The following is a 56,591-nucleotide window of genomic DNA, read 5'->3' on the forward strand; positions in this document are numbered from 1 at the left end:
GTTCGGCGCATCGGTTTTATGCGGCCTCGGCTCAGGCGGTAACCGAGGCCCAGGTGGGGCAGGGGCTGGATGTCGCGGTGCTGCGTACGGAGCTGGAGAGGCTCAAGCACGAGTCGGAGGTTTCAGTCACGGTATCGGTGGCGTTCGACGGGGCGAGTAACGAGGCCTCGGCAAAGGCGTTCCCGGTTGCGGCTTACACGCTCGAGAAGCTGGTAGCGGTGACACCGACCATTGATTCGGTGACGGACTATAAAGGCAAAGCTGTGCCGCGAGGCGGCTCGACTGTATCGACGACGCTGACCTTGAGCGGGCAGGCGTCAGCGGGGCAGAGGGTGGAGATTCTTGATGGCGCTACAGTATTGAAAACTGAAATTGTAGGGCCCACTGGGGCATGGACGAGTACGTTCACTGGGCTGGCTGCGAAGGCTTACAGCCTCAAGGCCAGAGGGCTGTATGGCGCTAATCCGGAATCTGAGGTTTGGGGGCTGACGGTACAGACCGGCGTTTGTGACGATTTCTCTGAGGCACAACCGGGGCAGTACCCTTCTACTACGCAGCACCGCTTGACTCCAATGTTGGACATTTACCCTCGAGGACTTTATCCCCAGGCTCAAGTTCTCCAGTTGGGTAATAATCGTGAACTTCAGTGGACTGATTCCTTTTTAAGTAATGGCCATAAAAACCAATTATTCTTAGGTCTCAGTAGCTTCAAAACTCCACTTGTAAATCCACTGACAGTTACGCTTGAGTTTTATCTCGTTCAGTCGAATGCTACCCGTGTATATTTGAGTGCTCGCTATGACTTAGGTGGGCCTCAGTATCCGCGGGTCGAGGCATCACCGGACGCCGGAACAATTACAATCACTGTTCCTGCGGGCGCAGTGCCTGTTGGTTTCACCGAACTACGTAATTGCTTAGGTTTTTACCTAAGCGTGGGTGATAGCGCGGATACCACTGCGGTCATTCGCCTCAAGTCAGTGTGTTTTTCGCAATAGCTTTTGAATCGCTGGCTGTAAGCATTTGAGGCTTTGATTTTTCGAGTTTACAGAACGCTCTGTGGGGCACCCGACTATTCACCTGTACGGTTGGGTCCGCTCCCACAGAGCATTGTTCCGCGTTTTTATCAGCGGTCAACGCGGGCTGGTCCAGCGCTTATCTTCCAGGTATCAGCGCCCGCCCTTGCTCCCGACACTCGATACCCACTCTTCACTGCGGCTATGCCCACTGGTGCGCAGCAGCCCCAGGTCCAGCGCATTTTCGCCGTCCGCCGCGCCTTTGCTCTTGGACAGTTCGGCAATGGCCGTCCCTATGTCGACCGGTGAGTTGGAGAAGTCCACGGAGACGTTGCGCTGGTAGTCACGACCCGTGAGCGTTTCGCGGCTGACCGACTGGGCTTGCAGATCGACATCTCCAGCGCCGGACTGTATCCGTGCCCCGACCAGGCGTGCCTGGCCGCCGACGTTCAACTCGACGCCTTCATTGCCCTTGATCCTGGCCTGGTGGGCGACGGTGTCGCGCTGGGTGTGGGACACCTCGACCTTTACCGTCGGCGAGAGTTTCGGGTCCACCTTGGACAGCGTCGGGCCGACTTTCTCGGTGACCTTGCCCGCCGCAGGGCCGGAGAGGGCGCCGGCAGCATCGAGATAACCCTGGGGGTTCTTCTCGTGGCTCAGGCGGCCATCGACCTTGACGGTGAGGGTGTCGACGCTGTCCTTGCGGCTGGCCAGCAACAGATCGCCACCGATGTCGCCGCGAACCTTTTGTGCATCCAGGCTTGCACCCTCGATCCGGGTGTCGCCTTGGCTCGCCAGCTCGATGCGCTCGGCGCGCAGGGTGCTGGCATTCCAGGTCTGGTTGTCGCGCTTGTCGAGGTTGATCTGCACCCGGCCGTGCAGGCCACGGATATCCTTGTCTGGCGTCTCGCCGCTGTTGAGCCTGAAGCCGGCACCGGCGGTGATGTCGAGATTGTCGCGTTTTTCAGTGTTGCCCGAAGCTTCGACCAGCATGCCGCCGTTGCCGGCGTGCAGCTTGATCTCGCTGGCCGAGGCGTGCAGCCCCTGCAAATGCAGGGCGATATCTTCACGGGCGCGGCTGCTGATCAGCAGTTTGCCTTGAGTGTTGAAGTGGGCATCGACGGCCTGGCTGGCCTGCTCGTCGAGCTTGCCGTTGGCGAAGTGGCCGCCGAGGGCGCCGCCCTTGCCGGTGCCGAGCTTGGCAGCGACTTCCAGACCGCCACCCAGGTTGCGCCCCGTGGCCTGTTGGCTGTCATGGGCCGCCTTGACCTGCAGCAGGCCGGCGCTGTCCAGTTCGATACCGGCTACAGGCGCTTCACGGCTGCCGATGCGGGTGCCTTCGAGGATGAGGTCGCCGCCGCTGGCGAGCACGACCTTGCCCTTGGCGTCGATCTGCGCCACTTGAGCCTTGCTTTGCTGTTTCTGGCGCTCGGCTTGGTCGAGATAGCCGCGGGTTTCGATGCCAGTGCTGCCGGGGCGGTTGCCGACCTTGGCCCAGGCGTTGCCGTCGGTCTGGCGTGTGTGCTCGTTGTGTTGGTCGTTGGCCTGAGTCAGCAGCAGCTTGCCGTTGCTGGTGATGCTGAGGTCGCCGTTGCCGGCGTTGAAGTGGCTGCCTTCGTACAGGCCGTCGGCGCCCAACTGGACCTGGATGCCCGTTTGCCCATAAAGGCTGCCGACGCGCGCAGTGCGTACGTCTTGCACGCTGCTCGACGAGCCGCCCTTGCCGCTGGCCCGTACATTGAGGTCCTGGCCGGTACTGGTGTCGACCCTGGCATCGCCACCAACGGCCAGTTGCTCGACGCCATGGGATTGCTCGTCGACTGCCGCGCGCTGGTGATGCTGATTGGCGCTGATCGCCAGCAGCCCTTGATTGGCACGCCAGGCGGTGCCCTGGTCGTCGATACGCTCGGCCTGGACCTTGACGCTGGCACCCGACAACTCGCTGACCTGGGCGATCCCGCGGCGCTGGTTCTCCAGGCGTTTGAGATGCTCCACGGTCATGTCACCGCCGACGCTGGGCGCGACCATCGCGTCCTCGGGCGATGCCTGCTGGAAGCGCGCAGCTTCCTCGCCAAGTACCAGGCGCTCGATCGGTCGGGTCAGGTCGCGGTACTCGAGGCTGGCACCGAGGGTGCCGCGCCAGTTGTCGTTGCGCTGAGTGCGTTCGTGCACATCCTGTACGGCACGATTTTCGATCTCGTTGGCCTCGACCACCAGGGCCTTGCCGGCTTCGACGCGGGCGGCCTCGGTAACCAGCTTTGCTGTGCCGATCTTCACATCGCCTCCTGCCTGCAATTCGCTGCGTTGTACCTTGCTGTCGCGCTCACGCACGTTCTCCTTCCGATGATGCCCTTCGAAGTGGCTGCCGATCCGGTCGATGCCGCCGGTCACGGCCAGGCTGCCGCCGCTGTGGGTGGTCTGGGTGTCTGTCTGCTGGTCGTTGCGGGTGGCGCCAAGCGTTATCTGTTGCCCTTGCAGGTTGAGGTCGCCGGTATCGGCCTTGACCTTCGAGCCGTTGACCTGCAAGTGCGCGTCACTGTGCAGCTCGACCGTCGCGCCCTTGAGTTCGCTGGCGACCTGCTCGGTGGCGCGTTGCTCGCTGTGCCGGTTGACCACTGCGTAGCCGACCCCGGCTTCATACTGGCGTGAACCGGGCTTGTCGCCGTTGGCCTCGGTGGTCTGGCGGGCGTGGGCGGTGAGGATGCGCTGCTGTTCGTCGGTCTTGCTGTCGCTGCGCGCTTGAGCGCTTTCGACGATCAGATCGCCCTTGGCCTCGATCTTGAGCTGCTTGCCAGCCTCGACTTTGGCACCTTCAATGCGCAGTTCCTCGGCACTGGCCAGGCGCAGGTCGCTTTTCGAGCTGACGTCGCTTGCCAGCACTTTTTCCTGCTGGCTGCTGTGGCTGCGGTCGTGGCCGATCAGGCCGAACAGCTTGCTGTCGCTCTGTTTTTCGGTGGTGCTGGAGCGGTTGTGGTCGGCTTCGATCGCCAGGTTGCCGTTGTTGCTGTAGAGCACCGATTCACCTTCGCTGGCGATGGTGCTGCCCTTGACCCTGACCTGCCCGGCGGTGACGTTCAGGTTGGCGCCCGAGGTGATGGTGCTCCCGGCGACCTGCCGCGCGGTGTCGTCCTTGCCCTCGCGGTCGCCGAAGAAGCTGCCGGACACCAGGTCGCCGCGGTAGTCGCGTTGCGTGCCGCGCTTGTCCAGGGCCGTGGTGGTGATCTCGACCTGCTGGCCGGCCAGGGTCATATCGCCCTCGCTGTGCAGGTGGCTGCCTTGCACCTTGAGCGTGCCACCGGCCTTGGCGGTCAGCTCGGCGCCTCGCAGATCGCTGGCTTTGGCGGTTTCCTGATAGTGGTCACTGTCGCTGTCACCCCGCCACAGATGCTTGCGATGGCGAACCTGCTCCTCGACACGCCCGCTCTCCTTGCCTGCTTCGATGTTCAGGTTGGCCGCGCTGTCGAGGGCGAGTGCGCCACCGGCTTGCAGGCTGGCCGCTTGCAGTTGCATGTCGCCGCCGGACTTGAGCGCCAGGCGGTCATCGGCTTTCAGTTGCGTGCCCTGCAGTGCGTGCTGGGTTGTGGTGGTGTTGCTTTCATAGGTTTCGGTGGTGACGAACAACCATTTTTTGTCCCAGGCCTTGCGCTCACGCTCGATGTTCTCCTGGGCTGCGGTGTCCAGCGTGAGTTTCTGCCCTGTATTGACGTCGATCGATTTGCCCTGGCCCGTGACGGCCTGCAGCCTCAGGTCGCCGCTGGCATTGAGGTTGAGGTCACCTTGACTGCTGCGCAGTACGGCGCTATGCGGGCCGTTGTCACCGATATGCAGGCTGCCGGCGGACTGGATGTCGATGCCGTCGCGACCGTGCATGGCAATCGCCCCGACCCGCACGCCAGCGCCCTCGGCAGTGCTGACCACGCGGATGCGGCCGGCGTGCATGGCGCCGAACAGGCTGGCGTCGATGCTTGCCGGGGTGCCTGGCAGGTGCTCGACGACCTGGCCATTGGTGGCGTCGATGCGGTTGCGCCCGGCAGTCAATTGCAGGTCGTCGCGGGCGTTGAGCGTACCTTTGCTGTCGATGCGCGGGGCAATCAGTTCGAGTGCGCCGCCGTCGTTGCTCTGGCCCCCGCCGAGCACGTTCAGCGCGCCGCTGGCGCTCATCGAGTCAAGCAGGCGCACGCGACCGTCCTCGAGCTGGACATCACCGACCAGAAAACCTGCGCGGGTGGTGTTGATGAAGCTGCCGCCATTGAGGGTGATGCCGTTGCTGTTGGCGAGGATGTAGTCGGCGGGGCGGCCGAAGATTTCCTGGGGGCCTTCGATCAGCGAGGCGTTGCGGCTGACCACTTCGTTGAGGATGGTCGAGGCGGCCTGGCCCTGGAACTGGGGGTTGGCGGCCAGGGCGCCAGCCAGTTGCGACTGGCCCGATTGCAGGGCGTTGTTGAGCACCGCACCCGCCTGGCCGACGTTGTAGTCGAGGAACTGGTTGTGCGACAGGCCGCTGGCGTTGGGGGCGACGATGTCGATTACCGGTACGCCATGGGCGTTGTTGATCAGTGGTGTTCCCGCCGGGCCGGGAGTCGGTTGCAGCCCGCCTTGGGCGAGCAGGGTCGGGGAGGTGGCCATCAGCGTCAGGAAGATGCTCCAGCGCAAGGCATTGGGCGACGTCGGGACATGCAGTTTTTTGGTGTCGTTCACGGGCTTGTCTCTCTTGTTGTGGGTGAATCAGATACTCAGGTTCCATTCGAGCACCCAGACACCGGGCTCCAGGCTGCCGCGCGGCAGGTCGCTGGAGCTCAGCGCGCGCTGGTAGTCCAGGCGCAGACGCTGGCTCGGGGTGCTCAGCATCACGCCCAGGGTGGCGCCGACCATCCGCTGTGGGCTGCTGCCGTGGTCGAAACGGGTCCAGCCCAGGTCCAGGCCGAGGTGCGGGCGGATTTCCAGGGGCAGGGCGACGGACAGGGGGCGGCTCAGCGTGTTGCGCCACACGGCGCCGCTCGCGCCGGAGACGCTGTGCTGGCGAAAGCCGCGCACGGCCAGGTCGTCGGAGAGGGCAAGCTGTTCGATGGCGGGCAGGCGGTCGGGGCTGTACTGCAAGTTCAGCTCGCTCTGCCAGCGCCACTTGCCCTGGTTCAGGTACAGAAGCGTGGCGCGGTACTTGCGAAACCCGGGCTCGGCGCTCTTGCGTCCAAGCGGCTCGCGGTCGGCACCCAGCCAGTCGACGCCCTGGGCGATGCCGAGGTACGCGTTCCACAGGCCGGCTTCGAGCCAGAACAGGTTGATGCCGGCTTCCAGGGTGGTCAGCACCGGGCTTTGCTGGGCGACCTTGAGCGGGCCGAACCAGGTGGCCACGCGCTTGTGATCCAGACGCAGGCTGGCGTTGAGCATGCCTTGTTGATTGCGCCAGAGCATGCGCTCGACGCTCAGGCCTTGCAGGCTGCTGTTGCCGTGGCTGCCGATCTGGCTGCCGGGCAGCGGCGCGCGGTATTGCAGTTGGCTGGCGTTGAGGGCGAAGGTCCAGGGACCATAGGGGAGGCTGTAGTAGAGGCTGGCGCCCTGGCTGCGACCTGGCGCGTCGAATACCGTCGACAGCAGCGAAATGCGCAGGTCGTCGTTCAGGCTCAAGGGGCTGTCCAGGCCCAGCGTGAGGCTCAGCCGGTGGCGGCCGGTGAGTGCACTGCCGCGATTGTCCAGACGGCTGTCCAGGTGCCAGCGCGAGCTGATGTGGCGTGGTTCGATCTGGATGTGGGTGCCGCCAGGCAGGTCGCCGGGTCGCACGTTGGCGCCAAGATCATAGGCTCTGAGGCGATTCAACTGGTCCAGCCCTTGTTCCAGGTCAGGCAGGTGCAAGGGCTGGCCGAGCATGCCGGGGAAGGCGCTGGCCAGTGACAGCGGCAGCGCGTTGTCGAGTACGATGCTTTCGACGAATCCTTCGATAATCACGATATCGAGGGGCATGCCAGCACCTGGTTGGCGCGCCAGGTAAGGGCGGCTTGCGGGATATCCGGCTTGGACGTAGCGTTCAGTGATGGCCAGCAGCAGGCGGTTGATGTCCGCCGGCCCCATGCAACCGTGCAGCAGGGGCCGCAGGCTCTGTTCGAGGGCGGTGTTGGTGACGCGCCTGTTACCGCTCAGGTGCAGGCCGCTGACCGGCCAACATTGCTCTGCAGGCGCTGCCGATGGCGCCTGGCGCTCCAGTGTTTGCGGGGCAGAGCGGCGCTGCCATTGCTCCAGTCGCTGCTGTTGCTGCAGGTGCTGAAGCTCGCGTTGCTGGTCGCGCAGTTGCTCGCTGGCGGGATCGGCTGCAAGGGCAACCGAGCTGGTCAGCAGCGCGAGCAATGCATGGGTGATAGAGCGACAAATAGCCGGAAACGGGGTGTTCGCCATGGAAGAATTCCGCAGAGGTCGTACGGTTCGCGTACTCGTTTGCGTGGATTCTAAAAATTCGAACAGTCGTTTGGATGCGGTACGTTGCCTGCTTGGGTATCAGGCAAATAACGTTTTTGAGTCGGGATATTCTGAGGATTTGCTGTAGATGTAGGACGCCGCCCCGTCAGGCTACGCCGCCTTCCTCAGGTGGGCGCCCTGCAGCGCAGCAGTGGAAGGTGCAGGGAGCCCGCAGGCTCAGGGGCGAATCTCGATCATGGTGCCGTCCTTGACCATGCTCCACACTTCACGCATGTCGTCGTTGCGCATGGCGATGCAGCCTTCGGTCCAGTCGAGGGTGTGGAAATACCACTCCGGGTATTCTTCGTTGATCGGTGTGCCGTGGATCATGATCATGCTGCCGGCATTGACCCCTTCGCGGCGCGCCTTGGCGGCGTCGCTGATGTTCGGGTAGGAGATGTGCATGGCCAGGTTGTAGCGGTCGCTGACCTTGCGCCAGTCGAGCCAGTAGAAGCCTTCAGGGGTGCGCTTGTCGCCTTCGCGCTCCTTGGCGCCCTTGGGTTGCTTGCCCAGGGAGATGCGGTAGGTCTTGAATGGCTCGCCGCGGCTGATCAGTTGCAGGCGCCGCTCTGACTTGAGCACCAGCACCTTGTCGATCTGCGGCTGGCTGCTGCTTTGCGCAGGCCTGGCCTGGGGCTGCGTGCCCTGCGACGTGGTCGCGGGCAGGGGCTTGCGAATGATGGTCTCGGTGAACGCCGCCTGGGACACCGATGCAACGCACAAGCAGAAGAGGGCAAGCAACCAGCGCATGAAACGTATCCTGAAGTAGCTAGGTGGACGACGAAACGTTCATCGGCGGCAGGTATTCATGGCCTATGGGGTACTGCTGCCCGATGCGGTCGCGATAATAGCATTCTAGTGTCCGCGTGACGGTGCGGAAAGCCAGTTCGTTCCAGGGTATTTCATGCTCCTCGAACAAGCGCACCTCCAGGCTCTCCACACCCACGTCGAAGTCCAGGTCGGCCAGTTCTGCGCGGAAGAACACATGCACCTGGTTGATGTGCGGCAGGTCGAACAACTGATAGAGGGTGGTCGGGCCGACGCGTGCGCAGGCTTCCTCGACGGTCTCGCGGCGCGCGGCCTGGTCGAGGGTTTCGCCGTTCTCCATGAAACCAGCCGGCAGCGTCCAGAAGCCGCGGCGCGGCTCGATGGCGCGGCGGCACAGCAACACCTGGCTGCCCCAGACGGGCAAGACGCCTGCGACGATGTTGGGGTTCTGGTAGTGGATGGTCTGGCAGGAGGGGCAGACGTACCGCAGGCGGCTGTCGCCCTCGGGAATCTGCTGAATGACCGGTTGGCCGCACGCGCTGCAGAATTTCATGCTTTTATTCCTGTGTGAGCCGCTATCTTGGCGCGGCCGGCGGGGTTGCCGCAAGCCGTCGGGGCTTGGGTGCCTCGCGGCTTTGGTGCATCATGCAAGGCAGGCCTTGGAATCGAGAGTGCGTAATGCTGGACGAGCTTCTTCGCCGAATGAGCAACCATACCCCCGCGTCACTGGAGGCGGATCGCCGTTTTCCCGAGGCGGCGGTGCTGCTGCCCATTACCCGTAGCGATGAGCCCGAGCTGGTGCTCACCTTGCGTGCCAAGGGGCTTTCCACCCATGGTGGCGAGGTGGCCTTTCCGGGAGGGCGCCGCGATCCGGAAGACCCGGACCTGGTGTTCACCGCCCTGCGCGAAGCCGAGGAGGAAATCGGCCTGCCGCCGGGGTTGGTCGAGGTGATCGGCCCGCTGAGCCCGCTGATTTCGTTGCACGGACTGAAGGTTACGCCGTTCGTCGGGTTGATTCCGGATTACGTCGAGTACCAGCCCAACGATGCCGAAATCGCAGCGGTGTTCAACGTCCCGCTGTCGTTCTTTCGCCAGGACCCACGCGACCACACCCATCGCATCGACTACCAGGGGCGCAGCTGGTACGTGCCCAGCTACCGTTATGGCGACTACAAGATCTGGGGGCTGTCGGCGATCATGATCGTCGAGTTGGTCAACGTGCTGTTCGATGCCGGTATCAGCCTGCACCAGCCGCCAGAGCGCTTTATCCAGAACTGAGCGGGGCTCACCCGCCGACCGCGTCCAACCGTGAGGAACATGACATGAAATACCGCCTGGGCGACCTGCGGGTCGAAGCCCATCCCAGCAGTTGGGCCGCGCCCACTGCCACCTTGATCGGCAAGGTGCGCCTGCAGGCCCGGGCCAGTGTGTGGTTCGGCGCCGTGCTGCGCGGCGACAACGAGCTGATCGACATCGGCGAGGACAGCAATGTCCAGGACGGTACGGTGATGCACACCGACATGGGTTCGCCGCTGACCTTGGGCAAGGGCGTGACCATCGGTCACAATGCCATGCTGCATGGCTGCAGCGTCGGCGACTACAGCCTGGTCGGCATCAATGCGGTCATCCTCAACGGTGCGCGGATCGGCAAGCACTGCATCATCGGCGCCAATGCGCTGATCCCCGAGGGCAAGGAGATTCCCGACGGTTCGCTGGTGATGGGCTCGCCAGGCAAGGTGGTGCGCGAGCTGACCGAGCAGCAGATGCGCATGCTCGAAGCCAGCGCCGCGCACTATGTGCACAACGCCGAGCGCTATGCGCGGGAGCTGGTGGTCGATGAAGACTGACGAGCGGCCGGTCGCTTCGCCGTGCGTTAACGTCTGTGCGCTGGATGAGCAGGACATCTGCATCGGTTGCCAGCGTACGGTGCAGGAGATCACCCGATGGGCGCGGATGGACAATGACGAGCGCCGGGCGGTGATCAAGCTTTGCCACGAAAGGGCACTAGAGGCTGGCCTCATCCTCTAGTCTGATGCAGAACCCTGTGGTAGCGGGCATGCCCGCGAACACCGGCACAGCCGGTGCCATCCACCGCGTTGGATTCTTCGCGGGTGAACCCGCTCCCACAGGGATCACGCCGCCCTTGAAGCTGATGTTGTACCTGTGGGAGCGGGTTTACCCGCGAACTGCCCAAAGGTAATCTGTGCGGCTTGCCCACAGACTACCCGCCATGTTCTATCTCATTGCCTACATAAGCAGCGTAGTGCTGATCAACTACGCCTTCTCCAGTGCCCCGCACCTGGACGTGATCTGGTCCGCCTGGGGCGGTCTGGTGTTCATCCTGCGCGACATGGTGCAGACCCGTTACGGGCATGGCGCGCTGATTGCGATGCTGGCGGCGCTGGTGCTGTCCTACGCGACTTCGGAGCCGGCCATCGCCCTGGCCAGTGCTACGGCCTTCTTCGTGTCCGAACTGATCGACTGGCTGGTGTTCAGCGTCACCCGCAGGCCCCTGCGTGACCGTTTGTGGCTGAGCTCGGCGCTGAGTATTCCGGTGGACACCTTCATCTTCTTCGGCATGATCGGTGCGCTGACGCCTGCCGTGATCGGCACGGCGATGGCCTCGAAGTTCGCCGGTGTAACGGCGGTCTGGCTGATCATGGCATGGCGGGCGCGACGCGCGCTGGCGGTGGGTTGATCCGCGCCCGATTGATGTAGAATACCGGTCCTTTTTCAGCGGGCAGCACCAGCCGGCGCGCCCCGGACGCCTTCGAGGACCTGAAATGACCCGTATCGGAACCCCATTGTCGCCGACTGCGACCCGCGTACTGCTGTGTGGCTGCGGCGAACTGGGCAAGGAAGTGGTGATCGAGCTGCAGCGCCTGGGTGTCGAGGTGATCGCTGTTGACCGTTACGCCAACGCGCCTGCCATGCAGGTCGCGCACCGTAGCCATGTGATCAACATGCTCGACGGCGTCGCCCTGCGTGCGGTGATCGAAGCTGAAAAACCGCACTACATCGTGCCGGAAATCGAGGCCATCGCCACCGCTACGCTGGTCGAGCTGGAAAACGAAGGTTTCAACGTGGTGCCGACCGCCCGCGCCACCCAGCTGACCATGAACCGTGAAGGCATCCGTCGCCTGGCGGCTGAAGAGCTGCAGCTGCCGACCTCGCCCTATCACTTCGCCGACACCTATGAAGACTTTGCCAAGGGCGTGGCCGATGTTGGCTACCCGTGCGTGGTCAAGCCGGTAATGAGCTCGTCGGGCAAGGGCCAGAGCCTGCTGCGCAGCGATGCCGACCTGCAGAAAGCCTGGGACTACGCCCAGGAAGGCGGGCGTGCCGGCAAGGGCCGGGTGATCGTCGAAGGTTTCATCGATTTCGAGTACGAAATCACCTTGCTGACCGTGCGTCACGTGGGCGGCACCACCTTCCTCGCGCCGGTCGGTCACCGCCAGGAGAAGGGCGACTATCAGGAGTCCTGGCAGCCTCAGGCGATGAGTCCGAAGGCGCTGGCCGAGTCGCAGCGTGTGGCCCAGGCCGTCACCGATGCGCTGGGCGGCCGTGGCCTGTTCGGCGTCGAGCTGTTCGTCAAGGGCGACCAGGTGTGGTTCAGCGAAGTGTCGCCACGTCCGCATGACACTGGTCTGGTCACCTTGATTTCCCAGGACCTGTCGCAGTTCGCCCTGCATGCCCGTGCGATTCTCGGCCTGCCGATCCCGGTGGTGCGTCAGTTCGGACCGTCGGCCTCGGCAGTGATCCTGCCCGAGGGCCAGTCACAGCAGACCAGCTTCGCCAACCTGGGCGCAGCGCTGAGCGAGCCAGACACCGCCATTCGCCTGTTCGGCAAGCCGGAAATCAATGGCACCCGCCGCATGGGCGTGTGCCTGGCCCGCGACGAGTCGGTCGAAGCGGCACGGGCCAAGGCGACCCGTGCTTCGCAGGCGGTCAAGGTCGAGTTCTGATCTGAGATCGCACGGGGCTGCCGAGCAGCCCATTCGCGGGCAAGCCCGCTCCTGCAGACTCCTGCAGGAGCGGGCTTGCTTCAACTGCTCAAAGCTCGGTATGGCGGGTTTCCTTCAGGCACAGCACGGCAATCAGGCTGATCACCGCCGCCACCGACACATATCCCCCCACCCAGCTCAAACCGCCCATGCTCACCAGTTGCTGGGCGAAGAACGGTGCCGCCGAGGCGCCGACGATGCCGCCCAGGTTGTAGGCCGCCGAGGCCCCGGTGTAACGCACGTGGGTCGGAAACAGCTCAGGCAGCAGCGCGCCCATCGGTGCGAAGGTCACGCCCATCAGGAACAGTTCGATCGCCAGGAACAGCGCCACGCCGGCAGTGGAGCCCGAGGTCAGCAGGGGTTCCATGGTGAAGCCTGAGGCAATGGCCAGCAGGCCGCCGACGATCAGCACCGGCTTGCGCCCATAGCGGTCGCTCAGCCAGGCCGACAGCGGCGTAGCCAGGGCCATGAACACCACGGCGAAGCACAGCAGGCCGAGGAAGGTTTCGCGGCTGTAGCCCAGCGTCGACACGCCGTAGCTCAGCGAGAATACCGTGGAGATGTAGAACAGTGCGTAGCACACCACCATCGCCGCAGCGCCCAGCAAGGTGGGCATCCAGTATTTGGCGAACAGGTCGACAACCGGCATTTTCACCCGCTCTTGACGGGCTACGGCCTTGGCGAACACCGGGCTTTCCTCGAGCTTCAGGCGTACGTACAGCCCCACCAGCACCAGGGCAGCGCTGAGCAGGAACGGAATGCGCCAGCCCCACTCACGGAACTGCTCGTCGCTGAGCACCAGTGCCAGGGTCAGGAACAGACCGTTGGCGGCGAGGAAACCAATCGACGGGCCCAACTGCGGGAACATGCCGAACCAGGCGCGCTTGCCGGGTGGTGCGTTCTCGGTGGCGAGCAGGGCCGCGCCACCCCATTCGCCGCCCAACCCCAGCCCCTGGCCGAAGCGCAGCACGCAAAGGATGATCGGTGCCCACACGCCGATGCTGTCATAGCCTGGCAGTACACCGATCAGCGTGGTGGATACGCCCATCAGCAGCAATGACGCGACCAGGGTCGACTTGCGCCCGATGCGATCACCGAAGTGGCCGAACAAGGCCGAGCCCAGCGGTCGGGCAAGGAAGGCGATACCGAAGGTGAGAAAGGCTGCCAGCATCTGCGCGGTGCCTGAGCCGGACGGGAAGAATACCGGCCCGATCACCAGCGCAGCGGCCGTGGCGTACACGTAGAAATCGTAGAACTCGATGGCGGTGCCGATGAAGCTGGCGGTGGCGACCCGGGCGGGCGAATTGACCGGGGTCGCCGAGTCAGGCTCGGCGTAGGTGCTGCTGGTTGTCATGCGTAGGTCCCTGAACAGTCGTTCGCGCGGCCGAGCAGGCGGGCCGCAGCGTATTGTTGTGGTTCGCCAGGCTGACGAGGGCCCAAGGGGTGGCAGGGAGCGGGCGCTGCTCGGGGTAGGACGCAGGGCTGCTGGCACGTCAGTGAGGCGGACTGGCCGTGGGGCGCCGGGTGCGGGTAGCAGGCGGGACGGCAGGGCTGGGTAAGCGTGGCCCGAGTATAGCTATCGGGTTACGGTCCAGACCAGTACCTTACTGGCGCAATTGTCCTCGGTTTCGAGGATTTCCAGGCGGTAGCGTCCGACTTTCAGGCATACCGCGCTTGCCGGGATGCTTTCCAGTGCTTCGGTGACCAGGCCATTGAGGGTTTTCGGGCCGCCGTCGCAGGGCAGGTGCCATCCCAGGCTGCGGTTGAGCTCGCGCAGCGAGGCGGTGCCTTCGATGATGAAGCGGCCATCGGGCTGGGGATGGATATGGGGGTTGTCCAGGCTCTGTTCGTCCTCGAACTCGCCGACGATCTCTTCAAGGATGTCTTCGAGCGTTACGATCCCCAGCACTTCGCCGTACTCGTCCACGACCACGCCCATTCGCCGCTGCTGCTTGTGGAAGTTCAGCAGTTGCATTTGCAGCGGGGTGCTTTCCGGGACGAAGTAGGGCTCGTAGCAGGCGGCCTGCAGCTTCTCCAGGGTCAGTTCGGCGCGTGGCAGCAGGTGGCTGATGAGCTTGGTGTTGAGGATCGCTTCGACCTGGTTGATGTCGTTGTGATAGACGGGCAGGCGGGTGTGGCGGCTGAGGATCAACTGTTCGATGACCTGTTCGATCGGGTCGTCGAGGTTGATGCCGTCGACTTCGTTGCGCGGGACCAGAATGTCGTTGACGGTAATCTTGTCCAGCGCTTGCAGGCCCTCGAGCAGGCCCTGGCGTGGTGGTTCGTGGGGCTCGTCGTCATCCTGGGCGTCTTCATCCTGTGGGTGCAGGGCGACGGCGTTGGGCTGTACGCGCAATGGGCGCAGGATCAGCTTGGCCGTGCCGTCGAGCAGGCAGGCCACAGGCTGCAGTGCCGCCAGTGGCAGCTTGAGCAGGCTGGCGCCAAGGCTGACATAGGCCTGTGGGTTGCGCCGGGCCAGGCGCCTTGGCAGGTATTCGGTCAGCACCAGCAGTGCCAGCGTGGCGCACAGCCCGGCCAGCCAGAAACCATGCTCGCCGCTGTAGCGCTGGCCGATCAGGCATGCCAGGCCCAGCACCAGCAATCTGCCCAGGCTGGCACAGAGCACCAAGGCCTGGGCGGGCAGGGTGGGCTGTTCGGCTTCACCGGCGCGGGCGTGGCCGTTGAGCTGCTGGCGGGCGGCCTCGACCGCGCTGAACAGCGCCGACCACAGCAGCGCCAGTATCAGGGTGCCGAGCAGCGGGGCGTACGGCAAAGTGTCCATGATTGCCCGTCAGATGTGCAGGATGAATTCGCGAACCAGCTTGCTGCCAAAATAGGCCAGCATCAGCAGGCAGAAGCCCGCCAGGGTCCAGCGGATCGCCTTGTGCCCGCGCCATCCCAGGCGATTGCGCCCCCACAGCAGGACGCTGAACACGATCCAGGCCAGGCACGACAGCGAGGTCTTGTGTACCAAGTGCTGGGCGAACAGGTTCTCGAAGAACAGCCAACCGGAGATCAGCGAAAGCGACAGGAAGATCCAGCCCGCCCAGAGAAAGCCGAACAGCAGGCTTTCCATTGTTTGCAGTGGAGGGAAGTTGCGGATCAGCCCCGAGGGGTGCTTGTGCTTGAGCTGGTGGTCCTGGAGCAACAGCAGCAACGCCTGGACCACGGCGATGGTGAACAGGCCATAGGCGAGGATCGACAGCAGGATGTGCGCCAGGATGCCGGGTTCTTCATTGACCAGCGGCACGGTGCCCGCCGGTGCGAACTGTGCCAGCAGCGCCGTCACTGCCCCCAGCGGGAACAGCAGCACCAGCAGGTTCTCCACCGGAATGCTCAGGCAGGCGAGCAACGTCAGGGCGATCACTGCGGTGGCGATCAGGCTGGCGGCGCTGAAGAAGTCGAGGCTCAGGCCCAGCGGGGTGAGCAACTGGAAGAACAGGGCGCAGGTCTGTGCGACAACGGCAATCACGCCCAGCAGGCCGAGCAGGCGTTTGTCGACCTTGGCACCCTGTGCCAGGCGCGAACCTTGATAGGCCGTCGCGGCAATATAAAGGATGGCTGCGATCAGGTTGGGGATGAGGCTGGGTGAGGAGAGCATAGGTCCTGGTAGGCGAGCCCTTAAAGGAGGGAAGTTTGGCATAGAACGCGGTTGCCTAGGAAGACTGCAGACCGCCTCGGCCTTTTCGCGGCCAAGCCTGTTCCTGCAGCCCCTGAGTTTCTTGGGCGCGGGCTGCCCGCGAACGGCCCCCCGATCACCGCTCGGCACCAAGGTGTGCGCCACCGCCGCTCTCCGTTATAATGCGCGGCTTGCTGTGCCCTTCGCGTGTGGATATCCGCCAGGGCACCTGAACAACCTCGGCTTTATTGGGCCTGAAAGGATCACCATGTTCGAAAACCTGACCGACCGCCTGTCACAGACGCTGCGCCATGTCACCGGCAAGGCCAAGCTGACCGAAGAGAACATCAAGGACACGTTGCGTGAAGTGCGCATGGCCCTGCTCGAGGCCGACGTCGCCCTGCCGGTGGTCAAGGACTTCGTCAACAGCATCAAGGAGCGTGCGGTCGGCACCGAGGTGTCGCGCAGCCTGACGCCGGGCCAGGCGTTCGTGAAGATCGTCCAGGCCGAGCTGGAAAGCCTGATGGGCGCGGCCAACGAAGACCTCGCACTCAATGCCGCTCCGCCAGCCGTGGTACTGATGGCAGGCCTGCAGGGCGCGGGCAAGACCACCACTGCCGGCAAGCTGGCGCGCTTCCTGAAAGACCGCAAGAAAAAGACCGTCATGGTGGTGTCCGCCGACGTCTACCGCCCGGCGGCGATCAAGCAGCTCGAAACCCTGGCCAACGACATCGGCGTGACCTTCTTCCCGTCCGACATCAGCCAGAAGCCGGTCGATATCGCCGAGGCGGCGATTCGCGAAGCCAAGATCAAGTTCATCGACGTGGTCATCCTCGATACCGCCGGCCGTCTGCACATCGACGCCGACATGATGGACGAGATCAAGGCCCTGCACGCAGCGGTCAAGCCGGTCGAGACGCTGTTCGTGGTCGATGCCATGACCGGCCAGGACGCCGCCAACACCGCCAAGGCCTTCGGTGAGGCGCTGCCGCTGACCGGCGTGGTGCTGACCAAGGTCGATGGTGATGCCCGTGGCGGTGCCGCGCTGTCGGTGCGCGCCATTACCGGCAAGCCGATCAAGTTCATCGGTATGGGCGAGAAGACCGAAGCCCTCGAGCCTTTCCACCCCGACCGCATCGCCTCGCGCATCCTCGGCATGGGCGACGTGCTCAGCCTGATCGAGCAGGCCGAGCAGAACATCGACAAGGCCAAGGCCGACAAGCTGGCCAAGAAGCTGAAGAAGGGCAAGGGCTTCGACCTCGAAGACTTCCGCGACCAACTGCAGCAGATGAAGAACATGGGCGGCCTGGGTGGCCTGATGGACAAGCTGCCCAGCATCGGTGGCGTCAACCTGTCGCAGATGGGCAACGCGCAGGGTGCGGCCGAGAAGCAATTCAAGCAGATGGAAGCGATCATCAACTCCATGACCCCTGCCGAGCGCCGTGACCCCGACCTGATCAGCGGTTCGCGCAAGCGCCGTATCGCCCTGGGTTCCGGCACGCAGGTGCAGGATATCGGCCGGCTGATCAAGCAGCACAAGCAGATGCAGAAGATGATGAAGAAATTCTCCGCCAAGGGCGGCATGGCCAAGATGATGCGTGGCCTGGGCGGGATGCTGCCGGGCGGCGGCATGCCGAAGCTGTAACCGAATCCGCTTGGTCGCCTTGATAGGCGGCCAGGCAGACCCCGCCTTGGCGGGAAAGCGCCGCAAAACAGCGGCTTAAGCGGCAGGTCTGGATTGCTTTGCATGGCTCTTGCGAAAAAGCCATTTGCAAATGTCCGTGTATTCCCTGAGAATATGCGGCCTTTTGGGCACCCGTGTGCCTATTTGGCATTCAGATTTGCAGCACTGACTGCAGTACCGACTATAGGAACGATGTTCACATGGTAACCATTCGTCTGGCCCGTGGCGGCTCGAAAAAGCGCCCTTTCTACCACCTGACCGTGACCAACTCGCGTAACGCCCGTGACGGCCGTTTCGTTGAGCGCGTTGGCTTCTTCAACCCGATCGCCTCGGGCGCCGAAGTCAAGCTGTCGGTCAACCAGGAACGCGTCACCTACTGGCTGAGCCAGGGCGCGCAGCCGTCTGAGCGTGTTGCTCAGCTGCTGAAGGACGCTGCCAAGGCTGCTGCCTGAGCAGTATGAACGCGACGCCAGAAAAGGCTGACGACCTCATCGTCGTTGGCAAGATTTTTTCGGTTCACGGCGTTCGCGGCGAGGTGAAGGTGTATTCCTTTACCGATCCGATTGAAAACCTGTTGGATTATCCGCGCTGGACGCTTCGGCACGAAGGCAAGGTAAAGCAGGTCGAGCTGGTCAGCGGTCGTGGCTCCCAGAAGGGCCTGGTCGTGAAACTGAAAGGCCTCGACGATCGCGATGAAGCCCGTCTTCTGAGCGGTTACGAAATCTGCATTGCGCGGAGCCTTTTGCCCAACCTGGCCGCCGACGAGTACTACTGGTACCAGTTGCAGGGCCTGAAGGTCATCAACCAGGACGAACAACTGTTCGGCAAGGTCGATCACCTGTTGGAGACCGGTGCGAACGATGTAATGGTGGTCAAGCCTTGCGCAGGCAGCCTGGATGATCGCGAGCGTCTGTTGCCCTATACGGAGCAATGTGTGCTGGCAATCGACCTGGAAGCAGGTGTGATGCGAGTCGAATGGGACGCGGATTTCTAGACGATGGGTAACCTTCGAGTAGAAGTCGTCACGTTGTTCCCCGAGATGTTCTCGGCCATCACGGAGTACGGCATTACCAGTCGTGCGGTGAAACAGGGGTTGCTGCAAGTGACCTGCTGGAACCCACGGGACTACACCACTGATCGCCACCACACGGTGGATGATCGGCCGTTTGGCGGTGGTCCGGGCATGGTGATGAAGATCAAGCCTCTGGAAGACGCCCTGGCCAGTGCCAGGCAGGCAACCGGAGCATCGGCGAAGGTGATCTACCTCTCGCCACAAGGCTGCAAGCTGACTCAGCAGGCGGTCAAAGGCCTGGCCGAACAGGAATCGTTGATCCTGATCGCCGGTCGTTATGAAGGCATCGACGAGCGTTTTATCGAAGCTCATGTCGATGAGGAGTGGTCGATTGGTGACTATGTACTTTCCGGTGGCGAGCTGCCGGCCATGGTACTGATCGATGCGGTTACGCGGCTGCTGCCCGGAGCTTTAGGGCATGTGGACTCGGCGGAGGAAGACTCCTTCACCGATGGTCTGCTGGATTGCCCGCACTACACCCGACCTGAGGTGTATGCGGATCAGCGTGTACCCGACGTGTTGCTAAGTGGCAACCATGCACACATCCGGCGTTGGAGAATGAAGCAGTCCCTTGGTAGGACCTTCGAACGACGCGCCGATCTTCTGGAAAGTCGCTCGCTTTCTGGAGAAGAGAAGAAGCTGCTCGAGGAATACCTCCGCGAGCGGGACGATAGTTAACGTATCGATGGTGGATCGAGTTATCCATCTTAGGAGCACAGCATGACCAACAAGATCATCCAGCAGCTCGAAGCCGAGCAGATGAGCAAGGAAATCCCGACCTTCGCACCAGGCGACACCATTGTCGTTCAGGTTAAAGTGAAGGAAGGCGATCGCTCGCGTCTGCAGGCGTTCGAAGGCGTTGTTATCGCCAAGCGTAACCGCGGTCTGAACAGCGCTTTCACCGTGCGCAAGATCTCCAGCGGCGTTGGCGTAGAGCGTACCTTCCAGACCTACAGCCCACAGATCGACAGCCTGGCCGTGAAACGTCGTGGTGACGTGCGTAAAGCCAAGCTGTACTACCTGCGCGACCTGTCCGGCAAAGCCGCTCGCATCAAGGAAAAACTGTCCTGAGTGCAGTTTGACCGGTGGCTTCGGCCACCTTGCGAGAGAAAAAGCAGCCTTCGGGCTGCTTTTTTGCATTCTGTGGTATTGGTGTTGCCTGCTTCGCGGGTCGCTCCGCTGCCATTCCCTTGCAATGTGAGTACCCCATGACCACCACCCCAAGAGATCAGGAAATCCAGCGGCGTACCGAGCTGTCGATCACTCGCGTGACCAAGGCCGTTTTCCCCAACACCACCAACCACCACAACACCTTGTTCGGCGGCACCGCGCTGGCCTGGATGGACGAGGTGTCGTTCATCGCCGCTACGCGTTTCTGCCGCCTGCCGCTGGTGACCGTGTCCACTGACCGCATCGACTTCAAGCACCCGATCCCGGCGGGCTCGATCGTCGAGCTGGTTGGCAGCGTGATCAAGGTGGGCAATACCAGCTTGCAGGTACAGGTCGATGTGTTCGTCGAGAACATGTACCTCGACGGCCGCGAGCGTGCGATTCATGGGGTTTTCAGCTTCGTCGCCATCGACGAGGACAAGCGGCCGGTGCCAGTACTGGCCCAGGCCTGAGTTCTCCAGTGCGCGCCCTTTCGCGGGGAAACCCACAGGTGCTACGCGATCCCTGTAGGAGCGGGTTTACCCGCGAAGAGGCCGATACAGACAACAATTATGCGTCTGTGAAACACTAGCCCACTTTCAACACCCAGCAGCCCTCCGAATGCCCGCCCTGGACCACCCCCTGATCGATCAGTTTCTCGATGCCCTCTGGCTGGAAAAAGGCCTGTCCGACAACACCCGCGTTTCCTACCGCAGCGACCTGGCCCTGTTCAATGGCTGGTTGCAGGAGCGTGGCGTGACGTTGCCCGATGCAGGTCGCGATTCGATCCTCGACCACCTTGCCTGGCGCTTCGATCAGGGTTACAAGCCGCGTTCCACTGCACGTTTTCTCTCTGGAGTGCGTGGTTTTTATCGTTATCTGCTGCGGGAAAAGCTCATAGGTGTCGACCCGACCTTGCAGGTCGATATGCCGCAACTGGGTAGGCCTTTGCCCAAGTCCCTGTCTGAAGCGGATGTCGAAGCGTTGCTCAAGGCGCCGGACCTGGCCGAAGCCATCGGCCAGCGCGACCGCGCCATGCTCGAGGTGCTCTACGCCTGCGGCCTGCGGGTCACCGAGCTGGTGAGCCTGACCCTCGATCAGGTCAACCTGCGCCAGGGCGTGCTGCGGGTGATGGGCAAAGGCAGCAAGGAGCGCCTGGTGCCGATGGGCGAGGAGGCGGTGCTGTGGATCGAGCGCTACCTGCGTGACGGCCGGGCCGAGCTGCTCAACGGGCGCCCCAGCGATGTGCTGTTCCCCAGCCTGCGGGGCGAGGAAATGACCCGCCAGACCTTCTGGCACCGCATCAAGCATCACGCCCGCGTGGCGGGGATCGACAAGCCGCTGTCACCGCACACCCTGCGCCATGCATTCGCTACGCATCTGCTCAATCACGGGGCCGACCTGAGGGTGGTGCAGATGCTGTTGGGGCACAGCGACCTTTCCACCACGCAGATCTACACCCACGTCGCCAAGGCACGTTTGCAGCAGTTGCACGCCCAGCACCATCCGCGTGGATGAATGATTTTCATGTTCCGCCCGGCGGCCATCAGACAGTGATTTCGCTGCGGCCTGATGTGGTAGGCTTGAGCGGTTTGCACCAGGGACCGCCCGGTCGCCGCGATTTTTCCGCAGGCGACGTCCTCCGGTCCCCGTCCGCCTTCAGGAGTACCCCATGCGCGTGACCCAGATTTTTGCCGCCGCCGCCCTGGCGCTGGCCAGTACCTTTGCCGTTGCTGCGGCCACCGACGTCACTGCCGGTGCCGAGCAGGCCATTCGCAACACACTCAAGACCCTGGAATTGGAAGTACCGATCGAAAGCGTCGCCAGCAGCCCGGTCGGCGGCTTGTACGAAGTCAAGCTGCAGGGCGGTCGCGTGCTCTATGCCAGCGCAGACGGCCAGTTCGTCATGCAGGGCTACCTGTACCAGATCCAGGATGGCAAGCCGGTCAACCTGACCGAGAAAACCGAACGCCAGGGTATCGCCAAGCTGATCAACGGCATTCCTGCGGCTGAGATGGTGGTTTACCCGGCCAAGGGCGAAACCAAATCGCACATCACCGTGTTCACCGACACGACCTGCCCGTACTGCCACAAGCTGCACGCCGAAGTGCCAGAGCTGAACAAGCGCGGTATCGAAGTGCGCTATGTCGCCTTCCCGCGCCAGGGCCTGGGCTCGCCGGGTGACGAGCAACTGCAGGCCGTCTGGTGCTCCAGCGATCGCCGTGCGGCGATGGACAAGATGGTCGACGGCAAGGAAATCAAGGCGGCCAAGTGCGCCAACCCGGTCAGCAAGCAGTTCCAGCTCGGCCAGTCGATCGGTGTCAACGGCACGCCAGCGATCGTGCTTGAAAGCGGCCAGGTGATCCCGGGCTACCAGCCGGCACCGCAGGTGGCCAAGCTGGCCCTGGCCGGCCAGGCGCACGCCGCCAAGTAATTCATTCAATACGCCGTCGTCATGGGGTGACGGCATGTTTCACGGTCGGCGCAGGTGCCGGCCGTTCAATGGGGAGTTCACAGTGAAACCGGTCAAAGTAGGCATCTGTGGGTTGGGGACCGTCGGTGGCGGTACCTTCAATGTACTTCAGCGCAACGCCGAGGAGATTGCCCGCCGTGCCGGGCGCGGTATTGAAGTGGCTCAGATTGCCATGCGCTCGCAGAACCCGAACTGCCAGATTACCGGTACCCCCATTACCGCTGATGTGTTCGAAGTCGCGACCAACCCCGAAATCGACATCGTCATCGAGCTGATCGGTGGCTACACCATTGCCCGCGATCTGGTGCTCAAGGCCATCGAGAACGGCAAGCACGTGGTCACCGCCAACAAGGCGCTGATTGCCGTGCACGGCAACGAAATTTTTGCCAAGGCCCGTGAAAAGGGCGTGATCGTGGCCTTCGAGGCGGCAGTTGCCGGCGGTATCCCGGTGATCAAGGCGATCCGCGAAGGCCTCTCGGCCAACCGCATCAACTGGTTGGCCGGGATCATCAACGGCACCGGCAACTTCATCCTCACCGAAATGCGTGAAAAGGGCCGTGCCTTCCCTGACGTGCTGGCCGAAGCCCAGGCGCTGGGTTACGCCGAAGCCGATCCGACCTTCGACGTCGAGGGCATCGATGCTGCGCACAAGCTGACCATCCTGGCCTCCATCGCCTTTGGTATTCCGCTGCAGTTCGACAAGGCCTACACCGAGGGCATCACCCGCCTGACCACTGCCGATGTCAACTACGCCGAAGCCCTGGGCTATCGCATCAAGCACCTGGGCGTGGCCCGCCGTACCGCCGACGGCATCGAGCTGCGCGTGCACCCGACGCTGATCCCGAGCGACCGCCTGATCGCCAACGTCAACGGCGTGATGAACGCGGTGATGGTCAACGGTGATGCTGCAGGGTCTACGCTTTATTACGGTGCCGGTGCCGGCATGGAGCCGACCGCTTCGTCGGTGGTCGCCGACCTGGTCGACGTGGTGCGTGCCATGACCTCCGACCCGGAAAACCGCGTTCCGCACCTGGCCTTCCAGCCGGATTCGCTGTCGGCGCACCCGATCCTGCCGATCGAGGCTTGCGAAAGTGCCTACTACCTGCGTATCCAGGCCAAGGATCACCCAGGCGTGCTGGCCCAGGTCGCCAGCATCCTGTCCGAGCGTGGCATCAACATAGAGTCGATCATGCAGAAGGAAGCCGAGGAGCAGGACGGCCTGGTGCCGATGATCCTGCTGACGCACGGCGTGGTCGAGCAGCGTATCAACGATGCTATCGTCGCCCTTGAAGCCCTGCAGGATGTGGTCGGCAACGTCGTGCGCATCCGCGTCGAACAGCTCAATTAATTCAGCGGCGGGCCGCGACGGCGGCCCGCGCCCAGAACCGAAGGTTTGCACAATGCGCTATATCAGTACTCGCGGCCAGGCGCCGGCCCTGAATTTCGAAGACGTCCTGCTGGCTGGCCTTGCCAGTGATGGCGGCCTGTACGTGCCGGAGAACCTGCCGCGCTTCACCCAGGAAGAGATCGCGTCCTGGGCCGGCCTGCCGTACCACGAACTGGCCTTCCGGGTGATGCGCCCGTTCGTCACCGGCAGCATCGCCGACGCCGACTTCAAGAAGATCCTGGAGGAAACCTACGGTGCCTTCGCCCATGCCGCGGTGGCGCCGCTGCGCCAGTTGAATGGCAACGAGTGGGTGATGGAACTGTTCCACGGCCCAACGCTGGCGTTCAAGGACTTCGCCCTGCAACTGCTCGGCCGTCTGCTCGACCACGTGCTGGTCAAGCGTGGCGAGCGCGTGGTGATTGTCGGCGCCACCAGCGGCGATACCGGTTCTGCCGCCATCGAAGGCTGCCGCCGTTGCGACAACGTCGACATCTTCATCCTGCACCCGCACCAGCGTGTGTCGGAAGTTCAGCGCCGGCAGATGACCACCATCCTCGGTGACAACATCCACAACATCGCCATCGAAGGCAACTTCGACGACTGCCAGGAAATGGTCAAGGCCAGCTTCGCCGATCAGTCCTTCCTCAAGGGCACTCGCCTGGTGGCGGTCAACTCGATCAACTGGGCGCGGATCATGGCCCAGATCGTCTACTACTTCCATGCAGCACTGCAGTTGGGCGGCCCGGCGCGCTCGATCGCGTTCTCGGTCCCGACCGGCAACTTTGGCGACATCTTTGCCGGTTACCTGGCACGCAACATGGGCCTGCCGATCAGCCAACTGGTGGTGGCCACCAACCGCAACGACATCCTGCACCGCTTCATGAGCGGCAACCAGTACGTCAAGGATGCCCTGCACCCAACGTTGTCGCCGTCGATGGACATCATGGTCTCGTCCAACTTCGAGCGCCTGCTGTTCGACCTGCACGGTCGCAACGGCGCAGCGATCGCCGAGTTGATGGCCAACTTCAAGCAAGGTGGCGGTTTCAGCGTGGAGCAGGATCGCTGGACCGAGGCGCGCAAGCTGTTCGACTCCCTGGCGGTGAGCGACGAGCAGACCTGCGAGACCATCGCCGAGGTGTTCAAGGCCACCGGCGAAGTGCTTGATCCGCACACCGCAATCGGCGTCAAGGCCGCTCGCGAGTGCCGTCGCAGCCTGGACACGCCGATGGTGGTGCTGGGCACCGCGCATCCGGTCAAATTCCCCGAAGCGGTGGAGAAGGCCGGTGTCGGCAAGGCCCTCGAGTTGCCGGCGCACTTGAGCGACCTGTTCAGCCGCGAGGAGCGTTGCACGGTCCTGGCCAATGACCTGAAGGTGGTCCAGGCCTTCGTCAGCCAGCACGGCAACCGAGGCAAGCCGCTGTAATACGCGGCACTCGAGAGCATTGGGCGGGGCAAGTCGGAACATCGGCTTGCCCCGTTTGCGTTTGAGCGGTTCTTTTAATTACAGAATCATCCTTCGTCTTTTCAGGCTTTTCCTATTTGAGTCCCTATGCTGCTTTTCTAGAGTGGGCGCCCTGTCCATCAGGGTTCGCAGCCCTCAGGAGCGGCTCATGCACCGGCTCAACATTCTTATCGTCCAGTCTCGTCCCGCCCAGCAGATCGCCCTGCACCAGGCCTGCAATGCCCTGGGGGTTTTCAACGTGCGCATCGCCTGCGATCTGGCCAGCGCCAAGGCAAGCATGGCGCAGATGCAAGCCTTGGACATGCTCATCATCGACCATGGCATGCCGGCGCTGAGCGCCCAGGCACTGTTGAAACACGTGACCCGGCAAGGCCAGGCGCGTGCGCTGCTGTTCGTCGGACATCCCCCTGTGCGCGGCCCTGATCTCGCGGTCGAGGCCCAGCGTCAGGGGCAGTGGGTGGTTGCCCAATTGCCCTGGCCGTTGTCGGTGAGGGGGTTGCAGGCGGCATTGCAGCGGCTGCGTCGGCCGCCGCGCAGGAACTCCGGGCGGGATATCGAAACGGTCATGTTGCCCACGCATGCTCGCTGATACAGGCGCGTGCGGGCGAACTTTCCGAAGTGCCTGGCGGTCAGTTCCGATAGGTCCCCGACAAAGCGAGTACGCCGGATGGAAAGAATCTGCTCCCTGCTCAACGATGCCCTGTCCCCTTATCACACCCGCCTCGACGAAGTAGATGCGCGCGGCAATCGCCAACTCACCTTGCTCGATGCGCAGGGCAACGAGGTGTTGCGCCGCGCCGTGAGTGTGCGCCAGCTACAGGAGCAACGCTTGCTGGTCGATCTGGTCGACGGTCTGCACCGCGACCTGCAGATCGTCGAGGGGCGTCTGCAGCCTTGTGTGATCGCGGCCTTGCAACACCGACATCAACCTCAGGGAACCTTTGCCTGAGTGTCTCGTCAGACTTTATAGGGTGTTCGAACGCTGCTTTGCTCCGGTAGCGTTGGATCGCCGTACAGAGTCCGCTAAAGGGCTTTGAGTTGACCCCGGATGTCTTCCCCAGCATCCGGGGTTTCTTTTGTCTGCGTCATGGCTGGACGTTGGCTGCAGAGGGAAGCTCCTCGACCAGGTGCCGTGTCTGCTCCAGGTACTCTGTGCGCAGTTCGGGGTCGAGCCAGCTGGCGTAGAACTCGGGGAGTACTTCCTGGCGCAGGTGCGGCAACAGCTTGTCGATATGGGCGATGGCTTCGCGTCCCAGTGGCGTGTCGGAGCAGCCCACATGCAGAAACTGGTAGCGATTCGCCCCCTTGATCGGGTGGAACTGGTAGCTGTCCAGCGAGCCGCCCTGCTGCTGGATCAGGTAGCGCACCTCCGGCCAGTAGCCCAGGACCAGTTGCAGGCGCCCCAGTTGCTGCATCTGCAGGAGGTTGGCGGTGGCATCGTTGCCGTAGTGGCGGCTCAGGGTGGTTTCTGGCAACTGGCTCAGGATCTCGTCGACCACGACCCCGTAGCTGCGCTGGGCCACTATTCCCAGCTTCAGGCCTGGTCGTACCAGCATCTGCTTCAGGTCCACAGGCGTGCCTTCCTCGGACTCTTCCAGTAGTCCCAGGTCTGCCTTGCGGATGATCAGCCCGCCACTGAGGATGGGCAGGGAGGGTTGGGAGAAATGCACGAAATGGGCGCGTTCCGGTGTCCATAGCAGGGTCGGGTCGCAGGTGAAGTTGCGTTCCTGGAGCATCTGGATGCCGCGCGCGCGATTTACCCGAAGGATTGTGTGATCGTACTCGGGCATCTGCTCGATGAGCAGAGGCAGCATGCGATCGACCACGCCCTGGCCCTTTTCCTGGCCTTCGAAAATGGTGAACGGTGGCAGGTCGCGTACCAGCCAGGTCAGGCGCTCGCGGGCCTGGCCCTGCTGCCAGGGCAGCAGCAGGACGCAGAGCAGCACAAACATGCGCATCATGCTTGCTCGACGCCCGATCAGACCGCCCCCTGCTCGCGCAGGCGTGCCACCTCGGCAGTGCTATAGCCCAGCCCGGCGAGCAGTGTCGCCGTGTGCTCTCCCAGCGCAGGCCCGACCCACTCCGTGGAGCCGGGTGTCTGCGACAGCTTGGGCACGATACCCGGCATCTTGAAGGGCTTGCCGTCTGGGAGCTTCGCCTGAAGGAACATTTCCCGGGCGAGGAATTGCGGGTCGCTGAACATGTCCTCGGCCGAATAGATGCGGCTGGCAGGCACGCCTGCGTCGTTCAGCGCCTGCATCACCTGTTCCAGCGGCAGGCTGTTGACCCAGCGGTCGATCACCCCGTACAGCTCGTCGCGACGCAGGTCACGGCCATCGTTGCTGGCCAGGGTTGCATCCTCGGCGAGGTCGTCGCGGCCGATGGCCTGCATGAAGCGTTTGAAGATCGCATCGCCGTTGGCGCCGATCTGCACGTGCCGGCCGTCGGCGCTGGTGTGGATGGAGGAGGGGGTGATGCCCGGCATGATGTTGCCGGTGCGCTCGCGAATGAAACCGAACACATCGAACTCCGGCACCATGCTTTCCATCATCGCGAAGATTGCCTCGTACAGCGCCACATCCACCACCTGTCCTTCACCGCCATTGACTTCGCGGTGGCGCAGGGCCATCAGCGCACCAATCACGCCCCAGAGGGCGGCGATCGAGTCGCCGATGGAAATGCCCGTGCGCACGGGCGGACGATCCTCGAAACCGGTGATGTAACGCAGGCCCCCCATGGACTCGCCGACGGCACCGAAGCCTGGCTGGTCCTTCATCGGCCCGGTCTGGCCGAAGCCTGACAGGCGTACCATTACCAGGCGTGGGTTGAGGGCATGCAGTACCTCCCAGCCAAGGCCGAGTTTCTCCAGCACGCCAGGGCGGAAGTTCTCGATCAGGATGTCAGCATCGGCCAGCAATTGCTTGAGGATCTCGCGTCCTTCGGGGTGCTTGAGGTTGAGCGTGAGCGATTGCTTGTTGCGTGCCTGGACGAACCACCACAGCGAAGTCCCTTCATACAGTTTGCGCCACTTGCGCAGCGGATCGCCGCCATCAGGTGATTCGACCTTGATCACCTCGGCGCCGAATTCGGCGCAGATACGCGAAGCGAAGGGGCCGGCGATCAAGGTGCCGAGCTCGATGACCTTCAGACCGGCGAGGGGTTTGGCGGGGGTGGGCATGGTGCGTCCGTGGCGACAGAAAAGAGGCTTGGTTTTATCACAGCTGGTCAATGGCAGATACTGTTGCAAGGCAGAGTCCAGTGCACGCAGATGCGCGACCACCCACCCCAACAAACTCGGATCGGTTAAACTCTGCGACTTTCTCCAAAGAAGCCCCTTTCCCATGGCCCAGCCTTCCACCACCTACAAGTTCGAACTGAATCTGACCGACCTCGACCGCGGCGTGTACGAAAACGTGCGTCAGACGATCGCTCGTCACCCGTCGGAGACCGAGGAACGCATGGCCGTCCGTCTGCTGGCCTACGCCCTTTGGTACAACGAGAACCTGTCGTTCGGCCGCGGTCTGTCGGATGTCGATGAGGCCGCCCTGTGGGAAAAAAGCCTGGATGATCGCATCCTGCACTGGATCGAAGTCGGCCAGCCCGACGCCGACCGTCTCACCTGGTGCTCGCGCCGTACCGAGCGCACCAGCCTGCTGGCCTATGGCAGCTTGCGGGTGTGGGAGAACAAGGTGGTCGGCGCGGTCAAGGGCCTGAAAAACCTGAGCATCGCTGCTGTCCCGCAGGAAGTCCTGGAGGTTCTGGCCACCGACATGCCGCGTACCATCAAATGGGATGTGATGATCAGTGAAGGCACGGTATTCGTCACCGACGACCGTGGCCAGCACGAAGTCCAATTGCAGTGGCTGCTCGGTGAGCGCGGCTGACCTGATCCGATCTGACAGCCGAAGACCCCATGCGTATCGAACCCCGCCCCCTGCCATCGGCACTGCCCTTCCTTGGCAACCTGCCGCCCCTGTTGACCCGGCTGTATGCCGCCCGCGGCGTGCAGAGCGAGTCCGAACTGGACAAGAGCCTGGCGCGCCTGTTGCCGTACCAGCAACTTAAAGGAATCGAGGCGGCCGTCGACCTGTTGGTCGAGGCCCTGGACCTGCGTCAGCGCATCCTGATCGTTGGCGACTTCGACGCCGATGGCGCCACCGCCAGCACCGTAGGTGTGCTGGGGCTGCGACTGCTGGGTGCGGCCCATGTGGATTACCTGGTGCCCAATCGCTTCGAGTACGGCTATGGCCTGACCCCGGAGATCGTGCAGGTGGCGTTGCAGCGTCAGCCGCAACTGCTGATCACTGTCGATAACGGTATCTCCAGTGTCGATGGCGTGGCGGCGGCCAAGGCTGCCGGGCTCAAGGTCCTGGTCACCGACCACCACCTGCCTGGCGAGCAGTTGCCCGACGCCGATGCGATCGTCAACCCGAACCAGCCAGGCTGCACCTTCCCCAGCAAGTCGCTGGCCGGGGTAGGGGTGATCTTCTACGTGCTGATGGCCCTGCGTGCCCGTCTGCGCAGCCTTGGACGCTATGAGACGCAGGCCCAACCGAACATTGGCGAACTGCTCGACCTGGTGGCGTTGGGCAGTGTCGCCGACGTGGTGCCGCTGGACGCCAACAACCGTATCCTCGTGCACCAGGGGCTCGAGCGCATCCGTGCCGGGCGTGCTCGTCCTGGGTTGAAGGCAATTCTCGAAGTGGCGCGGCGCGATCATCGGCGCATCACCTCGACCGACCTGGGTTTCATCCTCGGGCCACGGCTCAACGCCGCCGGTCGGCTGGACGACATGAGCCTGGGCATCGAATGCCTGCTGTGCGAAGACGCCGCCGTTGCGCTGGACATGGCCGGGCAACTGGACGGGCTCAACCAGGATCGCAAGTCCATCGAGCAGGGCATGCAGCGCGAAGCCCTGGCCCAGCTCAAGGACCTGCCGATCGAGTCCATGCCCTATGGCCTGTGCCTGTTCGACCCCGACTGGCACCAAGGTGTGATCGGCATCCTCGCCTCGCGCCTGAAGGAGCGCTACCACCGACCGACCATCGCCTTTGCCGATGCGGGCGAGGGCATGCTCAAGGGCTCTGCCCGTTCGGTGCCGGGCTTCCATATCCGCGATGCGCTGGATGCCGTGGCCGCACGCCAGCCGCACCTGATCAGCAAGTTCGGCGGCCACGCCATGGCCGCAGGCTTGTCGCTGCCTGAGGCTAACTTCCAGGCCTTTGCCGATGCGTTCGACGAAGAGGTGCGGCGCCAGTTGTGCGAGGACGACCTGACCGGGCGCCTGCTGTCCGACGGCACCCTGGCGGTCGAGGAGTTTCATCTGGACCTGGCCCGCGCCCTGCGCAATGCCGGCCCTTGGGGGCAGCATTTTCCCGAGCCGCTGTTCCATGGCGTGTTCCAGATGGTCGAACAGCGCGTGGTGGGGGAGCGGCATCTGAAAGTGGTGCTCAAGAGCGAGTGCGGCTCGGTGAAACTCGATGGGATCGCCTTCGGTATCGACCGCGACGTGTGGCCCAACCCGACGGTGCGTTGGGTGGAGGTGGCCTACAAGCTCGATGTGAACGAGTTTCGCGGCAATGAAAGCGTGCAACTGATGATTGCGCACATGGAGCCGCGCTGACAGAGGGCAGCCCTCAGCGCGGGGCGTCCATCCGGCGGAACCTCCCCCCAGGGTAATCTGGTCTAGTCTCAGAGAAGACCGGTACCGGGCCACGGCCGCACACGAGTGTCCGGGCCGGATCACCATTGGAGTCCTTGGGAGGTCCCCTCATGAGCCTGCTGCTTGAGCCGTATACCCTGCGTCAGCTGACCCTGCCCAATCGCATTGCGGTTTCGCCAATGTGCCAGTACTCGAGCGTCGATGGCCTGGCCAACGACTGGCACCTTGTCCACCTGGGCAGTCGCGCCGTCGGTGGCGCCGGGCTGGTGATCACCGAGGCGGTGGCTGTCACTGCCGACGGAAGAATCACCGCCGAAGACCTCGGGTTGTGGAACGACGACCAGATCGTCCCACTGCAACGTATCACCCGCTTCATCACTTCCCAGGGCGCCATTCCGGGCATTCAGCTGGCGCATGCCGGGCGCAAGGCGAGCACCCATCGTCCCTGGCTCGGCAAGCACGGCAGCGTCAAGGTCGAGGACGGCGGCTGGCAGCCGGTCGGGCCTTCGAAGATCGCCTTCGATCCGGAGCATACGCCGCCGCGCGAGCTGAGCCACGATGAGATCCAGGGTGTTGTCCAGGCCTTCGTCCAGGCCGCCGAGCGTGCCAAGGCAGCCGGGTTCAAGGTCGTCGAAATCCATGCGGCGCACGGCTACCTGCTGCATCAGTTTCTTTCGCCCCTGAGCAACCAGCGGCGTGACGAGTACGGCAGCTGCTTCGAGAACCGTATTCGTCTGACGCTTCAGGTGACCGAGGCCGTGCGTGAGGTATGGCCGCAGGAGCTGCCGCTGTTCGTGCGGGTATCGGCCACCGATTGGGTCGAGGATGGCTGGAACCCAGACGAGACGGTCGAGCTGGCGCGTCGTCTGAGGGCGCTGGGGGTCGACCTGATCGACGTGTCCTCGGGCGGCACCTCGGTCAATGCCGAGATCCCCACCGGCCCGGGTTACCAGACCCGCTTCGCCGAGCGGGTGCGCAAGGAGTCGGAAGTCGCCACCGGCACCGTGGGCATGATCACCGAACCCGCCCAGGCCGAACACATCCTGCGTACCGGTCAGGCCGACCTGATCTTCCTCGCCCGCGAACTGCTGCGCGATCCTTACTGGCCGCTGCATGCCGACGATGACCTGGGTGGCAACAAGGCAACCTGGCCTGCGCAGTACCAACGTGCGACCAGCCGGGCCAATCCGATTCATGAGTCGGATCTGCGGGAGTGATGGATCCGCGTCCCGTTCGACTGGCCGGATGCAACATCCCGAAGCAAATGCGTTAAGGGAGAATTCAGGCTGCGGGCCTACTCTGGAGCTTTCCTATCCGTCCAGGAGTCATCCAGATGAACACCCGTGGTCTGCTCGATCAACTGCTCAAGTCCGGCCAGTCACTGCTGCAGAACCAGCAGGGCAAGGGCGGGGCGGGCAAGGTGCCCGGTCTTGGTGATCTGCTCGGGGGTGGCCAAGGCAAGGGCTCTGGCCTTGGCGGCCTGCTTTCCGGTGCCGGAGGCGGGGCGCTGGCGGCCGGGGCCATGGGCCTGCTGCTGGGCAGCAAGAAGGCGCGCAAGTACGGTGGCAAGGCACTCACCTACGGTGGCCTCGCCGCCCTTGGCGTGCTGGCCTACAAAGCCTATGGCAACTGGCAGGCGCGCCAGGGCCAGGCCCCTGCGCAGGAGCCACAGACCCTCGATCGCCTGCCGCCGGCCCAAGCCGAGCAACACAGCCAGGCGGTGCTCAAGGCGCTGGTGGCGGCGGCCAAGTCCGACGGTCATATCGATGAGCGCGAGCGTGAACTGATCGAGGGCGAGTTCGTGCGCCTGGACAGCGATCGCGAGCTGCAGGCCTGGCTGCATGCCGAGCTGAACAAGCCGCTCGATCCTGCCGAAGTGGCCCGTGCCGCACAGACCCCTGAAATGGCCGCAGAGATGTACCTGGCCAGTGTGATGATGGTCGATCAGGAACACTTCATGGAGCGCGCCTACCTTGACGAACTGGCCCGCCAATTGCGCCTGGACCCGAACTTGCGTGAGGAACTGGAACGCCAGGTACGGGACGCTGCAGCGCAGTGATGTGGCGATTGGCTATTTAATCGGCAGGGATGCCGGAATACTCCGCAATTCAACCGATAACGCGCCTGGCGCCTAGGCTATACTTCGACGATTTTCCCGCTCGTGAAGAATTCCTGAGGGCTGATTGTGAAGAACTGGACCTTGCGCCAACGGATCCTGGCAAGTTTCGCCGTGATCATCGCCATCATGCTGTTGATGATCGTAGCGGCGTATTCACGCCTGGTGACCATCGAAGCCAGCGAGCAGGCAGTGGGCACGGACAGCATTCCGGGGATCTACTACAGCTCGATGATCCGCAGCGCCTGGGTCGACAGTTACGTCGCCAGCCAGCAGTTGGTCGGCTTGTCCAACCATCGCGAGCTGACCTCGGCCGACCTCGAGCTGTTCAAGGGGTTCCACGACCGCCTCAGGGCGCAGATGGCCAACTACCAGGGCACGATCCAGGATGCGGAGGACCAGGCATCCTTCGACACCTTCGTGCGTCTCGAGGAGGCCTACGTCAAGGTGGTCGACCAGGTCCTGGCAGCCTACCGCGAGAAGAACTACCCCGAAGCCGAGCGCCTGATCGCCGAAGTACTGACACCGGCCTGGACCGACGGGCGCAAGCACCTGAACTCGGTGATCGACCGCAATACCGAATCCGCCAATGCCGCCACCCGCGAGATCGTCAGCGCCGTGGCCACCGCCAAGGGCAGCATGATCGTTTCGCTGATTCTGGCGATTGTCGCTGCTGGTATCTGCGGCCTGCTGCTGATGCGCGCCATCAGTGCTCCCATGCAGCGCATCGTGCATGCCCTCGACAAGCTGCGCTCGGGTGACCTCAGCGCGCGCCTGAACCTGGACCGCAAGGATGAGTTCGGCGCCATCGAGAATGGTTTCAATGAAATGGGCGAGGCGCTTGCCAACCTGGTGGCCCAGGCCCAGCGTTCATCGGTGCAGGTGACCACCTCCGTCACCGAGATCGCCGCCACCTCCAAGCAGCAGCAGGCCACGGCCACCGAAACCGCTGCAACCACCACGGAAATTGGCGCCACCTCGCGCGAGATCGCCGCGACCTCGCGTGACCTGGTGCGTACCATGACCGAGGTGACCAGTGCCGCCGACCAGGCTTCGAGCCTTGCCGGGTCCGGCCAGCAAGGCCTGGCGCGCATGGAGGAAACCATGCATCAGGTGATGGGCGCCGCCGACCTGGTCAACGCCAAGCTGGGCATCCTCAACGAGAAGGCCAGCAACATCAACCAGGTGGTGGTGACCATCGTCAAGGTCGCCGACCAGACCAACCTGCTGTCGCTCAACGCGGCCATCGAGGCGGAAAAAGCCGGTGAGTACGGCCGCGGTTTTGCCGTGGTGGCCACCGAAGTGCGCCGCCTGGCCGACCAGACCGCAGTGGCCACCTACGACATCGAGCAGATGGTGCGCGAGATCCAGTCCGCGGTGTCGGCTGGGGTCATGGGCATGGACAAGTTCTCCGAGGAAGTGCGCCGCGGCATGTTCGAGGTGCAGCAGGTAGGCGAGCAGCTCAGTCAGATCATTCATCAGGTGCAGGCGCTGGCGCCACGGGTCCTGATGGTCAACGAGGGCATGCAGGCCCAGGCCACCGGCGCCGAGCAGATCAACCAGGCGCTGGCCCAGCTCAGTGATGCCAGCACGCAGACGGTCGAGTCGTTGCGCCAGGCCAGTTTCGCCATCGACGAACTGAGCCAGGTGGCTGCCGGGCTGCGTGGCGGTGTCTCGCGCTTCAAAGTCTGACGGCGATGAACGATCTGCAACCGCATGATCAGCGGCCGGCCGAAGCCAAGGGCGTGTTGTACCTGCTGTTCCATATTGGCGAACAGCGCTTTGCCCTGGATGTGCGCGAAGTGATAGAGGTGCTGCCGCTGCGCCCGCTCAAACCCATCGCCCAGGCGCCCGTCTGGGTCGCCGGGATCCTCGGGCATCGCGGCGCGCTGGTACCGGTCATCGACCTGTCGTCCCTTACCTTCGGCGCGCCTGCACCGCAGCGCACCAGCACGCGCCTGGTACTGGTGCGTTATGGCAATGGCCTGCAACTGGGGCTGGTGCTCGAACAGGCGACCAACACCGTGCGTTGCCAACCCGACGAGTTCCAGCCCTATGGGCTGGACAACAGCGAGGCGCGTTACCTGGGCCCTGTGCGACAGGATGCACAGGGGCTGTTGCAGCGCATCCAGGTTGACGACCTGTTGAGCGATGCCGTACGCCTGCTGTTGTTCCCGGATCAATCCGCGCAGGTGGCAGGATGATCGAACAACGCTTCTTCCGCTTCCTGCAGGAGCGCATCGGCCTGGATGTGGACTCGGTGGGCGCGCCGATGGTCGAGCGGGCCCTGCGCCAGCGGTGCGTGGTACTTGCCGCGCGTGACCTCGACGACTACTGGCTGCGCCTGCAGCAATCGCCCGGCGAGCAGCAGGCGTTGATCGAGGCAGTGATCGTCCCCGAGACCTGGTTCTTCCGTTATCCCGAATCGTTCACGGCATTGGCCGGGCTGGCGCAAAAACGCCTGGTCGAGCTGGCCGGATCACGACCGCTGCGTATCCTCAGCCTGCCGTGCTCGACCGGCGAGGAGCCCTATTCGATTTCCATGGCGCTGCTCGATGCCGGTCTGTCTCCATCGGCCGTGCGCATCGATGCCATGGACATCAGCCCCAGCTCCCTCGCCCGTGCCGAGCAGGCCGTGTATGGCCGCAACTCGTTCCGGGGCAGTGAACTGGCATTCCGTGAGCGGCACTTCGACTGCACCGATGACAGTTACCGGTTGCATGAGCGCGTGCGCCAGCAGGTCAGCCTGGAGCCTGGCAATGTGCTCGATCCCGCCTTGCGCAGCCGCAAGGGAGTCTATGACTTTGTCTTTTGCCGCAACCTGCTGATCTATTTCGACGTACCTACCCAGCAGCGGGTTTTCGAGGTGCTGAAACAGCTGCTCCACGACGATGGCGTGCTGTTCATCGGCCCGGCCGAGGGCAGTTTGCTGGCGCGCCTGGGCATGCGGCCGATCGGCATCGCGCAGTCGTTCGCCTACGTGCGTCAGGATCAGCTTGGCGTACAGCCGCCGGTCAACCCGGTGCCGTCGGCACGGCCCGCCATCGCGCCGGTGGCTTCGCCGCGTCCAGTCGCCATGCCCGTGGCGGCACCACCCTTTGCCCGTGCTCCCCGCCCGCCCGCCAGGCCGGTTGCGTTGGCGACCATGAACGAGAACGAAAGCGAGTTGCTGGCAGCCATCGCCCGCCAGGCCAATGCCGGTGCCAGCGAGCAGGCCCGCGCCAGTTGCGAGCGCTACTTGCGTCTGTTCGAACCCGCGGCGCAGGTCTACTACTGGCTGGGGCTGCTCAGCGATACCCAGGGCGATGCCGGCGAAGCACTCAAGCATTACCGCAAGGCCCTGTACCTTGAGCCCCAGCACACCGAGGCGCTGCTGCACCTGGCCACGCTGTTGGCATCCCAGGGGGATGTCACAGGGGCTCGGCGCCTGCAGGAGCGGGCGGCGCGGGCGGGCAGGGAGTCTGAACGATGAGCGGTGCCTACTCGATGGACCTGATCGCCCGGGACCATGAAGACATCGACGACTGCTGGAATCGCATCGGTGTCCATGGCGACAAGCAATGTCCCCTGCTGGACCGGCACATCCACTGCCGCAATTGCGAAGTGTATGCCGCGGCGGCTACCCGCCTGCTCGACCGCTACACCTTGTTGCAGGACGAGCATATCGAGACCGTGCAGGTGGAACAGGGCACTGTCGGCCGTTCCATGCTGCTGTTCAGGCTGGGGGAGGAATGGCTGGCGCTGGCCACGGCCTGCCTGGCGGAGATCGCGCCGCTGCAGGCCGTTCACTCGCTGCCGCACCAGCGTTCGCGGATGTTGCAGGGGGTCGCCAACGTGCGAGGTGCGCTGGTGCCGTGCCTGTCCTTCGCCGACCTGTTGGGCATGGAGCTGGCGCCGACACAGGAGCGTAGCGGCCGGGTGATGCCACGGATGTTGATCCTGGCTGCCGAAGGTGGCCCGGTGGTATTGCCGGTCGACGAGATCGACGGCATCCATCGGCTGGACACTTCGCGCCTGCACGAGGAGCACGACGCGGCCCACTTCACGCTGGCGGTATTGCAATGGCGTGGCCGCAGTGTGCGCGTACTCGATGACCAACACCTCCTGTCTGCCGTGAAGCGGAGCCTGTCATGACCCCGGAGCAAATGCGCGACGCATCGTTGCTCGAACTGTTCAGCCTTGAGGCCGAGGCCCAGACCCAAGTGCTCAGTGCCGGGCTGTTGGCCCTCGAGCGCAATCCGGCCCAGGTCGACCAGCTGGAAGCCTGCATGCGCGCAGCGCACTCCCTCAAGGGCGCCGCGCGTATCGTCGGCATCGATGCCGGCGTCAGCGTCGCTCATGTCATGGAGGATTGCCTGGTCGCGGCCCAGGAGCGCCGCCTGTTGCTGCGCCCTGATCACATCGATGCCTTGTTGCAGGGCACTGACCTGCTGATGCGCATTGCAACACCCGGGGATACCCAGGCCGAAACGGCGGTGCCGGCGTTCCTGGTGCAGATGGCCATGTTGCTCGACCCTTCTTCGGCACCCGCGCCGGATGCTGCCGGCGGTGCGGCCACGCCTTCGCCGCTGGCGATGCCGCCCGAGGTGCCGACGACGCCTGTCGAGCCCGAGGCGGAAGTGGAGCCTGCGCCCGCAGCCAGGGGCGGCAAGCGCGCAGGCGAGGGCGCGGAGCGCGTGCTGCGGGTCACCGCCGACCGCCTGAACAGCCTGCTCGACCTGTCGAGCAAGTCGCTGGTGGAAACCCAGCGGCTCAAGCCCTATCTCGCCAGCCTGCAGCGCCTCAAGCGCATGCATGGCCAAGGCATGCGCGCCCTCGACGGGCTCAAGAGCCAGCTCGAGGGCAGCGGGCAGAGCGCCGAGGTGCTCGACGCCCTGGCCCAGACCCAGCGCTTGCTCGCCGAAACCCAACAGATCCTCCAGCAGCAGGCTGCCGACCTCGACGAGTTCGGCTGGCAGGCGAGCCAGCGCGCGCAGTTGCTGTACGACACTGCGCTGGCCTGCCGGATGCGTCCCTTCGCCGATGTGCTGACCGGGCAGAGCCGCATGGTGCGCGACCTTGGGCGCTCCCTGGGCAAGCAGGTGCGGCTGCTGATCGAGGGCGAGAAGACCCAGGTCGACCGTGATGTGCTGGAAAAACTCGAGGCGCCGCTCACGCACTTGCTGCGCAATGCTGTCGACCATGGCATCGAGCAGCCCGAGCGACGCCTGTTGGCGGGCAAGCCCAGTGACGGCACGCTGCGCCTGCGCGCATCGCACCAGGCCGGGTTGCTGATTCTCGAACTGAGCGACGACGGTGCGGGCATCGACCTTGAGCGCCTGCGCCGCAGCATCGTCGATCGGGCACTGTCGCCCGCCGAGACCGTGGCGCAGATGAGCGAGGCCGAGCTGCTGACCTTCCTGTTCCTGCCCGGTTTCAGCCTGCGTGACCAGGTCACCGAGGTGTCTGGACGAGGCGTCGGCCTGGACGCGGTGCAGCACATGGTGCGCGAACTGCGCGGGTCCATCGAGCTCACTCAGGTGGCGGGGCAGGGCTGCTGCTTCCACCTGGAGGTACCGCTGACCCTGTCGGTGGTGCGCAGCCTGGTGGTCGAGGTCGGTGGCGAAGCCTACGCCTTCCCGTTGGCGCACATCGAACGCACTCTCGATGTACCGGCCGAGGCCATCGTCCAGATCGAAGGTCGCCAGCACTTCTGGCACGAAGACCGCCATATCGGCCTGGTCGCCGCAAGCCAGTTGCTCAACCGTCCGGCGGCGCAGGAGGAGGCGGACAATCTGCGCGTGGTGGTCATCCGTGAGCGCGAGCAACTGTACGGTGTGGCCGTGGAGCGCCTGATCGGCGAGCGAGTGCTGGTGGTGATGCCGCTCGACCCGCGTCTGGGCAAGGTCCAGGACATTTCCTCCGGCGCCTTGCTCGACGATGGCTCGGTGGTGCTGATCATCGATGTCGAAGACCTCTTGCGCTCGGTGGACAAGCTGCTGAGCACCGGGCGCCTGGAGCGTATCGATCGCGGGGTACGGGCGGGCCGGGGAGTGGCGCGCAAGCGCATCCTTGTGGTCGACGACTCGCTGACGGTACGCGAGCTCCAGCGCAAGCTGCTGGGTACGCGGGGCTACGACGTAGCGGTGGCGGTCGATGGCATGGATGGCTGGAACGCCCTGCGCAGCGAAGACTTCGACCTGCTGATCACCGACATCGACATGCCGCGCATGGACGGTATCGAGCTGGTCACCCTGGTGCGTCGCGACAATCGCCTGCAGTCGTTGCCGGTGATGGTGGTGTCGTACAAGGACCGGGAAGAGGACCGCCGACGTGGACTGGATGCAGGCGCCGACTATTATTTGGCCAAGGCCAGCTTCCATGACGATGCGTTGCTGGATGCGGTGGAGGAGTTGATTGGAGGAGCCCAGGGATGAGGATCGCCATCGTCAATGATATGCCCATGGCTGTCGAAGCCTTGCGCCGTGCGCTGGCCTTCGAGCCTGCGCACGAAGTGATCTGGGTGGCCGGCAATGGTGCCGAGGCCGTGCACAAGTGTGCCGAGCAGACGCCGGACCTGATCCTCATGGACCTGATCATGCCGGTGATGGATGGCGTGGAGGCGACTCGCCGGATCATGGCCGAAACCCCTTGCGCCATCGTCATCGTCACCGTGGATCGCAAGCAGAATGTGCACCGGGTGTTCGAGGCCATGGGCCACGGCGCCCTCGATGTGGTCGACACGCCGGCACTGGGCGCGGGCGATGCCCGGGAGGCGGCGGCACCGTTGCTGCGCAAGATTCTCAACATCAGCTGGCTGATCGGCCAGCAGCGCTCCAGCGCGGCGCGCACCGAGGCGGTGCCGGTGCGCAACCCAGTGCTTCGCTGCGGCCTGGTGGCCATTGGTTCGTCGGCGGGCGGCCCGGCTGCGCTGGAAGTGTTGCTCAAGGGACTGCCACGGGATTTTCCGGCGGCCATCGTGCTGGTTCAGCATGTCGATCAGGTGTTCGCCGCCGGTATGGCCGAATGGCTGAGCGGTGTGTCCGGGCTACCGGTACGCCTGGCCCGCGAGGGTGAACCACCGCAGCCGGGGCAGGTGTTGCTGGCAGGTACCAACCACCACATCCGGCTGTTGCAGAATGGCCAGCTGGCGTATACCGCCGAGCCGGTCAACGAAATCTACCGCCCCTCGATCGACGTGTTCTTCGAGAGCGTGGCGCGCTTCTGGCGCAGCGATGCGGTGGGCGTGCTGCTCACCGGCATGGGCCGCGATGGCGCGCAGGGCCTGAAGTGGATGCGCGAGCAGGGCTTCCTGACCATCGCCCAGGACCAGCAAAGCAGTGCGGTGTATGGCATGCCCAAGGCCGCCGCAGCGATCCAGGCGGCGGTCGAGATACGGCCGCTGGAGCGAATTGCCGGGCGACTTGTGGAAATCTTTCCGAAATGACGATATGTATTGAGTCACGCCGCCTGGCCGGTAGTGACCTGGTGAATAGGGATGAATGACCTACCGATCGATGGTTTCACGACGATCAACGAAAGCGCCGCGATGGTCCTGCTGGTCGACGACCAGGCGATGATCGGCGAGGCGGTGCGTCGTGGGCTGTCCCACGAGGAAAACATCGACTTCCACTTCTGTGCCGATCCACACCAGGCGGTAGCCCAGGCCATGCGCATCAAGCCGACGGTGATCCTCCAGGATCTGATCATGCCGGGCCTGGATGGTCTGACGCTGGTGCGCGAGTACCGCAACAACCCGGCGACCCAGGATATCCCGATCATCGTCCTGTCGACCAAGGAGGACCCGCTGGTCAAGAGTGCGGCCTTCGCCGCCGGGGCCAACGACTATCTGGTCAAGCTGCCGGACACCATCGAGCTGGTGGCGCGTATCCGCTATCACTCGCGCTCCTACCTCACCCTGCTGCAGCGTGACGAGGCTTATCGCGCCTTGCGTGTCAGCCAGCAGCAGCTGCTCGACACCAACCTGATGCTGCAGCGGTTGATGAACTCTGATGGCCTGACCGGGCTGTCCAACCGCCGCCACTTCGACGAGTACCTGGAACTGGAGTGGCGCCGCGCCATGCGCGAGCAGCAGCAACTGTCGCTGTTGATGATCGATGTCGACTACTTCAAGGCCTACAACGACAGCTTCGGCCATCTGGCCGGTGACGAAGCGTTGCGCCAGGTGGCCGAAGCGATCCGCGGCTCCTGCTCGCGCCCAAGCGACCTGCCGGCGCGCTATGGCGGCGAGGAGTTCGCCCTGGTGCTGCCCAACACCTCGCCAGGTGGTGCACGGCTGATTGCGGAAAAGCTGCGCCAGACCGTGCTGGGTCTGAATATTCCGCACAGTGCCCCGCAACCGGAATCGCGCCTGACCGTGAGCATTGGCCTGGCGACGCAGACGCCGAGTGTCGGCAGTCATTGCCGGCAGTTGATTTCGGCGGCGGACAAGGGGCTGTACCTGGCCAAGAACAGCGGGCGTAACCAGGTCGGGGTTGCCTGAAACCAGCGCGCATTGCGCGAAACCCTGGGAGCTGTGCAGCCGGGTCGCCCCTGCAATGGGCAAGTGCAGTGGCTGCCCGGCGGGGCTGCCGCCCTGGCATGAATGGCGTTATACTCGCAGGCTTTTCACCGAATTCGTGCGAGTAGCCAGAGCCATGGAAATCCAACCGATCCTGAACACCATCAAGGACCTCACCGAACGCTCCCAGTCCATTCGGGGGTATCTTTGACTACGATCACAAAGCTGATCGTCTGATCGAAGTCAACCGCGAGCTGGAAGACCCCAACGTCTGGAACAAGCCCGAGTACGCTCAGGCCCTGGGCCGCGAACGTGCCATGCTGGCGCAGGTGGTCGAGACCCTCGACAAGCTGTCCAACGGCCTGGCTGACTGCCAGGACCTGCTCGACATGGCGGTCGAGGAGGGTGACGAGGGTGCCGTCGGCGACGTCGTGACCGAACTGGAAGGCCTGGAAGAAAACCTTGCCCAGCTCGAGTTCCGTCGCATGTTCAGCGGCGAGATGGACATGAACAACGCCTACCTGGACATCCAGGCCGGCTCCGGTGGCACTGAAGCGCAGGACTGGGCCAACATCCTGCTGCGCATGTACCTGCGCTGGGCCGACAAGCGCGGCTTCGACGCCACCATCATCGAGCTGTCCGAAGGTGAAGTCGCCGGTATCAAGGGCGCCACCGTGCACATCAAGGGCGAGTACGCCTTCGGCTGGCTGCGTACCGAAATCGGCGTGCACCGCCTGGTGCGCAAGAGCCCGTTCGACTCCGGTGCCCGTCGCCATACCTCGTTCTCGGCGGTGTTCGTCTCGCCCGAGATCGACGACAAGGTCGAGATCGAGATCAACCCGTCCGACCTGCGCATCGACACCTACCGCTCCTCCGGCGCCGGCGGCCAGCACGTCAACACCACCGACTCGGCGGTGCGTATCACCCACGTGCCGACCAACACCGTGGTGGCGTGCCAGAACGAACGCTCCCAGCACGCCAACAAGGATACCGCCATGAAAATGCTGCGGGCCAAGTTGTACGAGCTGGAAATGCAGAAGCGCAACGCCGCCTCGCAGGCGCTGGAAGACAGCAAGTCCGACATCGGCTGGGGGCACCAGATCCGCTCCTACGTGCTCGATGACTCGCGCATCAAGGACCTGCGTACCGGTGTCGAGCGCAGCGACTGCCAGAAGGTCCTCGACGGCGACCTCGACCAGTACCTGGAAGCCAGCCTCAAGCAGGGGCTGTAAACCGCACACCACTGCCGCGATACGAGGCCATGGGCCCGTATCGCGTGCCCTGCCCGACAGGGGCACCGAATACCTGATGGAAACAATGACGACATGAGCGACCTCAAGACCGAATCGCAAGACCTGCAACAGGAAGAAAACACCCTGATCGCCCTGCGCAAGGAAAAACTTGCTGCCGAGCGTGCCAAGGGCAACGCCTTCCCCAACGACTTCCGTCGCGACAGCTACTGCAACGACCTGCAGAAGCAATACGCGGACAAGACCAAGGAAGAGCTGGAAGCAGCCGCGATCCCGGTCAAGGTTGCGGGTCGCATCATGCTCAACCGTGGCTCGTTCATGGTGATCCAGGACATGACCGGGCGCATCCAGGTCTACGTCAACCGCAAGACCCTGCCCGAAGAAACCCTCGCCGCGGTCAAGACCTGGGACCTGGGCGACATCATCAGCGCCGAAGGTACTCTGGCTCGCTCGGGCAAGGGCGACCTGTACGTCGAGATGACCGACGTGCGCCTGCTGACCAAGTCGCTGCGTCCGCTGCCGGACAAGCACCATGGCCTGACCGACACCGAGCAGCGCTACCGCCAGCGCTACGTCGACCTGATGGTCAACGAGGAAACCCGCCACACCTTCCGTGTGCGTTCGCAGGTGATCTCGCATATCCGCAAATTCCTGATCGAGCGCGACTTCCTCGAAGTCGAGACGCCGATGCTGCAGACCATCCCTGGCGGCGCTGCGGCCAAGCCGTTCGAAACCCACCACAACGCTCTGGACATGGCCATGTTCCTGCGTATCGCGCCGGAGCTGTACCTCAAGCGCCTGGTGGTCGGCGGGTTCGAGAAAGTGTTCGAGATCAACCGCAACTTCCGTAACGAAGGCGTTTCGACCCGGCACAACCCCGAGTTCACCATGCTCGAGTTCTACCAGGCCTACGCCGACTACCGTGACAACATGGACCTCACCGAAGAGCTGTTCCGCGAGCTGGCACAGCTGGTCCTGGGTACTACCGACGTGCCGTACGGCGACAAGGTATTCCACTTCGGCGAGCCGTTCGCGCGCCTGTCGGTGTTCGATTCGATCCTCAAGTACAACCCGGAGCTGACCGCCGCCGACCTGCAGGACGTCGACAAGGCCCGCGCCATCGCCAAGAAGGCTGGCGCCAAGGTGCTGGGCCACGAAGGTCTGGGCAAGCTGCAGGTGATGATTTTCGAAGAGCTGGTCGAGCACAAGCTGGAGCAGCCGCACTTCATTACCGAGTATCCGTTCGAAGTGTCGCCGCTGGCCCGTCGCAACGATGACAATCCGGCCGTGACCGACCGCTTCGAGCTGTTCATCGGTGGCCGCGAAATCGCCAACGCTTACTCCGAGCTCAACGATGCCGAAGACCAGGCCGAGCGCTTCCTGGCACAGGTCGCCGAGAAGGACGCCGGTGACGACGAAGCCATGCACTACGATGCCGACTTCGTGCGTGCCCTGGAGTACGGCATGCCGCCTACGGCAGGTGAAGGTATCGGTATCGACCGTCTGGTGATGCTGTTGACCAACTCGCCGTCGATTCGCGACGTGATCCTGTTCCCGCACATGCGTCCGCAGGCTTGAGTGATTTGAAAAAGCCGCCTCTCGGGGCGGCTTTTTCTTGCCTGGCTGTGTAGTCTCTGTACCGGCCCTATCGCGGGGCAAGTCGGATCGCCGCACCGCCGCTCCTGCAGGTGCGGCGCTGTACCTGTAGGAGCGGCGGTGCGGCGATCCGACTTGCCCCGCGATTGGGCCGGTACAGACAATGAACATCCCCCAGACAGACACCGAGGTCCCTACCGTGCCCCCCGCAAACGCCCAGCAAGGCGCCGCCGGCGTAGCCAACGCCGTCGCCGAGAGCGTGCAGTACCAGGGTCGCAAGACCAGCCGCCAGGGCAGCGAGCAACGCCGCCAGCAGATCCTCGACGCGGCCATGCGCATCGTCGTGCGCGACGGTGTGCGCGGTGTGCGCCACCGCGCAGTGGCGGCCGAGGCCGAGGTGCCGCTGTCGGCCACCACCTATTACTTCAAGGATATCGAAGACCTGCTCACCGATACCTTCGCCCAGTACGTCGAACGCAGCGCCGCCTACATGGCCAAGCTGTGGGCCAACACCGAAGTGGTGCTGCGCCAGTTGCTGGCCCAGGGCGACTGCAGCCCGCAGTCCCGTGCACGCCTTGCCGACGAAGTGGCGCGCATGACCGCCGACTATGTGACCCGCCAGCTGTACAACCGCCGCGACTTCCTGATGGCCGAGCAGGCCTTCCGCCAGGAGGCGCTGCTGTGCCCCCGTCTGGCCGAACTGGTGCGGGCCCACGAGCAGATCCTGCTGCATGGCGCGCGGCAGATGCTTCAGGTGGTGGGCTCGCGCCAGCCCGAGCAGGACGCCCTGGTGTTGACGGCCATCATCGAGCAGATGGAATATCAAGGGCTGCTCAAAGAAGCGAACGCCCAGGCCGATGGGCAGATGCTCGCTATCCTTACCCGTTACCTGCACTTGGTGCTGGCCGCGGTTTGAGGCGCAGCCGATCTTTTCAAGGAGAACCTGATGAAAGCCTGGCGTGTGCTGTTGTTGACCTTGTCGTTCCTGCTGCTGGGCGGGTGTCTGGTGACCTTCGACGAACCGCTGGCCAGTAATGAGCCGGCCCCCAAGGCCTTGCTGGGCCAATGGAGCAGCAAGGATGCCTGGGGCCAGCCACTGAAGCTGACCATCAGCCGCGTTGGCGGTAACACCTACAAGGCAGTGGCCCGTACGCAGGGCAAGGCCGCCGAGGAATACACTTTCAGTGTGTCGCGCCATGGCAACCGCTGGTACCTGTCGGCCGGCGTGCCCAAGCGTCTGGGGGGCAAGTTCCTGATTGGCGGTTTCGAGGTCGTCGACGGCAAGCAGCTGGTGGTCTACAACCTTGACGTCGAGCAGGTCCAGCAGGCTGTAAACAACAAGGAGTTGAGCGGACGCAGCACCGAGGTGCCCGAGGATAATGGCCCAGGCGTGCTGATCGACAGCCCCCCCGAGCGGGTGCTGGCCTACCTCGACGATCCGGCCAACTCCGACCTGTTCGTCGAGGTGGCGCGGTTCCAGCGGGCCGGCAAATAGCGGATACCGCGTACCTGTGGGAGCGGGCTTGCCCGCGAATAGGGCCTTACAAGGAGTCCCCGGTGGACGAATACCAGCAAACCATACGCGCATTGTCCGACCGTATCGTCGCGGCCCAGACCCCGATCCGGGTCCTGGACGCGGTGAAATGGGACGACGGCATTCGCCAGGGCTTTTTCAAGGCCAAGGGCAAGGAGCCGCCAGCGGTGGACCGTGCCTACTACCAGAACCGTCCGCTGTCGTTCGACTCGAGCGCGGTGAAGGCCGAGTTCCAGGCCATCGAGCGCGACATCATCCGCCAGCTCGGCCAGTTCAACCCGGTCGGGCAGATCATGAAGCGCATGTGCCGCGAATACCGCATGGTGGTGCGCATGCTCGAAGCGCGCGGCACCGAGGACTTCGGCCTGATTTCCCAGGAGCTCTACGGCGCCGCCTCCGACGCGTTCCACGCGGGTGACCCGACCCTGGCCGACCTGGGGCTGATGCTCTCGGACTACCTGAACAACATCGATGGCCGTGGTGACCTGAAGGACGAGCCGAAAAACCTCACGGCCAAGGAGGCGGTGGAAATCCTCCAGCGGCGCCTGAACAAGGTCTTCGGCGAGGCAGAAGAAACCATCCGCGTGTTCGAGTCCGATGGCATCGTGGCCGATGCGGCGGCCGGTGCCGACTACATCAAGGTGCGCGCCGATGCCATGTTCAACAGCCGCGACGTACGCGCGCTGGAAGTCCACGAGGGGCTGGTGCACGTGGGCACCACGCTCAACGGCCTGAACCAGCCGATCTGCACCTTCCTGGCCAAGGGGCCGCCCTCGTCGACCGTGACCCAGGAGGGCCTGGCCATCCTCATGGAGGTGATCGCCTTCGCCTCCTACCCCAGCCGCTTGCGCAAGCTGACCAACCGCACCCGCGCCATCCACATGGTGGAGCAGGGCGCCGATTTTTTGCAGGTATACGAGTTCTTCCGTGGCCAGGGCTTCGAGATGGCCGAAAGCTATGGCAATGCCAGCCGGGTATTCCGCGGTTCGGTACCCAATGGCCTTCCGTTTACCAAGGACTTGTCCTATCTCAAGGGCTTCATCATGGTTTACAACTACATTCAGTTGGCTGTGAGAAAGGGCAAGCTGGAGCAGATTCCGCTGCTGTTCTGCGGCAAGACCACGCTGGAAGACATGCGCACCTTGCGCCAACTGGTCGAGGAGGGCCTGGTGGAACCGCCGAAGTACCTGCCCGAACAGTTCCGCGACCTCAACGCGCTGTCGGCCTGGATGTGTTTCTCCAACTTCCTCAATCACCTGAGCCTGGATCGCATTGAAGCCGACTACGCGAACATTCTCTAAGCGTTGCCGCACCCTGTTGCTCGGGCTCGGACTGACCTGCCTGGCCGGTTGCAGCAGCCTGCTGTTCTATCCAGAGCCGGGCCAGCCGTTCACCCCCGAGCGAGCGCACCTGCAATACCGCGATGTCACGCTGACCACCGAGGATGGCACTCGCCTGCATGGCTGGTGGCTGCCGGCCAAGACGGGCGTCGAGGTCAAGGGCACGGTGCTGCATCTGCACGGTAATGGTGGCAACCTGGCCTGGCACCTGGGTGGCAGTTACTGGCTGCCCGAGCAGGGTTATCAGGTTCTGATGATCGATTACCGCGGCTATGGCCTGTCCCAGGGCACGCCGACACTGCCAGCGGTCTATGAGGATATCGACGCTGCGCTGGACTGGCTGGGCAAGGCGCCCGAGGTGCAGGGCAAGCCGCTGGTGCTGCTCGGCCAGAGCCTGGGTGGTGCGATGGCCATCCATTACCTGGCCGGCCATCCCGAGCAGCGCCAGCGTTTCAGTGCGCTGGTCTTCGATGGCGTACCGGCGAGTTACCGCGACGTCGGGCGTTTCGCCCTGAGCACGTCGTGGATGACCTGGCCGCTTCAGGTGCCGCTGTCGTGGCTGGTGCCTGACGCTGACAGCGCGATCCACTCCATCGAACGCCTGGACAGCCCGCCCAAGCTGTTCTTCCACAGCATCGATGACAAATTGGTGCCCATGGCCAACGGTATCCGCCTGTACCAGCATGCCCCACCGCCCCGCGTGTTGCAGTTGACCCGCGGCGACCATGTGCAGACCTTCGCCGACCCGACCTGGCGTCAGGTGATGGTGCGCTTCCTCGACGACCCCAGCCACTTCAACGGCCTGCGCCGACTGGCGGAAGTCCCGAACTACCCTGACGAGAAGAATGAGCAATGAGTGAAGAACGCAACGCCATCCCGCTGATCCTGACCGGTGTCGGCAGCATCATCGTGACGGTGGGTGCCTTGTGGTACTACGGCTACCTGCATTTCGCCAAGCCCGAGGACGCCCTGCTGCTGCAGGACTACACCATGCTCAAGACGATCCCGGGTGAGGACTACCGGGTGTCGCTCGATCCGTCGCCGCAGGTGGCGCAGTGTGTCGAGGGTGTGCTGGTGTTGTTCGATACCCAGCAGAAGGGCCTGACGGGCGTGCTGGTCGACAACCGCAAGCGGGCGATCCGCTGCATGGGCCAGGACACGCCGCAGCAGGTGCAGTGACCCATCGCTGTTCCCCAGACATGAAGAACCCGCCATCAAGGCGGGTTTTTCATGTCACTCACGCAACCTGTATCAGCGCATGGTGGAACGCGGCTGAACTGGCTGGTTGTCGTTGGAGATGGTCACCTCCACGCGACGGTTCTGCGCACGGCCCGAGTTGCTGGAGTTGTCCGCGACCGGATACTCCTTGCCATAGCCCTGGGCGACCACGCGGGACGGGTCGATGCCGGCACGCAGCAGCGCACGGCGCACGCTTTCGGCGCGACGCTCCGACAGGCCCTGGTTGTAGCTGGCCGAACCGACGCTGTCGGTATAACCCTCGACGATCACCTTGCGCTCCGGGTTTTCCTGGAGGAAGTTGGCCAGGGTGGTGATGTTGGGCAGGGCGCTGCTCTTCAGGTCAGCCTTGTTGAAGTCGAACAGCACGTCGCCGAAGGTCACCAGCGTACCGCGGTCGGTCTGCTTGGCGTTGAGGCTGTCCTGCAGCTTCTTGATCTGCGCGTCGCGGGCGTCCAGCTTGGCCTGGGCGCGTTGCGCCGCAGCATTTTTGATATCGGCTTCTGCGGTACGCAGGGCGATGGTCTGCTTGGCGACTTCGACACGCTGGTTGGTGAGGTAGGCCAGTTGATCGACCTTCTTCTCGTCTTCGCGGTCCATGTAGGCCTTGTCAGCCTTGTTCAGCCAGTCCTGGGCGTCCTTGGTCTCGAGGGCTGCCAGCTTGCTCGACTGCGGATCGCTCTGCAGCGCCGAGAAGTTGGTGCGGGCCGATTCCAGGTTGGCGTTCGGGTCGTGCGAGCACGCAGCCAGACCGACGCTCAGAGCCAACAGGGCAGGGATCATTACGTAATTGCGCATTGTGTTCATCCTTTGATCGATAACGAAGGCAGGGGAATACCGGGCAGGCCTCACTGGGCGCTGCGCAGGCCTTCCTCACGTACGTCCTGAACGCCCTGGCGGGCATCCTGCACGGCTTTCTGGGCCTTGGCTGCCTGTGCCTTGCGCTCGGCAACGCGGGCGTCCCATTCGGCCTGTTCTGCCAGTCGCTTGGCTTCGTCGTACTTCTTGTCATGCATGGCGATTTCCGCCTGCTTGAACTTGTCCTGCGCCGCTTTCATCTCCACGGCGGCAAACTCGGTGCCGCCTGCGCTGACGGCAGAGTTCACGGCAGACTGGGTCACCGCATACTGCTCGGTCGGCGGGTTGCCAGCACAGCCAGCCAGTACCAGGCTGCTGCCAAGCGCCAGCGCGGCCAGCTTGAGCCCGCGCAGAGAGTTGGACGGGAATTTTTCGGTGCGGGTCTTCATGGTGGTCAACTCCATTGGATCACTCCTGATAACGATGTCCGTGGCAGTCCATCGCTCCCTGACATACGCATGTGCTCGAGTCCAAAGCCAAACACCATGCGTGCAGGGTTTTTGCGTGATGGCTATTGGCTCCGACTTGAGCATTTTCAGAATAGTTCAGAAAAAGTTGCGTAGGCTTCGTAATTATTTCTGACTGGTCAGTCAGGGCTTTTCCTACGGAACTATTGCCGTGCGCGGCAGTATTCGCGGGCCTTCCAGCTCAAGCGTCGCGCTTGGGAAGCGTGTGGCTGAGGTCGTGCAGATGCCGCCGCGACAGGCTGAGGAAGCGTGGCGTGGGGCCGATATCTTCGTACAGCGGATCACCCTCTTCATCGGTGGCGATCACCTGCTGGCCCTTCACGTAGGGGAAGCTGGCTTCGAGTTCTTCGAGCGCGGCGGCAACCAGTTCGCCGAGCAATTCTTCGGTGGTGCGCTTGGGGTACATCTCGACCAAGGCTGCCAGGCGCGCTTCGGACTCCAGGTCCAGGTGCAGGTGGTGCCCGGTGGGGCTGAGGGTGCCGGCGGCGTTCTGTTCCCAATGTTGTGCGAGCTCGCGGATTTTCATGATGACCTCTGTAAAACCATGGCATGAGCTGTGAGGGCCGTCTCTTCACTTTAGTTGCATTGGCCGATCCCGGCTTGCCTTGCGGGGGCGCCTGTGGGCACTCTTGGGGCAATGACCTGGGCGGCGGCGCGGGTGGACCGCGCGATGAGGAGAGCCAATGACCGATATCGATGTGCGCTTGCGTGAGGATGTCCATCTGTTGGGTGAACTGCTGGGCGAGACCATCCGCCAGCAGCATGGCGAGGCATTCCTGCAGAAGATCGAGGATATCCGTCACAGCGCCAAGGCCGATCGCCGTGGCGCGGCCGAGCAGTTGAGCTCCACCCTCGGCGATCTTGCAGACGATGACCTGTTGCCGGTTGCCCGGGCCTTCAATCAGTTCCTCAACCTGGCCAACATTGCCGAGCAGTACCAGTTGATCCATCGCCGTGGCGCCGACCAACCGGCGCCGTTCGAGGACCGTGCTCTGCCTGAGTTGCTGGCGCGGCTCAAGCAGGCAGGGCATGGCAACGATGCCTTGGCCCGGCAACTGGCCAAGCTGGACATCCAGCTGGTGCTCACTGCCCACCCCACCGAAGTGGCGCGGCGTACGCTGATCCAGAAGTACGATGCCATCGCCGCGCAGCTTGCCGCACAGGACCATCGCGACCTCACGCCGGCCGAGCGCCAGCAGGTGCGCGAGCGCCTGCGCCGGTTGATCGCCGAGGCCTGGCACACCGAGGAGATTCGACGCACCCGGCCAACGCCGGTCGATGAGGCCAAATGGGGCTTTGCGGTGATCGAGCATTCCCTGTGGCAGGCGATTCCCAGCCACCTGCGCAAGGTCGACAAGGCGTTGTTCGAGGCCACGGGCCTGCACCTGCCGCTGGAAGCGGCGCCGGTGCGTTTCGCCTCGTGGATGGGCGGCGACCGCGATGGCAACCCCAACGTCACCGCCCCGGTCACCCGCGAGGTGCTGTTGTTGGCGCGCTGGATGGCGGCCGACCTGTTCCTGCGCGATATCGACTACCTCGCCGCCGAACTGTCCATGCAACAGGCCAGTGATGTCCTGCGCGCCAAGGTGGGTGACAGCGCCGAGCCCTACCGCGCCTTCCTCAAGCAACTGCGCGATCGCCTGCGTGCCACCCGGGCTTGGGCGCATGCCTCGCTGGCCGGTCCGCAGCCTGCCGGTGCGGACGTGCTCGCCGACAATCGTGAACTGATCGAACCACTGCAACTGTGCTATCAGTCGCTGCACGACTGCGGCATGGGTGTGATCGCCGACGGCCCGTTGCTCGACTGCCTGCGCCGGGCGGTGACCTTCGGCCTGTTCCTGGTGCGCCTGGACGTGCGTCAGGATGCGGCCCGGCACCGCGACGCGCTGTCGGAGATCACCGAGTACCTGGGGCTCGGGCGTTATGCCGAGTGGGACGAAGAACAGCGCATGAGCTTCCTCCAGGCCGAGCTGAAGAATCGTCGGCCGCTGTTGCCCGCGCATTTCCAGCCCGAGGCCGAGACTGCCGAGGTGCTTGCCACCTGCCGCGAGATTGCTGCAGCACCCGCGGCATCGCTTGGCTCCTATGTCATCTCCATGGCTGGCGCAGCATCGGATGTGCTGGCCGTGCAACTGCTGCTCAAGGAGGCCGGCCTGACCCGGCCGATGCGCGTGGTGCCGCTGTTCGAAACGCTCGCCGACCTGGACAACGCAGGCCCGGTGATGGAACGACTGCTCGGCCTGCCGGGCTACCGTGCCGGCCTGCACGGGCCGCAGGAGGTGATGATCGGTTACTCGGACTCGGCCAAGGATGCCGGTACCACTGCAGCCGCCTGGGCGCAGTACCGGGCGCAGGAAAACCTGGTGCGCATCTGCCGCGAACATCAAGTCGAACTGCTGTTGTTCCACGGCCGTGGCGGCACCGTCGGCCGTGGCGGTGGCCCGGCCCATGCGGCGATCCTTTCCCAGCCGCCAGGTTCGGTGGCGGGGCGTTTCCGCACGACCGAACAGGGCGAGATGATCCGTTTCAAGTTCGGCCTGCCGGGGATCGCCGAGCAGAACCTCAATCTCTACCTGGCGGCGGTGCTCGAGGCGACCTTGCTGCCGCCGCCACCGCCCGAGCCTGCCTGGCGCGAACTCATGGACCAGCTCGCCGCCGATGGGGTGAAGGCTTATCGCGCGGTGGTTCGCGAGAACCCCGATTTCGTCGAGTACTTCCGTCAGTCCACCCCGGAGCAGGAACTTGGGCGCCTGCCGTTAGGCAGTCGGCCGGCCAAGCGCCGGGCGGGCGGCATCGAAAGCCTGCGGGCCATCCCGTGGATCTTCGGCTGGACCCAGACGCGCCTGATGCTGCCGGCCTGGCTTGGGTGGGAAACGGCGCTGGGCAATGCCCTGGCGCGCGGCCAGGGTGAGCTGCTGGGGCAGATGCGTGAGCAGTGGCCGTTCTTCCGCACCCGCATCGACATGCTGGAGATGGTGCTGGCCAAGGCCGATGCGGAAATCGCCAGGGCCTACGACGAACGTCTAGTGCAACCGGCGCTGCTGCCATTGGGTGCGCATCTGCGCGACCTATTGTCGCAGTCGTGCCAGGTGGTGTTGGGCCTCACCGGCCAGCCGGTGCTACTGGCACACAGCCCGGAGACCCTGGAATTCATCAGCCTGCGCAACACCTACCTGGACCCGCTGCACCGCCTGCAGGCCGAGCTGCTGGCCCGGTCGCGGGTGCGCGAAGCCGCTCTGGACAGCCCGCTGGAGCAGGCCCTGCTGGTGACCGTGGCCGGTATTGCCGCCGGTTTGCGCAACACCGGCTGAGGCCGTCGGACAGCGCCGCACCGGGCTGCACGGTGATGCAGCCGGGGTATGCATCGGGGTAGGTTGCGATGGGTGCAACCTGCTCGGCAAAAGGGCGCCAGATGGGCGTTCGTGCAATTTTGGAACGCTTGTCTGCCTGCCGGGCGCTGTGTATCTTGAGCAGCCTTTTGACCGATTTTCCGGTCTGATCCGATTTTCCGGACTTGGCCCTGAACGCCGAATCCATTGATTTGCAATAAAAAAATATGAGGAGCACAAGATGCGCGTAATTCTGCTGGGAGCTCCCGGGGCCGGTAAAGGTACTCAGGCAAAGTTCATCACCGAGAAGTTCGGTATTCCACAGATCTCCACCGGCGACATGCTGCGTGCCGCTGTCAAGGCCGGCACCCCGCTGGGTCTGGAACTGAAGAAAGTCATGGACGCCGGCCAGCTGGTTTCCGACGATCTGATCATCAGCCTGGTGAAGGAGCGCATCGCTCAGCCAGACTGCGCCAAGGGCTGCCTGTTCGACGGTTTCCCACGCACCATCCCGCAGGCCGAAGCCATGGTCGCTGCCGGTGTCGACATTGATGCCGTAGTCGAAATCGCCGTGGACGACGAAGAGATCGTCGGTCGCATGGCCGGTCGCCGCGTGCACCTGGCCTCGGGCCGCACCTACCACATCCAGTACAACCCGCCGAAAGTGGCAGGCAAGGACGATGTCACCGGCGAAGACCTGATCCAGCGCGACGACGACAAGGAAGAAACCGTGCGTCACCGCCTGTCGGTCTACCACAGCCAGACCAAGCCGCTGGTGGACTTCTACCAGAAGCTGTCCGCCGCTAACGCCGGCAAGCCCAAGTACGCCCACATCGAAGGCGTCGGCTCGGTCGAGTCGATCACCGCCAAGGTGCTGGCAGCCCTGAGCTGATCGCCCTCTGCGTTTTACAACGGCCCGCTTGCGGGCCGTTGTCGTTTATACTGCCGCTCTTTTCCCTCTCGCCTGGATACACGTTCGATGACCACCCTGCTGGCCCTGGATACCGCCACCGAAGCCTGTTCCGTCGCCCTGCTGCATGACGGCAAGGTGACCAGCCATTACGAGGTGATCCCGCGCCAGCATGCGCAGAAGCTGCTGCCGATGATCAAGCAGTTGCTCGCCGACTCCGGTATCGCCCTGAGTGCAGTGGATGCCATCGCCTTTGGCCGTGGGCCTGGGGCCTTCACGGGTGTGCGCATCGCCATCGGTGTGGTCCAGGGCCTGGCGTTCGCCCTCGAACGCCCGGTGCTGCCGGTGTCGAACCTCGCCGCCCTGGCCCAGGGAGCGTTGCGCCAACAGGGCGTGCAGCAGGTGGCCGCGGCCATCGATGCGCGCATGGACGAAGTGTATTGGGGCTGCTACAAGGCGCACGATGGCGAAATGCGCCTGCTCGACCAGGAGCGGGTGATCGCACCTGAGCGGGCGGCGCTGCCCCAGGCCGGCCAGTGGTTCGGTGCCGGCACTGGCTGGGGTTACGGCGAGCGTCTGGCGGTGCAGGTCGAGCGTTGCGATGCCCAGGCCCTGCCGCATGCCCTGGATATCCTCAGCCTGGCCGGTCATACCTGGGCGCGTGGCGAGGCGGTTGCGGCCGAACAGGCGCAACCGGTCTATCTGCGCGATAACGTCGCTACGCCCAAGGCGCGCTGAGTGCAGTTCGTCGGCTATTGCCGTTCGAGATAAAACCTTTTGCGCGAACTGTGGTCCAGTTATCACACGCGCATTGGTGATGGAAGCCTGATGCTGCTAGATTGCCATCATTGCTCCCGAGTGCACCCATCATGCGCATCGACGGTTTCTCCTCACAGTCCTATCCGGTCAAGCGTGCCCCGCGCAAGGCGTTGGTGCGCGACGAGAGCATCGACGATGCGCAGGTAATCGAGGACGTCGAAGACGACGAAGCCGAGCAGATTGCCCGCGCCAACCGCCGCAGCGCCGGCCTGCCTGCGCGTCAGCAGGACATGGTATTCCCCCGCGCCCGTGACCGTCGCACCGCCACCGCGCTGGCCAGCTACCTCAGCACCGCCGGTTTCACCGATTGGGAGATGGAAGTGCTGGGGTTGGACCTGTACATTTGATGGATGAATCCATCGCCTCTGCCTTATCACCTCGGTTGTCCGTCCTGGAGCGAGAACGCTTGGCGCGACTACCTCTATCCCGCCGACGCCCGCCCTGCTGAATACCTTGGCCTGTACAGCCAGGTGTTCAATGCGGTCGAGGGCAACACCACCTTCTACGCCCGTCCTGCGCCCGCCACGGTGGAGCGCTGGGCCCAGGTCATGCCCCAGCGGTTTCGCTTCACTGCGAAGTTTCCCGGTGACGTCAGCCATGCGGGCGATCTGCGTGATCAGCTTGAATCCGCGCTGGACTTCACCCGCCTGTTGGCGCCGCTGGGCGAGCGAGTAACCCCCTACTGGCTGCAACTGCCAGCGCTGTTCGGCCCGGCCCGATTGGCAGAACTGAGTCACTTTCTCGACGAGATCGGTGTGCCAGTGGCCGTCGAGGTGCGCAACGATGCCTTCTTCGCCCGTGGCGATGAAGAGCGCCTGCTCAACCGACTGTTGCATGAGCGCGGTGTGGAGCGAATCTGCCTGGATCCGCGGGCATTGTTCAGTTGCACGTTGCGCGACCCGGCGGTGCTGCACGCGCAGGCCAAGAAGCCCAAGGTGCCGCCGCGTCCGGCCGCCTTCAGCCAGCACCCGCAGGTGCGCTTCATCGGTCATCCGGAGTTGGCTGCCAACGACAGCTTTCTCACACCCTGGGTAGACAAGGTCGCCGGCTGGATCGAGGAGGGGCGTTGCCCGTACATTTTCCTGCACACCTCCGACAACCGCCTGGCCGCAGCCTTGGCCCAGCACTTTCACCAGCGCCTCATGGTGCGGTTGCCGGGCCTGGCGGCCTTGCCGGAATTGCCGCGCGCACCTGAGGTCGAACAACTGGGATTACTCTGACCCCCAGACCTTGCCGGAGACCTGATCATGGATGTGCAAACCCTGCGAGCCGAAGCCTTCAAGATGTTGCATGAGCGTGATGGCGCCTTCGTCATCGCCAACCCTTGGGACGCCGGGTCCGCCAAGCTGCTGGCTGCGCTGGGCTTCGAGGCACTGGCCACGACCAGCGCTGGATTGGCCTTCAGTCTGGGCCGTCCTGATGCTGAGGGCGCTCTGAGCCTCGATGAAACCCTGGCCAACGCCCAGGCCATCGTCGATGCCACACCTCTGCCGGTGGCCGCAGACCTGGAGAACGGTTTCGGCGACCGGCCCGAAGACTGCGCGCAGACCATCCTGCGTGCCGCCGAGGCCGGGTTGGTGGGCGGCTCGATCGAGGACGCCAGCGGTCGCCGCGATTCCCCCATCCATGACTTCGACCTGGCCGTCGAGCGCGTACGCGCGGCAGTGCAGGCGGCCCGCAGCCTGCCTTTCCCGTTCACCCTCTGTGCCCGCGCAGAAAACCTGCTGCACGGGCGCCTGGACCTGGATGACACCATCAAGCGGCTGCAGGCGTTCGCCGAGGCCGGTGCCGATGTGCTCTATGCCCCAGGCCTGCGCAGCGTCGATGAGATACGAGCAGTGGTGCAGGCAGTTGCGCCCAGGCCGGTCAATGTGCTGATGGGCATGGCAGGCGTGC

The 56,591-nt window shown here is 63.9% G+C and carries 52 protein-coding genes and 2 pseudogenes (1 of these 54 running past the window's edge); 42 read left to right on the plus strand and 12 right to left on the minus strand.

The genetic code is table 11. The features are described from left to right. A pseudogene (locus tag F6X62_RS25205) lies at positions 1 to 995 on the plus strand (hypothetical protein); the annotation flags it as partial. Positions 996 to 1,166: 171 nt separating this feature from the next. On the opposite strand, the gene F6X62_RS14485 reads toward F6X62_RS25205, so the two are convergent. From F6X62_RS14485 to F6X62_RS14500, 4 genes and pseudogenes are all read right to left on the minus strand, one after another. Beyond that, on the minus strand, positions 1,167 to 5,711 hold the full coding sequence (locus F6X62_RS14485) for a hemagglutinin repeat-containing protein (protein WP_256674040.1): 4,545 nt from the start codon (positions 5,709 to 5,711) through the stop codon (positions 1,167 to 1,169). Between the two features lie 27 nt (positions 5,712 to 5,738). Beyond that, positions 5,739 to 7,400 carry a ShlB/FhaC/HecB family hemolysin secretion/activation protein gene (locus F6X62_RS14490; protein ID WP_153773957.1) on the minus strand — a complete coding sequence of 554 codons (1,662 nt, stop codon included), beginning with the start codon at positions 7,398 to 7,400 and terminating at the stop codon, positions 5,739 to 5,741. Between the two features lie 237 nt (positions 7,401 to 7,637). Continuing rightward, positions 7,638 to 8,057, minus strand: a pseudogene (locus tag F6X62_RS14495) (murein L,D-transpeptidase family protein); the annotation flags it as partial. A 172-nt stretch (positions 8,058 to 8,229) separates the two neighbouring features. Beyond that, the gene (locus tag F6X62_RS14500) at positions 8,230 to 8,781 is read right to left on the minus strand and encodes an NUDIX hydrolase (protein ID WP_063543294.1); all 552 of its coding nucleotides are present in this window, start codon (positions 8,779 to 8,781) and stop codon (positions 8,230 to 8,232) included. A gap of 125 nt (positions 8,782 to 8,906) precedes the next feature. On the opposite strand from F6X62_RS14500, the gene F6X62_RS14505 reads away from it, so the two are divergent. The 5 genes from F6X62_RS14505 (at position 8,907) to purT (ending at position 12,193) form a co-directional block, all read left to right on the plus strand. Next, positions 8,907 to 9,506, plus strand: a complete 600-nt coding sequence (locus tag F6X62_RS14505) for a CoA pyrophosphatase (protein WP_153773958.1) — start codon at positions 8,907 to 8,909, stop codon at positions 9,504 to 9,506. A 44-nt stretch (positions 9,507 to 9,550) separates the two neighbouring features. Further along, positions 9,551 to 10,075 carry a gamma carbonic anhydrase family protein gene (locus F6X62_RS14510; RefSeq protein ID WP_153773959.1) on the plus strand — a complete coding sequence of 175 codons (525 nt, stop codon included), beginning with the start codon at positions 9,551 to 9,553 and terminating at the stop codon, positions 10,073 to 10,075. Then, positions 10,065 to 10,256 (plus strand): DUF1289 domain-containing protein, encoded by a 192-nt coding sequence (locus F6X62_RS14515; protein WP_063543296.1) that lies wholly within the window; start codon positions 10,065 to 10,067, stop codon positions 10,254 to 10,256. Before F6X62_RS14510 ends, F6X62_RS14515 begins: the two co-directional genes overlap by 11 nt. Positions 10,257 to 10,458: 202 nt before the next feature. Continuing rightward, positions 10,459 to 10,926 (plus strand): VUT family protein, encoded by a 468-nt coding sequence (locus F6X62_RS14520; RefSeq protein WP_065863171.1) that lies wholly within the window; start codon positions 10,459 to 10,461, stop codon positions 10,924 to 10,926. A gap of 85 nt (positions 10,927 to 11,011) precedes the next feature. Continuing rightward, a complete protein-coding gene (gene purT, locus F6X62_RS14525; protein WP_054895619.1) occupies positions 11,012 to 12,193 on the plus strand; it encodes a formate-dependent phosphoribosylglycinamide formyltransferase in 1,182 nt (393 codons plus the stop codon). Positions 12,194 to 12,281: 88 nt separating this feature from the next. Here the strand turns inward: purT and F6X62_RS14530 are convergent, their stop codons facing one another. From F6X62_RS14530 to F6X62_RS14540, 3 genes are all read right to left on the minus strand, one after another. Then, entirely contained in the window at positions 12,282 to 13,586 is a 1,305-nt protein-coding gene (locus F6X62_RS14530) for an MFS transporter (RefSeq protein WP_063543298.1), read from the minus strand. Positions 13,587 to 13,808: 222 nt separating this feature from the next. After that, on the minus strand, positions 13,809 to 15,014 hold the full coding sequence (locus F6X62_RS14535) for a transporter associated domain-containing protein (protein WP_054895621.1): 1,206 nt from the start codon (positions 15,012 to 15,014) through the stop codon (positions 13,809 to 13,811). Between the two features lie 9 nt (positions 15,015 to 15,023). Then, positions 15,024 to 15,833, minus strand: coding sequence for an inner membrane protein YpjD (locus tag F6X62_RS14540; protein WP_054895622.1), 810 nt, complete (start codon positions 15,831 to 15,833; stop codon positions 15,024 to 15,026). 286 nt (positions 15,834 to 16,119) lie between these two features. Here F6X62_RS14540 and ffh point away from each other — a divergent pair, with 286 nt between their 5' ends. The 12 genes from ffh to F6X62_RS14600 all read left to right on the plus strand — a co-directional run bounded on the left by ffh (position 16,120) and on the right by F6X62_RS14600 (position 26,027). After that, positions 16,120 to 17,496 carry a signal recognition particle protein gene (gene ffh / locus F6X62_RS14545; protein WP_153773960.1) on the plus strand — a complete coding sequence of 459 codons (1,377 nt, stop codon included), beginning with the start codon at positions 16,120 to 16,122 and terminating at the stop codon, positions 17,494 to 17,496. Positions 17,497 to 17,735: 239 nt separating this feature from the next. After that, a complete protein-coding gene (rpsP, locus tag F6X62_RS14550; RefSeq protein WP_008094480.1) occupies positions 17,736 to 17,987 on the plus strand; it encodes a 30S ribosomal protein S16 in 252 nt (83 codons plus the stop codon). Positions 17,988 to 17,992: 5 nt separating this feature from the next. Next, a complete protein-coding gene (rimM, locus tag F6X62_RS14555) occupies positions 17,993 to 18,529 on the plus strand; it encodes a ribosome maturation factor RimM (RefSeq protein WP_054895624.1) in 537 nt (178 codons plus the stop codon). 3 nt (positions 18,530 to 18,532) lie between these two features. Then, on the plus strand, positions 18,533 to 19,285 hold the full coding sequence (gene trmD, locus F6X62_RS14560; RefSeq protein WP_153773961.1) for a tRNA (guanosine(37)-N1)-methyltransferase TrmD: 753 nt from the start codon (positions 18,533 to 18,535) through the stop codon (positions 19,283 to 19,285). 42 nt (positions 19,286 to 19,327) lie between these two features. Then, complete coding sequence (rplS, locus tag F6X62_RS14565; RefSeq protein ID WP_023629812.1) at positions 19,328 to 19,678, plus strand: 50S ribosomal protein L19; 351 nt, start codon at positions 19,328 to 19,330, stop codon at positions 19,676 to 19,678. A 137-nt stretch (positions 19,679 to 19,815) separates the two neighbouring features. Next, on the plus strand, positions 19,816 to 20,229 hold the full coding sequence (locus F6X62_RS14570) for an acyl-CoA thioesterase (protein WP_063543306.1): 414 nt from the start codon (positions 19,816 to 19,818) through the stop codon (positions 20,227 to 20,229). Positions 20,230 to 20,377: 148 nt separating this feature from the next. Next, positions 20,378 to 21,274: a site-specific tyrosine recombinase XerD gene (gene xerD, locus F6X62_RS14575; protein WP_054895088.1), complete on the plus strand. Its 897-nt coding sequence runs from the start codon at positions 20,378 to 20,380 to the stop codon at positions 21,272 to 21,274. 154 nt (positions 21,275 to 21,428) lie between these two features. Continuing rightward, positions 21,429 to 22,190 carry a DsbC family protein gene (locus F6X62_RS14580; RefSeq protein ID WP_153773962.1) on the plus strand — a complete coding sequence of 254 codons (762 nt, stop codon included), beginning with the start codon at positions 21,429 to 21,431 and terminating at the stop codon, positions 22,188 to 22,190. 82 nt (positions 22,191 to 22,272) lie between these two features. Then, positions 22,273 to 23,577 (plus strand): homoserine dehydrogenase, encoded by a 1,305-nt coding sequence (locus tag F6X62_RS14585; RefSeq protein ID WP_054895086.1) that lies wholly within the window; start codon positions 22,273 to 22,275, stop codon positions 23,575 to 23,577. 52 nt (positions 23,578 to 23,629) lie between these two features. Next, entirely contained in the window at positions 23,630 to 25,039 is a 1,410-nt protein-coding gene (gene thrC, locus F6X62_RS14590; protein ID WP_153773963.1) for a threonine synthase, read from the plus strand. A 187-nt stretch (positions 25,040 to 25,226) separates the two neighbouring features. Continuing rightward, on the plus strand, positions 25,227 to 25,667 hold the full coding sequence (locus F6X62_RS14595) for a response regulator (protein WP_153773964.1): 441 nt from the start codon (positions 25,227 to 25,229) through the stop codon (positions 25,665 to 25,667). 78 nt (positions 25,668 to 25,745) lie between these two features. Next, positions 25,746 to 26,027 (plus strand): DUF3509 domain-containing protein, encoded by a 282-nt coding sequence (locus tag F6X62_RS14600; protein WP_153773965.1) that lies wholly within the window; start codon positions 25,746 to 25,748, stop codon positions 26,025 to 26,027. Between the two features lie 136 nt (positions 26,028 to 26,163). Here F6X62_RS14600 and F6X62_RS14605 read toward each other — a convergent pair whose 3' ends face one another. Together F6X62_RS14605 and F6X62_RS14610 are read right to left on the minus strand one after the other, a co-directional pair. Beyond that, entirely contained in the window at positions 26,164 to 27,036 is an 873-nt protein-coding gene (locus F6X62_RS14605) for a TIGR02285 family protein (RefSeq protein ID WP_153774045.1), read from the minus strand. A gap of 20 nt (positions 27,037 to 27,056) precedes the next feature. Continuing rightward, positions 27,057 to 28,256, minus strand: a complete 1,200-nt coding sequence (locus F6X62_RS14610; RefSeq protein WP_153773966.1) for a CaiB/BaiF CoA-transferase family protein — start codon at positions 28,254 to 28,256, stop codon at positions 27,057 to 27,059. A gap of 163 nt (positions 28,257 to 28,419) precedes the next feature. Between F6X62_RS14610 and F6X62_RS14615 the strand changes: the two genes are divergently transcribed. The 18 genes from F6X62_RS14615 (at position 28,420) to F6X62_RS14700 (ending at position 48,255) form a co-directional block, all read left to right on the plus strand. Continuing rightward, positions 28,420 to 28,962, plus strand: a complete 543-nt coding sequence (locus tag F6X62_RS14615; protein ID WP_054895081.1) for a YaeQ family protein — start codon at positions 28,420 to 28,422, stop codon at positions 28,960 to 28,962. Positions 28,963 to 28,991: 29 nt separating this feature from the next. Then, a complete protein-coding gene (gene recJ / locus F6X62_RS14620; RefSeq protein ID WP_112897571.1) occupies positions 28,992 to 30,701 on the plus strand; it encodes a single-stranded-DNA-specific exonuclease RecJ in 1,710 nt (569 codons plus the stop codon). Positions 30,702 to 30,850: 149 nt separating this feature from the next. After that, a complete protein-coding gene (locus F6X62_RS14625) occupies positions 30,851 to 31,957 on the plus strand; it encodes an NADH:flavin oxidoreductase/NADH oxidase (protein WP_054895079.1) in 1,107 nt (368 codons plus the stop codon). Between the two features lie 116 nt (positions 31,958 to 32,073). After that, positions 32,074 to 32,799, plus strand: a complete 726-nt coding sequence (locus tag F6X62_RS14630; protein WP_063543314.1) for a tellurite resistance TerB family protein — start codon at positions 32,074 to 32,076, stop codon at positions 32,797 to 32,799. Positions 32,800 to 32,925: 126 nt separating this feature from the next. Next, entirely contained in the window at positions 32,926 to 34,548 is a 1,623-nt protein-coding gene (locus F6X62_RS14635) for a methyl-accepting chemotaxis protein (RefSeq protein WP_112897572.1), read from the plus strand. Between the two features lie 5 nt (positions 34,549 to 34,553). Next, on the plus strand, positions 34,554 to 35,060 hold the full coding sequence (locus F6X62_RS14640; protein WP_153773967.1) for a chemotaxis protein CheW: 507 nt from the start codon (positions 34,554 to 34,556) through the stop codon (positions 35,058 to 35,060). Then, on the plus strand, positions 35,057 to 36,328 hold the full coding sequence (locus tag F6X62_RS14645) for a protein-glutamate O-methyltransferase CheR (protein WP_153773968.1): 1,272 nt from the start codon (positions 35,057 to 35,059) through the stop codon (positions 36,326 to 36,328). The genes F6X62_RS14640 and F6X62_RS14645 overlap by 4 nt, the downstream gene beginning before the upstream one ends. Then, positions 36,325 to 36,990: a chemotaxis protein CheW gene (locus F6X62_RS14650; protein WP_153773969.1), complete on the plus strand. Its 666-nt coding sequence runs from the start codon at positions 36,325 to 36,327 to the stop codon at positions 36,988 to 36,990. The genes F6X62_RS14645 and F6X62_RS14650 overlap by 4 nt, the downstream gene beginning before the upstream one ends. After that, entirely contained in the window at positions 36,987 to 39,272 is a 2,286-nt protein-coding gene (locus tag F6X62_RS14655; protein WP_153773970.1) for a hybrid sensor histidine kinase/response regulator, read from the plus strand. Before F6X62_RS14650 ends, F6X62_RS14655 begins: the two co-directional genes overlap by 4 nt. Beyond that, positions 39,269 to 40,282: a chemotaxis response regulator protein-glutamate methylesterase gene (locus F6X62_RS14660; RefSeq protein ID WP_153773971.1), complete on the plus strand. Its 1,014-nt coding sequence runs from the start codon at positions 39,269 to 39,271 to the stop codon at positions 40,280 to 40,282. The genes F6X62_RS14655 and F6X62_RS14660 overlap by 4 nt, the downstream gene beginning before the upstream one ends. 51 nt (positions 40,283 to 40,333) lie before the next feature. Then, entirely contained in the window at positions 40,334 to 41,338 is a 1,005-nt protein-coding gene (locus F6X62_RS14665; RefSeq protein WP_054895071.1) for a PleD family two-component system response regulator, read from the plus strand. A gap of 154 nt (positions 41,339 to 41,492) precedes the next feature. After that, positions 41,493 to 42,588 (plus strand): peptide chain release factor 2 gene (gene prfB / locus F6X62_RS14670; RefSeq protein ID WP_112897576.1). Its coding sequence is split into 2 segments (ribosomal slippage): positions 41,493 to 41,564 and positions 41,566 to 42,588, totalling 1,095 coding nucleotides; the frame shifts between segments, so codons are not numbered across the junction. Positions 42,589 to 42,681: 93 nt separating this feature from the next. Beyond that, a complete protein-coding gene (gene lysS, locus F6X62_RS14675) occupies positions 42,682 to 44,184 on the plus strand; it encodes a lysine--tRNA ligase (RefSeq protein WP_054895070.1) in 1,503 nt (500 codons plus the stop codon). A 181-nt stretch (positions 44,185 to 44,365) separates the two neighbouring features. Continuing rightward, complete coding sequence (locus tag F6X62_RS14680; RefSeq protein ID WP_063543332.1) at positions 44,366 to 45,118, plus strand: TetR/AcrR family transcriptional regulator; 753 nt, start codon at positions 44,366 to 44,368, stop codon at positions 45,116 to 45,118. A gap of 30 nt (positions 45,119 to 45,148) precedes the next feature. Next, positions 45,149 to 45,697 carry a hypothetical protein gene (locus F6X62_RS14685; RefSeq protein ID WP_153773972.1) on the plus strand — a complete coding sequence of 183 codons (549 nt, stop codon included), beginning with the start codon at positions 45,149 to 45,151 and terminating at the stop codon, positions 45,695 to 45,697. 62 nt (positions 45,698 to 45,759) lie between these two features. After that, positions 45,760 to 47,037 (plus strand): flavohemoglobin expression-modulating QEGLA motif protein, encoded by a 1,278-nt coding sequence (locus tag F6X62_RS14690; RefSeq protein WP_054895067.1) that lies wholly within the window; start codon positions 45,760 to 45,762, stop codon positions 47,035 to 47,037. Beyond that, a complete protein-coding gene (locus tag F6X62_RS14695; RefSeq protein WP_153773973.1) occupies positions 47,009 to 47,932 on the plus strand; it encodes an alpha/beta hydrolase in 924 nt (307 codons plus the stop codon). Before F6X62_RS14690 ends, F6X62_RS14695 begins: the two co-directional genes overlap by 29 nt. After that, on the plus strand, positions 47,929 to 48,255 hold the full coding sequence (locus F6X62_RS14700; RefSeq protein WP_063543336.1) for a hypothetical protein: 327 nt from the start codon (positions 47,929 to 47,931) through the stop codon (positions 48,253 to 48,255). The genes F6X62_RS14695 and F6X62_RS14700 overlap by 4 nt, the downstream gene beginning before the upstream one ends. A gap of 72 nt (positions 48,256 to 48,327) precedes the next feature. On the opposite strand, the gene F6X62_RS14705 is transcribed toward F6X62_RS14700, so the two are convergent. The 3 genes from F6X62_RS14705 to F6X62_RS14715 all read right to left on the minus strand — a co-directional run bounded on the left by F6X62_RS14705 (position 48,328) and on the right by F6X62_RS14715 (position 50,163). Continuing rightward, on the minus strand, positions 48,328 to 49,110 hold the full coding sequence (locus F6X62_RS14705; protein ID WP_065863151.1) for an OmpA family protein: 783 nt from the start codon (positions 49,108 to 49,110) through the stop codon (positions 48,328 to 48,330). A 50-nt stretch (positions 49,111 to 49,160) separates the two neighbouring features. After that, positions 49,161 to 49,574: a DUF4398 domain-containing protein gene (locus F6X62_RS14710; protein ID WP_054895063.1), complete on the minus strand. Its 414-nt coding sequence runs from the start codon at positions 49,572 to 49,574 to the stop codon at positions 49,161 to 49,163. Positions 49,575 to 49,818: 244 nt separating this feature from the next. Continuing rightward, a complete protein-coding gene (locus F6X62_RS14715; protein ID WP_063543338.1) occupies positions 49,819 to 50,163 on the minus strand; it encodes a hypothetical protein in 345 nt (114 codons plus the stop codon). Positions 50,164 to 50,320: 157 nt separating this feature from the next. On the opposite strand from F6X62_RS14715, the gene ppc reads away from it, so the two are divergent. The 6 genes from ppc to F6X62_RS14745 form a co-directional block, all read left to right on the plus strand. After that, on the plus strand, positions 50,321 to 52,948 hold the full coding sequence (ppc, locus tag F6X62_RS14720) for a phosphoenolpyruvate carboxylase (RefSeq protein ID WP_153773974.1): 2,628 nt from the start codon (positions 50,321 to 50,323) through the stop codon (positions 52,946 to 52,948). Between the two features lie 259 nt (positions 52,949 to 53,207). Beyond that, a complete protein-coding gene (adk, locus tag F6X62_RS14725) occupies positions 53,208 to 53,858 on the plus strand; it encodes an adenylate kinase (protein ID WP_153773975.1) in 651 nt (216 codons plus the stop codon). A gap of 87 nt (positions 53,859 to 53,945) precedes the next feature. Beyond that, on the plus strand, positions 53,946 to 54,614 hold the full coding sequence (gene tsaB, locus F6X62_RS14730) for a tRNA (adenosine(37)-N6)-threonylcarbamoyltransferase complex dimerization subunit type 1 TsaB (RefSeq protein WP_153773976.1): 669 nt from the start codon (positions 53,946 to 53,948) through the stop codon (positions 54,612 to 54,614). 131 nt (positions 54,615 to 54,745) lie between these two features. Then, positions 54,746 to 55,042, plus strand: coding sequence for a hypothetical protein (locus tag F6X62_RS14735; protein WP_054895058.1), 297 nt, complete (start codon positions 54,746 to 54,748; stop codon positions 55,040 to 55,042). A 3-nt stretch (positions 55,043 to 55,045) separates the two neighbouring features. Then, positions 55,046 to 55,915, plus strand: a complete 870-nt coding sequence (locus F6X62_RS14740) for a DUF72 domain-containing protein (RefSeq protein WP_153773977.1) — start codon at positions 55,046 to 55,048, stop codon at positions 55,913 to 55,915. Positions 55,916 to 55,942: 27 nt separating this feature from the next. Then, on the plus strand, positions 55,943 to 56,591 hold the 5' portion of the coding sequence (locus F6X62_RS14745; RefSeq protein WP_153773978.1) for an oxaloacetate decarboxylase. Its footprint extends 182 nt past the window's final position; the window shows 649 of its 831 coding nt (coding positions 1–649); it begins with the start codon at positions 55,943 to 55,945; its stop codon lies beyond the right edge, outside the window.

Source organism: Pseudomonas sp. MNR3A, from assembly GCF_009650575.1.
Taxonomy (GTDB): domain Bacteria; phylum Pseudomonadota; class Gammaproteobacteria; order Pseudomonadales; family Pseudomonadaceae; genus Aquipseudomonas; species Aquipseudomonas machongensis.

Coding starts and splice junctions, on each gene's coding strand:
- rpsP (WP_008094480.1), top strand. CDS start 17,736: ATGGTAACCATTCGTCTGGCCCGTGGCGGCTCGAAAAAGCGCCCTTTC.
- F6X62_RS14490 (WP_153773957.1), bottom strand. CDS start 7,400: ATGGCGAACACCCCGTTTCCGGCTATTTGTCGCTCTATCACCCATGCA.
- F6X62_RS14715 (WP_063543338.1), bottom strand. CDS start 50,163: ATGAAAATCCGCGAGCTCGCACAACATTGGGAACAGAACGCCGCCGGC.
- F6X62_RS14505 (WP_153773958.1), top strand. CDS start 8,907: ATGCTGGACGAGCTTCTTCGCCGAATGAGCAACCATACCCCCGCGTCA.
- F6X62_RS14740 (WP_153773977.1), top strand. CDS start 55,046: ATGAATCCATCGCCTCTGCCTTATCACCTCGGTTGTCCGTCCTGGAGC.
- F6X62_RS14630 (WP_063543314.1), top strand. CDS start 32,074: ATGAACACCCGTGGTCTGCTCGATCAACTGCTCAAGTCCGGCCAGTCA.
- F6X62_RS14645 (WP_153773968.1), top strand. CDS start 35,057: ATGATCGAACAACGCTTCTTCCGCTTCCTGCAGGAGCGCATCGGCCTG.
- xerD (WP_054895088.1), top strand. CDS start 20,378: ATGCCCGCCCTGGACCACCCCCTGATCGATCAGTTTCTCGATGCCCTC.
- recJ (WP_112897571.1), top strand. CDS start 28,992: ATGCGTATCGAACCCCGCCCCCTGCCATCGGCACTGCCCTTCCTTGGC.
- rimM (WP_054895624.1), top strand. CDS start 17,993: ATGAACGCGACGCCAGAAAAGGCTGACGACCTCATCGTCGTTGGCAAG.
- F6X62_RS14515 (WP_063543296.1), top strand. CDS start 10,065: ATGAAGACTGACGAGCGGCCGGTCGCTTCGCCGTGCGTTAACGTCTGT.
- F6X62_RS14705 (WP_065863151.1), bottom strand. CDS start 49,110: ATGCGCAATTACGTAATGATCCCTGCCCTGTTGGCTCTGAGCGTCGGT.
- F6X62_RS14700 (WP_063543336.1), top strand. CDS start 47,929: ATGAGTGAAGAACGCAACGCCATCCCGCTGATCCTGACCGGTGTCGGC.
- F6X62_RS14650 (WP_153773969.1), top strand. CDS start 36,325: ATGAGCGGTGCCTACTCGATGGACCTGATCGCCCGGGACCATGAAGAC.
- tsaB (WP_153773976.1), top strand. CDS start 53,946: ATGACCACCCTGCTGGCCCTGGATACCGCCACCGAAGCCTGTTCCGTC.
- F6X62_RS14615 (WP_054895081.1), top strand. CDS start 28,420: ATGGCCCAGCCTTCCACCACCTACAAGTTCGAACTGAATCTGACCGAC.
- F6X62_RS14660 (WP_153773971.1), top strand. CDS start 39,269: ATGAGGATCGCCATCGTCAATGATATGCCCATGGCTGTCGAAGCCTTG.
- F6X62_RS14570 (WP_063543306.1), top strand. CDS start 19,816: ATGACCACCACCCCAAGAGATCAGGAAATCCAGCGGCGTACCGAGCTG.
- F6X62_RS14680 (WP_063543332.1), top strand. CDS start 44,366: ATGAACATCCCCCAGACAGACACCGAGGTCCCTACCGTGCCCCCCGCA.
- F6X62_RS14500 (WP_063543294.1), bottom strand. CDS start 8,781: ATGAAATTCTGCAGCGCGTGCGGCCAACCGGTCATTCAGCAGATTCCC.
- F6X62_RS14540 (WP_054895622.1), bottom strand. CDS start 15,833: ATGCTCTCCTCACCCAGCCTCATCCCCAACCTGATCGCAGCCATCCTT.
- F6X62_RS14580 (WP_153773962.1), top strand. CDS start 21,429: ATGCGCGTGACCCAGATTTTTGCCGCCGCCGCCCTGGCGCTGGCCAGT.
- F6X62_RS14640 (WP_153773967.1), top strand. CDS start 34,554: ATGAACGATCTGCAACCGCATGATCAGCGGCCGGCCGAAGCCAAGGGC.
- F6X62_RS14610 (WP_153773966.1), bottom strand. CDS start 28,256: ATGCCCACCCCCGCCAAACCCCTCGCCGGTCTGAAGGTCATCGAGCTC.
- F6X62_RS14665 (WP_054895071.1), top strand. CDS start 40,334: ATGAATGACCTACCGATCGATGGTTTCACGACGATCAACGAAAGCGCC.
- F6X62_RS14595 (WP_153773964.1), top strand. CDS start 25,227: ATGCACCGGCTCAACATTCTTATCGTCCAGTCTCGTCCCGCCCAGCAG.
- F6X62_RS14710 (WP_054895063.1), bottom strand. CDS start 49,574: ATGGAGTTGACCACCATGAAGACCCGCACCGAAAAATTCCCGTCCAAC.
- F6X62_RS14655 (WP_153773970.1), top strand. CDS start 36,987: ATGACCCCGGAGCAAATGCGCGACGCATCGTTGCTCGAACTGTTCAGC.
- F6X62_RS14685 (WP_153773972.1), top strand. CDS start 45,149: ATGAAAGCCTGGCGTGTGCTGTTGTTGACCTTGTCGTTCCTGCTGCTG.
- F6X62_RS14625 (WP_054895079.1), top strand. CDS start 30,851: ATGAGCCTGCTGCTTGAGCCGTATACCCTGCGTCAGCTGACCCTGCCC.
- trmD (WP_153773961.1), top strand. CDS start 18,533: ATGGGTAACCTTCGAGTAGAAGTCGTCACGTTGTTCCCCGAGATGTTC.
- F6X62_RS14530 (WP_063543298.1), bottom strand. CDS start 13,586: ATGACAACCAGCAGCACCTACGCCGAGCCTGACTCGGCGACCCCGGTC.
- ffh (WP_153773960.1), top strand. CDS start 16,120: ATGTTCGAAAACCTGACCGACCGCCTGTCACAGACGCTGCGCCATGTC.
- F6X62_RS14600 (WP_153773965.1), top strand. CDS start 25,746: ATGGAAAGAATCTGCTCCCTGCTCAACGATGCCCTGTCCCCTTATCAC.
- adk (WP_153773975.1), top strand. CDS start 53,208: ATGCGCGTAATTCTGCTGGGAGCTCCCGGGGCCGGTAAAGGTACTCAG.
- F6X62_RS14510 (WP_153773959.1), top strand. CDS start 9,551: ATGAAATACCGCCTGGGCGACCTGCGGGTCGAAGCCCATCCCAGCAGT.
- rplS (WP_023629812.1), top strand. CDS start 19,328: ATGACCAACAAGATCATCCAGCAGCTCGAAGCCGAGCAGATGAGCAAG.
- ppc (WP_153773974.1), top strand. CDS start 50,321: ATGACCGATATCGATGTGCGCTTGCGTGAGGATGTCCATCTGTTGGGT.
- purT (WP_054895619.1), top strand. CDS start 11,012: ATGACCCGTATCGGAACCCCATTGTCGCCGACTGCGACCCGCGTACTG.
- F6X62_RS14535 (WP_054895621.1), bottom strand. CDS start 15,014: ATGGACACTTTGCCGTACGCCCCGCTGCTCGGCACCCTGATACTGGCG.
- F6X62_RS14520 (WP_065863171.1), top strand. CDS start 10,459: ATGTTCTATCTCATTGCCTACATAAGCAGCGTAGTGCTGATCAACTAC.
- F6X62_RS14605 (WP_153774045.1), bottom strand. CDS start 27,036: ATGCGCATGTTTGTGCTGCTCTGCGTCCTGCTGCTGCCCTGGCAGCAG.
- F6X62_RS14735 (WP_054895058.1), top strand. CDS start 54,746: ATGCGCATCGACGGTTTCTCCTCACAGTCCTATCCGGTCAAGCGTGCC.
- lysS (WP_054895070.1), top strand. CDS start 42,682: ATGAGCGACCTCAAGACCGAATCGCAAGACCTGCAACAGGAAGAAAAC.
- thrC (WP_153773963.1), top strand. CDS start 23,630: ATGCGCTATATCAGTACTCGCGGCCAGGCGCCGGCCCTGAATTTCGAA.